Annotated in this window: 56 protein-coding genes, 15 tRNA genes and 2 rRNA genes (1 of these 73 cut by a window edge); 25 read left to right on the top strand and 48 right to left on the bottom strand. The window is 44.2% G+C overall.

Annotated features, from left to right (window positions below; translation table 11 throughout):
• The 4 genes from KNP88_RS06315 to KNP88_RS06300 form a co-directional block, all read right to left on the bottom strand.
• On the bottom strand, window positions 1–763 hold the beginning of the coding sequence (locus tag KNP88_RS06315) for a glycerol-3-phosphate dehydrogenase/oxidase (protein ID WP_214892920.1). 911 nt of this gene lie to the left of the window's left edge; 763 of the gene's 1,674 nt are visible here — the first part of the coding sequence; it begins with the start codon at window positions 761–763; the stop codon falls past the left edge of the window.
• A 137-nt stretch (window positions 764–900) separates the two neighbouring features.
• The gene (gene glpK, locus KNP88_RS06310; RefSeq protein ID WP_214892918.1) at window positions 901–2,391 is read right to left on the bottom strand and encodes a glycerol kinase GlpK; all 1,491 of its coding nucleotides are present in this window, start codon (window positions 2,389–2,391) and stop codon (window positions 901–903) included.
• Between the two features lie 28 nt (window positions 2,392–2,419).
• On the bottom strand, window positions 2,420–3,244 hold the full coding sequence (locus KNP88_RS06305; RefSeq protein ID WP_214802676.1) for an MIP/aquaporin family protein: 825 nt from the start codon (window positions 3,242–3,244) through the stop codon (window positions 2,420–2,422).
• A 191-nt stretch (window positions 3,245–3,435) separates the two neighbouring features.
• Window positions 3,436–3,999: a glycerol-3-phosphate responsive antiterminator gene (locus KNP88_RS06300; RefSeq protein ID WP_088836476.1), complete on the bottom strand. Its 564-nt coding sequence runs from the start codon at window positions 3,997–3,999 to the stop codon at window positions 3,436–3,438.
• Between the two features lie 155 nt (window positions 4,000–4,154).
• On the opposite strand from KNP88_RS06300, the gene KNP88_RS06295 reads away from it, so the two are divergent.
• Complete coding sequence (locus tag KNP88_RS06295) at window positions 4,155–4,796, top strand: YczE/YyaS/YitT family protein (RefSeq protein ID WP_251137150.1); 642 nt, start codon at window positions 4,155–4,157, stop codon at window positions 4,794–4,796.
• A gap of 44 nt (window positions 4,797–4,840) precedes the next feature.
• Here the strand turns inward: KNP88_RS06295 and KNP88_RS06290 are convergent, their stop codons facing one another.
• Both KNP88_RS06290 and KNP88_RS06285 read right to left on the bottom strand, forming a co-directional pair.
• Window positions 4,841–5,584: an ABC transporter permease gene (locus KNP88_RS06290; RefSeq protein ID WP_214892915.1), complete on the bottom strand. Its 744-nt coding sequence runs from the start codon at window positions 5,582–5,584 to the stop codon at window positions 4,841–4,843.
• A complete protein-coding gene (locus KNP88_RS06285; RefSeq protein WP_214810688.1) occupies window positions 5,562–6,479 on the bottom strand; it encodes an ABC transporter ATP-binding protein in 918 nt (305 codons plus the stop codon). Before KNP88_RS06285 ends, KNP88_RS06290 begins: the two co-directional genes overlap by 23 nt.
• A 155-nt stretch (window positions 6,480–6,634) precedes the next feature.
• Between KNP88_RS06285 and KNP88_RS06280 the strand changes: the two genes are divergently transcribed.
• The 3 genes from KNP88_RS06280 (at window position 6,635) to KNP88_RS06270 (ending at window position 10,317) form a co-directional block, all read left to right on the top strand.
• A complete protein-coding gene (locus KNP88_RS06280) occupies window positions 6,635–7,126 on the top strand; it encodes a GNAT family N-acetyltransferase (protein ID WP_214892913.1) in 492 nt (163 codons plus the stop codon).
• A 42-nt stretch (window positions 7,127–7,168) separates the two neighbouring features.
• The gene (locus KNP88_RS06275; protein WP_214892909.1) at window positions 7,169–8,767 is read left to right on the top strand and encodes a sensor domain-containing diguanylate cyclase; all 1,599 of its coding nucleotides are present in this window, start codon (window positions 7,169–7,171) and stop codon (window positions 8,765–8,767) included.
• An 86-nt stretch (window positions 8,768–8,853) separates the two neighbouring features.
• The gene (locus KNP88_RS06270) at window positions 8,854–10,317 is read left to right on the top strand and encodes a glycoside hydrolase family 32 protein (RefSeq protein WP_214892906.1); all 1,464 of its coding nucleotides are present in this window, start codon (window positions 8,854–8,856) and stop codon (window positions 10,315–10,317) included.
• Window positions 10,318–10,479: 162 nt separating this feature from the next.
• Here the strand turns inward: KNP88_RS06270 and KNP88_RS06265 are convergent, their stop codons facing one another.
• Complete coding sequence (locus KNP88_RS06265) at window positions 10,480–10,977, bottom strand: GNAT family N-acetyltransferase (RefSeq protein WP_088836469.1); 498 nt, start codon at window positions 10,975–10,977, stop codon at window positions 10,480–10,482.
• 266 nt (window positions 10,978–11,243) lie between these two features.
• Between KNP88_RS06265 and KNP88_RS06260 the strand changes: the two genes are divergently transcribed.
• Window positions 11,244–13,406 (top strand): ATP-dependent helicase, encoded by a 2,163-nt coding sequence (locus KNP88_RS06260; RefSeq protein ID WP_214892904.1) that lies wholly within the window; start codon window positions 11,244–11,246, stop codon window positions 13,404–13,406.
• A 75-nt stretch (window positions 13,407–13,481) separates the two neighbouring features.
• Here the strand turns inward: KNP88_RS06260 and mscL are convergent, their stop codons facing one another.
• The 7 genes from mscL to KNP88_RS06225 all read right to left on the bottom strand — a co-directional run bounded on the left by mscL (window position 13,482) and on the right by KNP88_RS06225 (window position 20,274).
• Window positions 13,482–13,868, bottom strand: coding sequence for a large-conductance mechanosensitive channel protein MscL (gene mscL, locus KNP88_RS06255; protein ID WP_029332829.1), 387 nt, complete (start codon window positions 13,866–13,868; stop codon window positions 13,482–13,484).
• A 12-nt stretch (window positions 13,869–13,880) separates the two neighbouring features.
• On the bottom strand, window positions 13,881–14,765 hold the full coding sequence (locus KNP88_RS06250; protein ID WP_159172715.1) for a Cof-type HAD-IIB family hydrolase: 885 nt from the start codon (window positions 14,763–14,765) through the stop codon (window positions 13,881–13,883).
• A gap of 116 nt (window positions 14,766–14,881) precedes the next feature.
• On the bottom strand, window positions 14,882–16,345 hold the full coding sequence (gene cls / locus KNP88_RS06245) for a cardiolipin synthase (protein ID WP_214892902.1): 1,464 nt from the start codon (window positions 16,343–16,345) through the stop codon (window positions 14,882–14,884).
• 111 nt (window positions 16,346–16,456) lie between these two features.
• Entirely contained in the window at window positions 16,457–17,863 is a 1,407-nt protein-coding gene (hemG, locus tag KNP88_RS06240; RefSeq protein WP_214892901.1) for a protoporphyrinogen oxidase, read from the bottom strand.
• Window positions 17,853–18,785 carry a ferrochelatase gene (gene hemH, locus KNP88_RS06235; protein ID WP_029332825.1) on the bottom strand — a complete coding sequence of 311 codons (933 nt, stop codon included), beginning with the start codon at window positions 18,783–18,785 and terminating at the stop codon, window positions 17,853–17,855. Before hemH ends, hemG begins: the two co-directional genes overlap by 11 nt.
• Window positions 18,782–19,828 (bottom strand): uroporphyrinogen decarboxylase, encoded by a 1,047-nt coding sequence (gene hemE, locus KNP88_RS06230; RefSeq protein WP_029332824.1) that lies wholly within the window; start codon window positions 19,826–19,828, stop codon window positions 18,782–18,784. Before hemE ends, hemH begins: the two co-directional genes overlap by 4 nt.
• Before the next feature lie 143 nt (window positions 19,829–19,971).
• Window positions 19,972–20,274, bottom strand: a complete 303-nt coding sequence (locus KNP88_RS06225; protein ID WP_088836463.1) for a MerR family transcriptional regulator — start codon at window positions 20,272–20,274, stop codon at window positions 19,972–19,974.
• Window positions 20,275–20,391: 117 nt separating this feature from the next.
• Between KNP88_RS06225 and KNP88_RS06220 the strand changes: the two genes are divergently transcribed.
• Window positions 20,392–21,687 carry an ammonium transporter gene (locus KNP88_RS06220; RefSeq protein WP_214765535.1) on the top strand — a complete coding sequence of 432 codons (1,296 nt, stop codon included), beginning with the start codon at window positions 20,392–20,394 and terminating at the stop codon, window positions 21,685–21,687.
• Between the two features lie 97 nt (window positions 21,688–21,784).
• Here KNP88_RS06220 and KNP88_RS06215 read toward each other — a convergent pair whose 3' ends face one another.
• Window positions 21,785–22,921, bottom strand: coding sequence for an ABC transporter permease (locus KNP88_RS06215; RefSeq protein ID WP_214892899.1), 1,137 nt, complete (start codon window positions 22,919–22,921; stop codon window positions 21,785–21,787).
• Window positions 22,918–23,652 carry an ABC transporter ATP-binding protein gene (locus KNP88_RS06210; protein WP_088836461.1) on the bottom strand — a complete coding sequence of 245 codons (735 nt, stop codon included), beginning with the start codon at window positions 23,650–23,652 and terminating at the stop codon, window positions 22,918–22,920. Before KNP88_RS06210 ends, KNP88_RS06215 begins: the two co-directional genes overlap by 4 nt.
• Window positions 23,653–23,990: 338 nt before the next feature.
• On the opposite strand from KNP88_RS06210, the gene KNP88_RS06205 reads away from it, so the two are divergent.
• Genes KNP88_RS06205 through KNP88_RS06185 form a run of 5 tightly spaced genes read left to right on the top strand, consistent with a single transcriptional unit; the run spans window position 23,991 to window position 25,426 of the window.
• A complete protein-coding gene (locus KNP88_RS06205; RefSeq protein ID WP_088836460.1) occupies window positions 23,991–24,239 on the top strand; it encodes a GlsB/YeaQ/YmgE family stress response membrane protein in 249 nt (82 codons plus the stop codon).
• 44 nt (window positions 24,240–24,283) lie between these two features.
• Entirely contained in the window at window positions 24,284–24,535 is a 252-nt protein-coding gene (locus tag KNP88_RS06200; RefSeq protein WP_214769857.1) for a GlsB/YeaQ/YmgE family stress response membrane protein, read from the top strand.
• Window positions 24,536–24,577: 42 nt separating this feature from the next.
• The gene (locus tag KNP88_RS06195; RefSeq protein WP_088836458.1) at window positions 24,578–24,829 is read left to right on the top strand and encodes a GlsB/YeaQ/YmgE family stress response membrane protein; all 252 of its coding nucleotides are present in this window, start codon (window positions 24,578–24,580) and stop codon (window positions 24,827–24,829) included.
• A 42-nt stretch (window positions 24,830–24,871) separates the two neighbouring features.
• Window positions 24,872–25,123 (top strand): GlsB/YeaQ/YmgE family stress response membrane protein, encoded by a 252-nt coding sequence (locus tag KNP88_RS06190; RefSeq protein ID WP_088836457.1) that lies wholly within the window; start codon window positions 24,872–24,874, stop codon window positions 25,121–25,123.
• A 51-nt stretch (window positions 25,124–25,174) separates the two neighbouring features.
• A complete protein-coding gene (locus tag KNP88_RS06185; RefSeq protein ID WP_029332817.1) occupies window positions 25,175–25,426 on the top strand; it encodes a GlsB/YeaQ/YmgE family stress response membrane protein in 252 nt (83 codons plus the stop codon).
• Window positions 25,427–25,491: 65 nt separating this feature from the next.
• Here KNP88_RS06185 and KNP88_RS06180 read toward each other — a convergent pair whose 3' ends face one another.
• On the bottom strand, window positions 25,492–26,556 hold the full coding sequence (locus KNP88_RS06180; protein WP_214892896.1) for a TcaA second domain-containing protein: 1,065 nt from the start codon (window positions 26,554–26,556) through the stop codon (window positions 25,492–25,494).
• Window positions 26,557–26,670: 114 nt separating this feature from the next.
• Here KNP88_RS06180 and KNP88_RS06175 point away from each other — a divergent pair, with 114 nt between their 5' ends.
• The 4 genes from KNP88_RS06175 to KNP88_RS06160 all read left to right on the top strand — a co-directional run bounded on the left by KNP88_RS06175 (window position 26,671) and on the right by KNP88_RS06160 (window position 29,397).
• Complete coding sequence (locus KNP88_RS06175) at window positions 26,671–27,096, top strand: HIT family protein (protein WP_029332815.1); 426 nt, start codon at window positions 26,671–26,673, stop codon at window positions 27,094–27,096.
• A gap of 127 nt (window positions 27,097–27,223) precedes the next feature.
• Window positions 27,224–27,565 carry a hypothetical protein gene (locus KNP88_RS06170; RefSeq protein ID WP_029332814.1) on the top strand — a complete coding sequence of 114 codons (342 nt, stop codon included), beginning with the start codon at window positions 27,224–27,226 and terminating at the stop codon, window positions 27,563–27,565.
• 84 nt (window positions 27,566–27,649) lie between these two features.
• A complete protein-coding gene (locus KNP88_RS06165; protein WP_029332813.1) occupies window positions 27,650–28,219 on the top strand; it encodes an HTH-type transcriptional regulator Hpr in 570 nt (189 codons plus the stop codon).
• A gap of 263 nt (window positions 28,220–28,482) precedes the next feature.
• Entirely contained in the window at window positions 28,483–29,397 is a 915-nt protein-coding gene (locus KNP88_RS06160; protein WP_214807438.1) for a peptidylprolyl isomerase, read from the top strand.
• A gap of 162 nt (window positions 29,398–29,559) precedes the next feature.
• On the opposite strand, the gene namA is transcribed toward KNP88_RS06160, so the two are convergent.
• Both namA and KNP88_RS06150 read right to left on the bottom strand, forming a co-directional pair.
• Window positions 29,560–30,582: an NADPH dehydrogenase NamA gene (gene namA / locus KNP88_RS06155; protein WP_214892893.1), complete on the bottom strand. Its 1,023-nt coding sequence runs from the start codon at window positions 30,580–30,582 to the stop codon at window positions 29,560–29,562.
• A 22-nt stretch (window positions 30,583–30,604) separates the two neighbouring features.
• Window positions 30,605–31,525, bottom strand: coding sequence for an HD domain-containing protein (locus KNP88_RS06150; protein ID WP_029332810.1), 921 nt, complete (start codon window positions 31,523–31,525; stop codon window positions 30,605–30,607).
• A gap of 103 nt (window positions 31,526–31,628) precedes the next feature.
• Between KNP88_RS06150 and KNP88_RS06145 the strand changes: the two genes are divergently transcribed.
• The 3 genes from KNP88_RS06145 to KNP88_RS06135 all read left to right on the top strand — a co-directional run bounded on the left by KNP88_RS06145 (window position 31,629) and on the right by KNP88_RS06135 (window position 33,957).
• On the top strand, window positions 31,629–32,534 hold the full coding sequence (locus KNP88_RS06145) for a magnesium transporter CorA family protein (RefSeq protein WP_214892890.1): 906 nt from the start codon (window positions 31,629–31,631) through the stop codon (window positions 32,532–32,534).
• Between the two features lie 65 nt (window positions 32,535–32,599).
• Complete coding sequence (gene dinB / locus KNP88_RS06140) at window positions 32,600–33,679, top strand: DNA polymerase IV (RefSeq protein ID WP_251137149.1); 1,080 nt, start codon at window positions 32,600–32,602, stop codon at window positions 33,677–33,679.
• Between the two features lie 56 nt (window positions 33,680–33,735).
• Window positions 33,736–33,957 (top strand): YhzD family protein, encoded by a 222-nt coding sequence (locus tag KNP88_RS06135; protein ID WP_029332805.1) that lies wholly within the window; start codon window positions 33,736–33,738, stop codon window positions 33,955–33,957.
• A gap of 135 nt (window positions 33,958–34,092) precedes the next feature.
• On the opposite strand, the gene KNP88_RS06130 is transcribed toward KNP88_RS06135, so the two are convergent.
• Window positions 34,093–34,470, bottom strand: a complete 378-nt coding sequence (locus tag KNP88_RS06130; RefSeq protein WP_029332804.1) for a YlbF/YmcA family competence regulator — start codon at window positions 34,468–34,470, stop codon at window positions 34,093–34,095.
• 20 nt (window positions 34,471–34,490) lie between these two features.
• Window positions 34,491–35,627, bottom strand: a complete 1,137-nt coding sequence (locus KNP88_RS06125) for a DUF445 domain-containing protein (protein WP_214892883.1) — start codon at window positions 35,625–35,627, stop codon at window positions 34,491–34,493.
• A 73-nt stretch (window positions 35,628–35,700) separates the two neighbouring features.
• Here KNP88_RS06125 and KNP88_RS06120 point away from each other — a divergent pair, with 73 nt between their 5' ends.
• The 5 genes from KNP88_RS06120 to KNP88_RS06100 all read left to right on the top strand — a co-directional run bounded on the left by KNP88_RS06120 (window position 35,701) and on the right by KNP88_RS06100 (window position 39,657).
• A complete protein-coding gene (locus KNP88_RS06120) occupies window positions 35,701–36,531 on the top strand; it encodes a helix-turn-helix domain-containing protein (protein WP_088836447.1) in 831 nt (276 codons plus the stop codon).
• A gap of 119 nt (window positions 36,532–36,650) precedes the next feature.
• Complete coding sequence (locus KNP88_RS06115; protein ID WP_029332801.1) at window positions 36,651–37,757, top strand: ABC transporter ATP-binding protein; 1,107 nt, start codon at window positions 36,651–36,653, stop codon at window positions 37,755–37,757.
• A gap of 160 nt (window positions 37,758–37,917) precedes the next feature.
• Window positions 37,918–38,679, top strand: a complete 762-nt coding sequence (locus KNP88_RS06110) for a transporter substrate-binding domain-containing protein (protein WP_088836446.1) — start codon at window positions 37,918–37,920, stop codon at window positions 38,677–38,679.
• A complete protein-coding gene (locus tag KNP88_RS06105) occupies window positions 38,676–39,326 on the top strand; it encodes an amino acid ABC transporter permease (protein ID WP_088836445.1) in 651 nt (216 codons plus the stop codon). The genes KNP88_RS06110 and KNP88_RS06105 overlap by 4 nt, the downstream gene beginning before the upstream one ends.
• 142 nt (window positions 39,327–39,468) lie before the next feature.
• A complete protein-coding gene (locus KNP88_RS06100) occupies window positions 39,469–39,657 on the top strand; it encodes a hypothetical protein (RefSeq protein WP_014969669.1) in 189 nt (62 codons plus the stop codon).
• A gap of 358 nt (window positions 39,658–40,015) precedes the next feature.
• On the opposite strand, the gene KNP88_RS06095 is transcribed toward KNP88_RS06100, so the two are convergent.
• Window positions 40,016–40,912 (bottom strand): aldo/keto reductase, encoded by an 897-nt coding sequence (locus KNP88_RS06095; RefSeq protein ID WP_214892880.1) that lies wholly within the window; start codon window positions 40,910–40,912, stop codon window positions 40,016–40,018.
• Window positions 40,913–41,060: 148 nt separating this feature from the next.
• On the bottom strand, window positions 41,061–42,797 hold the full coding sequence (locus tag KNP88_RS06090) for a phospho-sugar mutase (RefSeq protein ID WP_214892877.1): 1,737 nt from the start codon (window positions 42,795–42,797) through the stop codon (window positions 41,061–41,063).
• 91 nt (window positions 42,798–42,888) lie between these two features.
• Between KNP88_RS06090 and KNP88_RS06085 the strand changes: the two genes are divergently transcribed.
• Entirely contained in the window at window positions 42,889–43,701 is an 813-nt protein-coding gene (locus KNP88_RS06085) for a sulfurtransferase (protein WP_239456828.1), read from the top strand.
• 39 nt (window positions 43,702–43,740) lie between these two features.
• Here the strand turns inward: KNP88_RS06085 and KNP88_RS06080 are convergent, their stop codons facing one another.
• From KNP88_RS06080 to KNP88_RS06065, 4 genes are read right to left on the bottom strand one after another with little or no spacing between them, the layout of a single operon-like run.
• The gene (locus KNP88_RS06080; protein ID WP_214892875.1) at window positions 43,741–46,164 is read right to left on the bottom strand and encodes a glycogen/starch/alpha-glucan phosphorylase; all 2,424 of its coding nucleotides are present in this window, start codon (window positions 46,162–46,164) and stop codon (window positions 43,741–43,743) included.
• A gap of 28 nt (window positions 46,165–46,192) precedes the next feature.
• Window positions 46,193–47,644, bottom strand: a complete 1,452-nt coding sequence (glgA, locus tag KNP88_RS06075) for a glycogen synthase GlgA (RefSeq protein WP_214767946.1) — start codon at window positions 47,642–47,644, stop codon at window positions 46,193–46,195.
• A gap of 13 nt (window positions 47,645–47,657) precedes the next feature.
• Window positions 47,658–48,758 (bottom strand): glucose-1-phosphate adenylyltransferase subunit GlgD, encoded by a 1,101-nt coding sequence (gene glgD / locus KNP88_RS06070; RefSeq protein WP_214892873.1) that lies wholly within the window; start codon window positions 48,756–48,758, stop codon window positions 47,658–47,660.
• Window positions 48,759–48,771: 13 nt separating this feature from the next.
• A complete protein-coding gene (locus KNP88_RS06065) occupies window positions 48,772–49,932 on the bottom strand; it encodes a glucose-1-phosphate adenylyltransferase (RefSeq protein WP_029332792.1) in 1,161 nt (386 codons plus the stop codon).
• Window positions 49,933–50,139: 207 nt separating this feature from the next.
• On the opposite strand from KNP88_RS06065, the gene KNP88_RS06060 reads away from it, so the two are divergent.
• Window positions 50,140–51,921 (top strand): transglycosylase domain-containing protein, encoded by a 1,782-nt coding sequence (locus KNP88_RS06060; RefSeq protein ID WP_214892870.1) that lies wholly within the window; start codon window positions 50,140–50,142, stop codon window positions 51,919–51,921.
• A gap of 3 nt (window positions 51,922–51,924) precedes the next feature.
• Here KNP88_RS06060 and KNP88_RS06055 read toward each other — a convergent pair whose 3' ends face one another.
• From KNP88_RS06055 to KNP88_RS05955, 21 genes are all read right to left on the bottom strand, one after another.
• Window positions 51,925–52,491: a DUF5366 family protein gene (locus KNP88_RS06055; protein WP_029332790.1), complete on the bottom strand. Its 567-nt coding sequence runs from the start codon at window positions 52,489–52,491 to the stop codon at window positions 51,925–51,927.
• A 246-nt stretch (window positions 52,492–52,737) separates the two neighbouring features.
• Window positions 52,738–53,211: a tRNA (uridine(34)/cytosine(34)/5-carboxymethylaminomethyluridine(34)-2'-O)-methyltransferase TrmL gene (trmL, locus tag KNP88_RS06050; protein ID WP_029332789.1), complete on the bottom strand. Its 474-nt coding sequence runs from the start codon at window positions 53,209–53,211 to the stop codon at window positions 52,738–52,740.
• On the bottom strand, window positions 53,211–53,696 hold the full coding sequence (locus KNP88_RS15735; RefSeq protein ID WP_214892867.1) for a methylated-DNA--[protein]-cysteine S-methyltransferase: 486 nt from the start codon (window positions 53,694–53,696) through the stop codon (window positions 53,211–53,213). The genes trmL and KNP88_RS15735 overlap by 1 nt, the downstream gene beginning before the upstream one ends.
• Window positions 53,686–54,831 (bottom strand): tRNA epoxyqueuosine(34) reductase QueG, encoded by a 1,146-nt coding sequence (gene queG, locus KNP88_RS06040; protein WP_214892864.1) that lies wholly within the window; start codon window positions 54,829–54,831, stop codon window positions 53,686–53,688. The genes KNP88_RS15735 and queG overlap by 11 nt, the downstream gene beginning before the upstream one ends.
• A gap of 82 nt (window positions 54,832–54,913) precedes the next feature.
• Window positions 54,914–54,984 (bottom strand) — tRNA-Gly (locus KNP88_RS06035).
• A gap of 31 nt (window positions 54,985–55,015) precedes the next feature.
• Window positions 55,016–55,086: transfer RNA gene (locus KNP88_RS06030), tRNA-Gly, on the bottom strand.
• 4 nt (window positions 55,087–55,090) lie between these two features.
• Window positions 55,091–55,171, bottom strand: a tRNA-Leu gene (locus tag KNP88_RS06025).
• 35 nt (window positions 55,172–55,206) lie between these two features.
• Window positions 55,207–55,280, bottom strand: a tRNA-Cys gene (locus tag KNP88_RS06020).
• A gap of 6 nt (window positions 55,281–55,286) precedes the next feature.
• Window positions 55,287–55,361, bottom strand: a tRNA-Gly gene (locus KNP88_RS06015).
• An 8-nt stretch (window positions 55,362–55,369) separates the two neighbouring features.
• Window positions 55,370–55,441 (bottom strand) — tRNA-Gln (locus tag KNP88_RS06010).
• Window positions 55,442–55,451: 10 nt separating this feature from the next.
• Window positions 55,452–55,524: transfer RNA gene (locus KNP88_RS06005), tRNA-His, on the bottom strand.
• Between the two features lie 9 nt (window positions 55,525–55,533).
• A tRNA-Trp gene (locus KNP88_RS06000) sits at window positions 55,534–55,604 on the bottom strand.
• Between the two features lie 4 nt (window positions 55,605–55,608).
• Window positions 55,609–55,692, bottom strand: a tRNA-Tyr gene (locus KNP88_RS05995).
• Window positions 55,693–55,728: 36 nt separating this feature from the next.
• Window positions 55,729–55,801, bottom strand: a tRNA-Phe gene (locus KNP88_RS05990).
• Window positions 55,802–55,808: 7 nt separating this feature from the next.
• Window positions 55,809–55,884 (bottom strand) — tRNA-Asp (locus KNP88_RS05985).
• Window positions 55,885–55,891: 7 nt separating this feature from the next.
• A tRNA-Met gene (locus KNP88_RS05980) sits at window positions 55,892–55,965 on the bottom strand.
• 10 nt (window positions 55,966–55,975) lie between these two features.
• Window positions 55,976–56,050: transfer RNA gene (locus KNP88_RS05975), tRNA-Glu, on the bottom strand.
• A gap of 33 nt (window positions 56,051–56,083) precedes the next feature.
• Window positions 56,084–56,174 (bottom strand) — tRNA-Ser (locus tag KNP88_RS05970).
• A gap of 26 nt (window positions 56,175–56,200) precedes the next feature.
• Window positions 56,201–56,275, bottom strand: a tRNA-Asn gene (locus KNP88_RS05965).
• A gap of 6 nt (window positions 56,276–56,281) precedes the next feature.
• Window positions 56,282–56,397, bottom strand: a 5S ribosomal RNA gene (rrf, locus tag KNP88_RS05960).
• A 95-nt stretch (window positions 56,398–56,492) separates the two neighbouring features.
• Window positions 56,493–56,665, bottom strand: a 23S ribosomal RNA gene (locus KNP88_RS05955); the annotation flags it as partial.

Raw genomic sequence — 56,665 nt, 5'->3', positions numbered from 1 at the left:
TTGTCAGACGAAGTTGTTTCCCGACTTTTGAACCATCTTTCTCACGTAACTCATCGACCCATGGTCCTGTTGCATTCACAACTTTTTTAGCACGGATTTCATGAACATCTCCTGTTAAGAGATCTGTCACACGCATACCGACGACTTTACCTGCTTCGTAGATGATTTCTTCAGCTTTCGTATAGTTGACGACACGTGCTCCGTGACTGACGGCTTCTTTCATGACTTCAATCGTCAATCGTGCATCATCTGTCCGGTACTCGACGTAATAGCCGCCACCTTTTAATCCGTCTTGTTTGACTAACGGTTCTTTTGCGAGTGTTTCTTTTGCAGATAACATCGAACGCCATTCTGAACGTTTGACACCCGCTAGGAAATCGTAGACACGGAGTCCGATTGACGTACTGAACGGTCCGAATGTACCACCTTTATGCATCGGTAGTAACATCCACTCCGGTGTCGTAACATGTGGTCCGTTCTCATAGACGATTGCTCGTTCTTTCCCGACTTCAGCGACCATTTGAATTTCAAATTGTTTCAGGTAACGTAAACCACCATGGACGAGTTTCGTTGAACGACTTGACGTCCCGGCTGCAAAGTCTTGCATTTCAACGAGACCGATTTTCATGCCGCGTGACGCAGCATCAAGTGCGATTCCTGCGCCTGTAATTCCGCCACCGACGACGAGTATGTCAAGTTCTTCACGCGTCAATCGATTGTAGACGTCTGTACGGTTTTTGCTTGAAAAAGATTGGTTAGCCATGAATAGTTCCTCCTGTTAGGTTCGAAAAAGAAAAAAAGAGACCACAACGAACAAGCTGACTATGCCAACTGCTGTTGTGGTCTCTCCATATTCTCCGACCGGTTTATTAACTTATACCCAATATAACATATGTCACATCATTTAAACAACATCGTAGCTTGGACAGCTTTTTTCCATCCGCCATATAATGCATCGCTTTCTGTTTCATCCATCTCTGGTTCGAAACGACGATCCATTTTCCAATGTGCCGCGATTTGCTCTTTGTTCTTAAAGAATCCGACTGCGAGTCCTGCAAGATACGCAGCACCAAGTGCCGTCGTCTCATTGATTTCCGGACGTTCAACTGGTGCATTGATGATATCGCCTTGGAACTGCATTAAGAAATCATTTTTAACAGCACCACCATCAACACGAAGTGCCGACATTTCAATTCCTGAATCTTGCTCCATCGCCGTCAAGACGTCGCGTGTCTGATACGCAAGCGACTCGAGTGTCGCACGAATGAAGTGTTCTTTTTCTGTTCCACGCGTCAGGCCGAAGACTGCTCCACGGACGTCGCTATCCCAGTAAGGTGTCCCGAGTCCGACGAATGCCGGAACGACATAGACGCCGTCTGAAGAAGTGACACGTTTTGCGTAAGCTTCCGTTTCCTTCGCATCATTAATGAGACGTAAGCCGTCGCGCAACCATTGAATTGCTGATCCGGCAACGAAGATGCTTCCTTCGAGTGCATATTCGACTTTTCCGTCGACACCCCAAGCGATCGTCGTCAATAAGCCGTGATCCGAAACGACTGGTTTTTCTCCTGTGTTCAACAACATGAAGCATCCTGTACCATATGTGTTTTTCGCCATTCCTTTTTCAAAACAAGCTTGACCAAATAATGCCGCTTGCTGATCGCCTGCTGCTCCAGCGATCGGAACCGACTCACCGAAGAAATGATAACCTGCTGTATTCGCATAAATTTCAGACGACGGACGGACTTCAGGAAGCATGGCTTTAGGCACATCAAGAATCTCAAGTAATTCGTCATCCCACTTCAGTTCATGAATGTTGTACATCAATGTCCGACTGGCATTTGAATAGTCTGTCACGTGCGCTTTTCCACCTGACAACTTCCAAATCAACCACGTATCAATCGTTCCGAATAAGAGTTCTCCTCGTTCTGCACGTTCTCGTGACCCCTCGACGTGATCGAGGATCCACTTGACTTTTGTACCTGAGAAGTAAGCGTCAATTAAAAGACCAGTTTTTGAACGGAACAATTCACCATGACCCGCTTCACGTAACTCTTCACAGATTTCAGCTGTCTGTCTGGATTGCCAAACAACTGCGTTGTGAATTGGCTTACCCGTTTCTTTTTCCCAAACGACTGCTGTTTCACGTTGGTTCGTAATCCCGATTCCAGCGATTTGATTCGCTTTTACGTTCGCTTCTGTTAAACATGTTGCGACAACTGCAAGGACTGTACCCCAGATTTCATTCGCATTATGCTCGACCCAACCCGGTTTTGGAAAATACTGCGTGAATTCACGTTGGGCGGAATGAACGATTTCCCCTGCTTGGTTAAACAGAATCGCTCGTGTACTCGTTGTTCCTTGGTCTAATGATAAAATGTAGTTCTCCATCTCTTCCCCATCCTTTGTATCTAGTAAGTTAAGCTGACTTTGACGCTACTGACGTTTCTTTATTCGGACGAATACCGAATTTATAGCATAAACCTAAAATGACAATTGTCACAAGTCCGACGATAATGAAGGCCGGTGTATCCTTGCCTGAGAAAACAGACCGATAAAATAATCCACCTAAGCTTCCGCCTAATACGGGACCGAGTACTGGAATCCAAGCGTAACCCCAATTCGATGATCCTTTTCCTGCAATCGGTAAAATGAAGTGTGCGATCCGCGGTCCTAAATCACGTGCCGGATTCATTGCATAGCCTGTCGTTCCCCCGAATGACATACCGAGACTAACAATCAAAAAGCCGACGATGAGTGGATTCAAACCATCCGAGAACGTATTAGCACCAATCGATAAGATTCCGACGACGAGCAGGAACGTAGCAATCAATTCACTGACAACGTTTGCGAATGTATGTGGAATAGCGGGTGACGTTGCGAAAACACCCAATTTTGTTGCCGGGTCTTTTGTTTCTGCCCAGTGCGGTAAGTAATGAAGATAAACGATACTGGCACCGACGATTCCACCTAAGACCTGCGCGATCATGTATCCTGGTACATCTGCCCAAGCAAATGAACCGTCAAAGGCTAATCCGAGTGTGACGGCAGGGTTCAAGTGGGCTCCACTGAACTGACCGACGGCATAGACGGACAACGCTACCGCAAATCCCCAAGCAAACGTAATGACAATCCATCCAGCGTCTTTAGCATACGACTTTGATAGCGAAACCCCTGCCCCGACTCCGTTACCTAACGCAACAAGTAAGGCTGTTCCTAAAAATTCTGCTAGTACTGCTGACATGTTCTATTCCCCCTTTTATAAAAATAGCAACAAAAAAAAAGAGATTCACACTTCCTCCCTCTTGAGAATTACTCAAAGGGAATAAAAGCGTGAATCTCCGATTTCTCCGTCACTGTGTATTAACTTAATGTCACTATAACAATCGATGAAAACGCTGTCAAACACTTTTTGTGCGTTTTATCATAGCGCTTTCATCGTTCAGGTTCAAAATGTCGCCACAACTCTTTATTGGACGTCGTAATACTCGACGCACCCGCTGCAATCGCTTGTTCTACTTCCTCGACCGTATCAATCAACCCACCCGCAAAAACGAGTCGTCCCGTTTTTCGTTTAACTTCTTCAATGTATTTTGGCATCAATCCGGGTAACACTTCGATATAATCAGGCTGAGTCCGCTCCATCAATTGATAACTTTTTTCGAGTGAACTAGAATCGAGCAGGAACATCCGTTGCATCGTTTTAACTTTCTTTTGACGCGCCTTTAAGATGACGCTCGCTTTCGTCGAAATGACACCATATGGCTTTAATTCCTGACAGACGTACTCCGTCGCGTATTCATCATTTTTTAGTCCTTGAACTAAATCCATATGCAAAAACATTTTTTTATCATATCGATTGGCTAATTCATAAACCGACTTTAAACGCGAGACGTGCATCTCGAGTAACACCCCGTATTCATACGGACTTTTCAGCATTTTTTCAAAGTCCTCAAGTTTCCTGACGGACGGTAAAATTTTCTGACCAAAATAAGTCATCGTCTCTCCCCATTTCTTTGAATTGTTTTCAGTATGTCGTGTCCAGTAAGGGTTTCGCAATGGGATTTCCTGAATTTCCATGAAAAGAATCAACACTTTTAGGGTATACCTTAACGTAAAACTGTCTGAAAAGGAGGTGAGAAGCGTAGCATCACTTGCTACGTTCCACCATGAGTCAACAAAAACGAATTACGATTTACTTATTTTCCATCATCATCAACGCCTTAGGGAACAGCTTTATGGTCACCGCCGCAATCGGGAGTGCTCCTTGGACTTCCGCCAGCGAAGCTTTAGCGAGAATTTCACCTTTAACGGTCGGGTTAGCAATCGTTTGTCTGCATATCTTCGCGCTCGGCAGCGCTCTCGCTTTAGGAAGTCGTTTTAGTTGGTGGACAATTATTTTAAGTTTTTCGCTCGTCGTTTTATTTGGTGTTGCGATTGACTTTTTCTTAGCTATTCATCAGCTACTCTATGTGCCATCGAACCTTGTAACCCGTTCGGTTTATATGATAATCGGGATGCCGATGATTTCATTAGGTCTCGCCCTTTATCTACAAATAGGTTTCGTCTTAATGCCGCCTGATTACTTGATGAAATCGTTAATCAGTCGTTTCAAGAGTACGACAATCGGTGCGACGATCAGCTTAGCAATCCCTTTCCTCATCGCAAGTGTTCTTTCCATCGTCGAACACGAATTGATTGGGATTGGTGTCGGAACCTTTGTGTTCTTATTATTGAATGGTCCGTTAATTGAATTTTTCCAGCGGATTTTCCCGATTTCCAATCGAGTGAAGTAATTAAAAAATCCCGCCCTCACGAATCATTTGAGGACGGGATTTTTTTACGTATATGATTTCTTTTGGAAGATTAAAATTGATCCACCGAGCAATACTAAGATATGCGCAAGTACAAAGAGCACGGAGAATGTCAATGTCGTATCCATTTGATTAGCCATCTCTGCCATTAGTGAACCATCGAAGTACATCGACCAATCGAGGTGCATGAAGACGATCCATTTCGCGATTTCTGGTTTAAAGGCAAGCAAGACGTTCCCGGCAATCGAAGTAAAGAACTGAGCAAGTACAGTAAAACCGATGATCATTCCGACGGAGCGGAAAACGAGCGAAAAGAATAACGTCATGAAAATCGTAAAGATTGGACCTACCAGTTGTAACCAGGTATCCCGCATGACGAGTGGGTCTCCAGCTTCAGAGAACGGAAATGACAATGCGTATGAAAGCAGGACGATAAACAGGAACTGACCGAGCATGATGAGAACGGAAAACGCTAATTTCGAGAAATAAATCGTCATCCGGGAATATGGACTCATCAATAAATGTTTCATCGTATCATACCGGACTTCATTACCGATCGCTTCAGCTGTGAAGACGATTGTGATGATACCAAGCAGTGCAATTAAAACCATCGACGTGATTGAATAAAATTCACTTCGCGTAAAATCGATATCATTTGTCTTTGCGATTATGATGATTCCAATCGTAACGAGTACATACAAGGCCAATACGATTTTCGATTTTTTCATCGTCCACCATTTCATCCATTCATTTTGTATGAGTGAAAGCATGTGAATCCCCCTCTTTTTTCGTGACTTGCAAGAATTGTTCTTCTAACGTCATCCGTTTAATGGTTAACTCGTGTAAATCAGCAATCGGAACGACTAGGCGAGCAATTGCCGGGCATGCCGTTTCAGGAGCCGTAACGACGATTCGATCATTCCACAGATCCGCTTGATAGTTTGCTGCTTTAAGTGCTTCAAGTACGTCTTCCGTTTCTTCCGTCGCAACACGTAATAAAATTTTCGATCCCGTCTCATTGCGGACGGATTCGACAGATTTGATGACACCTTGATCGATGATGGCATACCGGTCGCTAATCTGCTCCATTTCACCCAACATATGACTCGATATTAAAATCGCAATCTGTTGATCCCGAGCCATCGCCCGTAAATATTCACGCAGTTCTGCGATTCCGGCTGGGTCAAGCCCGTTCGTCGGTTCATCGAGAATGAGAACACGCGGATTATGTAATAAAGCGCGGGCAATTCCTAAACGTTGTTTCATCCCAAGAGAATACTCGCCGACTTTTTTCGACAGCTTCCCTTCCAGCCCAACGAGACGGGAAAGTGCCTCGTAGTCGACTTCACCTAAACCTGGAATTAAGTTTTTCGCATGAACGAGGTTTTGCTTCCCTGTCATATACGGATAAAATGCCGGATTTTCGACAATCGCTCCAATTTGCGTCAATGCTTTCGAACGCTCCTCGACGACATCGTGTCCATTCACGGTCACTTTACCTTCGTCCTGCTCTAACAACCCTGTAATGATTCGAATTGTCGTCGTTTTCCCTGCACCGTTCGGACCTAAAAATCCAAAGACTTCTCCGGGTGCAACTTCAAAGCTGACATCTTTTAGGATTTGCTCTTTTCCGAGCCGCTTCGAGATATGTTCAATCTTCAACATTTTTTTCGCCTCCTCATTTCTTTCACTCTACCTTTACATTGTACGGGAAATAAAAGAAAAAGTTCCTTTTCTTACAATTATGTAATCAAAACCCACTTGCTCTTTGTATAATAAAAGCATTGAATGTTACGAAATTGATGAAAGAGAGGTTCGACATGGACGTTACGTTTATTGAAATCACCCCAGACCACTTTAAAGATGTTCAAACCATTTTTAATCACAACCTGGCATATGCTCAGCTAGAAAATCGTCAACTTCCTTTAACTCGTCAAGCATTCACAGAAGAGTTCCTTAACCCCGAAACCGTCAGTCTTCTATGTCGAAGTGATGGGGGACCTTTTGCAATTATCGACTATTTGCCTGAACATCCACGGGACGGATCAACTTGGATTGGTCTCTTTTTGATTGATGGCCGCTATCATCACCAGGGAGTCGGTACAATCCTTTATCATACTTTTCATGAACGCTATTTAAAGAACAAAGACGTCATTCGTTTAGCTGTTCTTCCAAAAAATCAAATCGGACAATCTTTTTGGCGAAAACTAGGTTATATTTTCGAACAGAAAAGTATTTCTAATACGAACCAGGAGGTCGAAGTTTTCGTCAAATTTCAAGACACGTCGAGGAACTATGATAAAATAAAGTAGAATACGTCATCGTATATTTACAGGTGAAATGGAGCTCACTAGATGCAAAAGTTATCAATTCGTTTTGATGTGTTACTTGCAATGCTAATTGCCCTACTCTTTTTTACAGTGACCTTATGTTTAACCTTTTTTATTAGTGACCGTGCAACAGATCGCCTAAAAGAAGAAGTCGGAATGACGTTGTCTGCGACTGCCTACCAGTTGTCCGATAAACTCGACCATTACATGTGGTCACGGGCAGCAGAAGTTAATCTACTTGCTACGCTTCCGACGCTTAAAAATTCAGCAGACGTTCCTGTCACGCGAACGACGTTAGAACAACTCCAGCAACAAATTCCTGATTTCTCTTGGATTGGTCTACTCGATGCGAACGGTACAGTGCGTGCTTCGACGGATCAAATCTTAGAAGGGCAATCGATTCAATCACGCCCCGTCTTCCAAGAAGCGACAGAACGCCCATTCATTGGTGATGTCCATGATGCCGTCTTGCTTGCAAAACTGCTTCCCAATCCGAGTAATGAACCTTTACAGTTCGTTGATATCAGCACCCCTATATTCACTGATGGTCGATTGACTGGCGTCCTTGCAGCGCACCTGAGCTTCGCCTGGGCAAAAGAAATCGAACAAAGCTTTAAGAGTTCAACCAAACAAATCGAGGGTTTAGAATTTTTCATCGTCAGCGAAAATCAACGGACTGTTTTACTCGGACCGAATGAGTGGCGCGGTAAAGCGCTCCCACAGAATCTCGTCGAACCCGTCGAGTCCGGTTATCATGTATCGGAATGGTCTGATGGAAATGTCTATTTGACCGGCTCGACTAAAAGCCAAGGCTACAAAAACTACGATGGTCTCGGCTGGACGATTCTTGTCCGTCAACCAAGTGAAATCGCCTTTAACGACGCCATCCTATTGAAGAAATTTATTTTTTTCGCTGGACTGATTGCTTCCATCGTTACTGCCGTCATCGGTTGGTTCATCGCGCAACTCATTACGAAACCACTCAAGAAAATTACACTGGCTGCTGAGCAGATGCAACACGATCATTCAATCTCAATCCCGTCCCATAAAGGAATTCGAGAAATCACCGTTCTATCGGTTGCCTTACGTCAACTGATTGCTCAGCTGTCTGATACAGAACAGCAACGAACGACGTATGAGACGTTAGCGCTCATCGATCCGCTGACCGGTTTACCGAACCGAAACGGACTGTCGAACTACTTACATGCGATTTCTTTAAATGAAACGCCCGAAATCTATCTCTATATTGATTTAGATGGCTTCAAAGCAATCAATGATCGATTTGGACATCAGACAGGTGACGTATTATTAAAAGAAGTAGCTGAACGTTTGAGCCAGATGAGACGCCCGAACAGTATGATCGCACGACTTGGCGGAGATGAATTTTTAATCGTTTTGAACGATGTCGTACCCTTCGATTTACTCGATCAGTACGGAACAGAAATCATAGCGTATCTTTCAGATTCCTATGTCATCGGTCAATCCACACTTCAGATTGGGGTAAGTATCGGAATTGCGACGCGACGAATAAACGAATCGGTTGAACAAGTCATCCACCGTGCTGATATTGCACTATATGATTCTAAAAAACTTGGTAAAGGTCGATTGACGTTCCATCGCTAACATTAGACATTGACAAGAGGGAACGCTCTCCGTAATGTAAGCAAATAGAAGAAAAAATATAAATAAATGCATAAGGAGCTGTCAGCATGAATCAGTGGACACGCGAGGCACGCTATCGCCCCCTCTCAGATATCGCACCGGAAGTTTATCAAACAATGAAGGAAGAAGTAAGAAATTCTCCTTGGCGGTTTTCTTACCATATCCAACCTCCAACCGGTCTCCTAAACGATCCGAACGGTTTTGTATATCACGACGGAACGTATCATTTATTTTATCAGTGGTTCCCACTTGGACCTGTTCATGGTCTAAAGTATTGGTATCACATGACATCAAAAGATTTAGTCCATTGGTTTGACGAAGGCGCGGCACTTATTCCGAACGATGATGCAGATTCCCATGGTGCATACTCAGGTAGCGGCTTCATTAAGGATGGTGCTGTCCATATTATGTATACAGGAAACAAACGCGATGCAGATTGGGTACGGCATCCAAGTCAAATCGTTGGTCATTTGCGTTCGGATGGTCGCATCGACAAGCACTTACCTCCTGCGATTCCGAACGTTCCTGCAGGTTACACAGAACATTTTCGCGACCCGAAAGTCTTCCAGGAAGCGTCTGGTACATGGTATTGCATCATCGGAGCTCAGCGCGACGATTTAACGGGATGCACCGTCCTCTATCAGTCGGAAGATGCTGAAACATGGACGTTCCTCGGAGAGTTGAAGACACAATACCCTGACTTTGGCTACATGTGGGAATGTCCTGATTACTTCGAACTCGATGATAAAGGTATTTTATTATTCAGCCCACAAGGCATTGAGCCGGACGGGGACGCTTATCAAAACATTTTCCAATCCGGATACATGATTGGGGAAAAACTAGCTTTGCCTGAGTTAACGTATCAACACCATGCCTTCTCAGAACTCGATTTCGGGTTTGATTTTTATGCCCCCCAAACGACGCAAGCAGCAGATGGACGCCGGATTTTAGTCGGATGGATGGGCTTACCAGACATTTCATATCCGAGCGACATGTATAACTGGGCTCATGCATTAACACTTCCACGTGAACTGACGTTGCAGGAAGGACGTTTGAAACAACTGCCTGTCCGTGAACTCGATCTTCTTAGAAAACGTACAATTTACGCGCAATCTACTGAAATTAATCATGCGATGGTGATTGCCCAAGCAGAGACATTTGAACTCGATCTATCAAACTTAGCACTTCAAACAACGCAGTTCGAGATACATGTTCGAGCCGCTGACCAGGAAGCAACCGTCCTAACTTATGATGCGATGACACAACGCTTTACGCTTGATCGTAGTCGTTCTGGCGCTGAAGTTCCTGCTGTCGATTACGGTACGACACGTACTGTTCAATTAGAACAACCGTTACATCAACTACGGCTATTCGTTGATCGCTCATCAATCGAAATCTTTTTGAATGACGGTGAAGCTGTCGCTTCCACTCGCATTTTCCCGAAATCAACGAGTCAGGATATTACGTTAATCGGTGATTTGACAGCGGATATTGCGATCTACGAATTGTAAATATAAAAAGCACAGCACTTTTAGACCGAGAGTCCGAAACACGTGATTTGCTCTAAACAAGATTAAAGAAGGGATTGCCATCTAAAATCGATGCGCAATCCCTTCTTTGATTTCGTCCTGTTCAAAATCATCCGATTGTATCTCAAGCCTTTTCGATGGTACTCAACGCTCTAATTGCGTTTCTTTTTGCAAGCTAAAAGCGAGTATGTGTTGTTCGCCGATTGGTCCCATGACTGATTGGAGCGTATCTACATAACCGGTTTTAAAATATAACGATTTAGCCGCGATATTTTTTTTATTGACAGCTAATGTAATGGCAGTTACTTGTGGAAAGTGTTGCTGAACGAATTTTGGTAGCTGCAACATCGCTTCTTTGGCATACCCTTGTTTTTGATGTTTAGCATCAATCGAAAATGCACGTAAGAGAACACTTTGTTCTTCTGTCCGATGCGTTTTCGGGGGGTTTAAGTGCAAGATGAAAAAGCCGACGACTTCCAAGTCTTTTTTGATGACGACAGGAAACTTATCTGGATTTTCTAACGCTTCCGTTACGACACGAGTCGGGAAAGTCGTAAATTGAACTTGTTCTTCCGGAAGTATAAAGGCATCGCATTGCTCATAGTGTTCATCCGTATACATAAATAATCTGATTTGAGACATGGTTTTTTCATCCTTCCGTCTATTTCAAAAAGAGCTACTTTAGCTCACTAGACTTACATCAATTCCCATTTTACACTGATTTTAAGTTTTATCCTATACATAACTCACCGAAAAACGTAGTCACTTCTCATTCTTTCTCACATCAAGATTTCTGTTTCGTTCTAATATTATTCCACTTCTTTTACTTCCTTAATCAATTATGATGTCGGAAATGCTAAACTAGGGAAAGAAAATCGAGTTTACAGATGTTAGAGGTGAAGATTGACATGTCCGATGATTTCTTTAAAAAAATGGAGCTTGAAACTGGTACGAAGTTGAACCCCGTCCAACGTGCTGCGATTGAGCATGATGAAGGTCCGCTTCTGTTACTTGCTTCCCCCGGGTCTGGTAAGACAACTACCTTAAACTTTAAAATTGCTTATTTAATCTTAGAAAAGAAAGTAAATCCACGAGCGATTCTAGGTTTGACGTTTAGTAAAGCAGCAGCCCATGAAATGGCGGAACGGTTTCACGGTTGGTTTCATCATCTTATTGGGACGACCGCGTCCTTTTCCACCATCCATAGTTTCGCTTTTCAGGTCGTACGCGATTATGCGTCATTGAATCAGCTACAATATACGATCATCGAAGGTGCTTTGGAAAAGACAGCGAATCAGCCGATGCATAAACGAATGGTATTACGTCGTATTTTCCAGGAAATAAACCGTAGCGTCATCACAGAAGATCAAATGGACGAGTTGTTACGGATGATTTCTTTTGTCAAAAACCGTCTCCTCGTCGAAAAAGATATTCGTACATTAAAAACAACGATTAAAAACTTCACAGAAATCTATCTTGCATATGAACAATTTAAACTGCGCGATTCCTCACATCCTTTGATGGATTTTGATGACATGTTGACGTATGCCAATACAATTCTTGCTGACGATGCTTCTTTGTTAGCTAACTATCAACGACGTTTCGAATATATATTGACGGATGAAAGTCAGGATACCTCTCTCGTCCAGCATCAACTCGTTGAAAAATTGGCTCTTCCGCATAACAATCTCTGTGTCGTCGCTGATGATGACCAAACTTTATATAGCTGGCGTGGTGCCGATGTTTCGAAGATTATCCACTTCAAGGACACGTACCCGGATGCAACGGTTTTGTATATGGAACAAAATTATCGTTCGTCAAAAGAAATCGTCGAAACGGCGAATCAATTCATTCAACGGAATAAAGTACGACATCCGAAAAAAATGTTCACAGAAAATCCATCCGTCCGTCCGATTACGATTGAACAGCTTGCTTCTTATGAAGATCAAACGCGATATGTCATCAATCAGTTGCGGCAGGAAACGAACTTTGAGGAAGTCGCGATTCTTTACCGGAACAATGCATCGTCAATCAATGTCATGAATGCACTCGATTTAGCAAATGTTCCATTTTACATTAAAGATGTCGATCATAAATTCTTCAGTCACTGGGTCCTAAAAGATATTTTACATTTTATCGAATTCGCCCAGGATCCTTCCGACATCGATGTATTGGCACAAATTCATACGAAGTTTGCCGGCTATATTTCTAAAGTCCAGTTGCAACGCCTCTATGAATTACGTAATGGTGAACATGCGTTTGACTTGTTACTTCAACATGTCGAGATGAAGTTTTACCAAAAGAAACAATTAAAAACGATGAAAACTGTTTTCGCTTCGATTCAAACTGCCCGTCCGGCTGCTGCTCTTGCTTTGATTCGTAATGAACTCGGATACGAAAAAAACTTACGTAAGATGAGTGACAGTCTTGGATTCAGTATCGATTATTTACTTGAGATGTTGAACACGATTGAAAATGTCGCCAGTGACTTACCGACCGCTCTCGCATTCAAGGAGCGTTTTGTTCACTTAGAGCAACTGATGCGTGATGCCAAGTCCAATAAACATCAAAACGCAGTCACGCTTTCCACGTTCCATAGTGCAAAAGGACTCGAATTTAATCGTGTCTTCATGATTGATTTAATCAATGGCGTTTTACCATCATCAGATAATATCAAATCCTATAAAGATGGTCAGCTCGAAGAAATGGAAGAGGCTGCTCGGTTGTTCTATGTCGGCATGACACGAGCACGTCATGAACTCCATTTGATTTCGTATCGCTACAAATCAAAAGTCGTCGAAGAATCGATTTTTGTTGGCAACGTGCGACAAATCCTGAATCCAGATGCCGCTAAACGACAAAAACAGCAAGCACAAGTTCGACCGAGTATGCGTCCTCCAGTAGAACTATTACCAATCGAGGAAAAGATGCGGATTGCCCATAAATCATTTGGCGAAGGGACTGTTCTTCATTTAACAGGAGACGTTCTCGATGTTCAATTTGATCAAGGTATCGAAAAACAATTTTCCCTTCAAGTTTGTTCAGAGAATCAACTCATTTCCATTTTATAAGAAAAACCCGCTGCATTTTCTACTGCTACGACGAGTAGAAAAGCTGACGGGTTTTTTCTTGATTTAATTTTCTACTTAAATACGATCATCGTTTCGACTTACGAGTGCATCTCGAATTTCTGTAAGCAGTCTTTCTTCCGTCGTCGGTTCCGGGACTTCTTCCGTAACTTCTTCTTTACTTCGAAAACGATTGATAGCTTTGACGAATAAAAACAACGCAAAGGCAATTAAGATGAATTCAATCGTTGCTTGAAGAAACTGTCCATACAATAATTCTGCACTCCCGACGGACACTGATAATCCTTTTACATTTACTCCACCAACCACGATGCCAATCAACGGCATGAAGATACTGTTGACAAGCGCCTTGATGATACTACTAAATGCTGCCCCTAAGATGACACCAATCGCTAAATCAACGACATTTCCGCGAAAGGCAAACTCTTTAAACGCTTTAAACATATTATCCTCCCGTTAAGACCACGTTCCGGCTGCAAGTTGACTGATTGCATGACCGACACCATGTTCATCGTTTGTTTTCGTGACGTGAGCGGCAATCGCTTTTGCATCTTCATGTCCATTCCCCATCGCAATCGCAACACCTGCGACTTTGAACATCGGAACGTCGTTTAAGTTGTCACCGATGACTGCGACCTCATCGATTGATACACCTAAGTGCTTCGCTAACGTTTTGACAGCAGTTCCTTTATCGGCACCGACTGCCATGACTTCGATGTTATCGTGACCAGACGACGTCACATAAATGCCGTCAACTTTTTCTTCGACTTCTTTCCAAATCTTATTCATTAAGTCTTGATCGAACGAGAATGAGATGAATTTAAAGACTTGTCCCGCCTGATTTCGGATGAAGGAACGGAACCCATCAATCATTTTTACATCTTCATTGACGTAATAGCGTTTATAGAAAAAGTCGAGAACTTCTTTCGCACGGTCACTTTCACGACTCATATCTTTTAATGAGTCATACGCTGCATCGATTGTTGCGCCTTGCGCTGTTACGAGACCTTGATCACAGAACATCTCGAAAAACACTTCATATTGGCTGATGATACTATAAATTTGTTGCGCTTGTTCAGCCGTCAACGTCGTTGCGCTCAGTTGTTCACCCTCGCGCGTCATGACACGTGCACCGTTCGATGCAATGATTGGACAAACGATTCCTGCTTGATCCGTTAATTCCTTCGCATTTAAGTAGTTCCGCCCTGTTGCAATCGCAAAATCGACGCCTTGTTCCTTTGCCGCCTTAATCGCATCAATCGTTTCCTGTTCGATTTTTTGATTACTCGATAAGACCGTACCATCCATGTCGGAAATCAATAACTTGATTGCTTTTGCCACTTCATCCACTCTCCTTTATCTTTTTCAATCCCACTATACCATTTCTCTTTTTCTTTGCCTTCTCAAACCTATTTCGAACGAATCGTGACCAAAGTCATAGCGTTGCTTTTTCTTCCTTACAAAATCGGAGACAACAATCTAGAAATGCTCTCTTTAAATTTAATCAGCCTCGACCGTTCTGCATATATTTCAGCAGTTAACAACTTTGATACTTCACAATCAGCGAGAAATAATTGTTCTAATTCGAGCGCAGTCGCTCGATCATATACAATCGAGTTCATTTCAAAGTTCAATCGAAAACTCCGGGCATCAATGTTCGTCGTTCCGACCGAAGCAATCTCACCATCCACTACAATTGTCTTTGCATGAAGAAACCCTGGTTCGTACGTATAGATTTTCGCTCCATAGGCAATCAGTTCTCCCGCTGCGGCTGTCGTCGCCCAGTAAACGAATGGGTGATCCGGTTTATTCGGAATCATGATTCGAACATCGACACCAGACAATAGCGCCATCTTACACGCATCCATGTAACTGGCATCTGGTATGAAATAAGGCGACTGAATCATTACTGATTTCTTAGCGAGCGAAATCATTTTAATCAATACATTTTTTAAATGTTCTGTCTCAGAATTTGGTCCGGATGTGACAATTTGCATGGGTAACGGCTGATTGATTTCGTGAGATCCATAATAAAAGAGCGTTTTATCCGTGTAGATGTCATTCGCTTGATTCCAATCCAAAATAAATCGATCCAATTGATCGTGAACGACCTCACCTTCTAGCCGAAAATGTGTATCACGCCAATAGCCGAATTTCTCATCAATTCCAAAATACTCCGTTCCGACATTAAAGCCTCCGATGTAACCAATCTGCCCATCGACGATACAAGACTTACGATGATTCCGGTTGTTCATTCGAAAATTAATGACTCCAAACGTCGGTGGAAAAAACGCAAACACTTCTCCACCATGATGAAGTAAGTCTTTAAAATCTTGTCGTTTCAAATCACGAGAGCCTACTGCATCATACAATAAACGGACTTTGATTCCTTGACGCGCCATCTTCGTCAATGCGTCAATCAATGCTAAGCCAAGGGAATCTTTTTGGATGATGTAATACTGGATATTGATTTCATGTTTGGCATTCATGATGTCTGTCATCATTCGATTAAATTTTTGTTCACCATCTGATAGAATCGTCACTTCATTTTTCAGGCTGAGTAATGACCCGTTTGATTTCAGATTCATTTGAATCAATTGATTGTATCGTTCGATCAACGGATATGTCCGTCGAAGGTCACCCAAATGGTTCAATTCTGTAATCTGTAGCTCGACACGTCGTGACTGTTCCAACCGCTCCTCTTCTTTAACATGATAAAAATCCTTTTTCTTGAGTAGGCGTCCAAAAAATAAATAAATTAAAAATCCAACGATCGGAATGAAATAGAGAACGAGCATCCAGGCCCATGTCGCACCAATATCACGCCGTTCCAAGAAGATGACCGTCAACACTGCAAGTAAATTCATGATTCCCAGTCCAAACAGTAAGACAACTGTAAACGTGCTAAGTACATCCATCATATCCATCCCTCCTCTCCTTTCTATTCCCCAGCATCCATTCTTTAGTCCCTCTGCCGTTCATCAAAAAACATGCCTGAAATTCAGTAGTAACTGAATTTCAGGCATGTTAGTTTAAACGTTCGATTGTTCGTGTCCGTGCTGTATAGCGATTTCTTCGACCATCGTTTTCGCACTGGCAACACAATCCGGTAAACCGACGCCATCATAAGCCAATCCCGCTAAATACACACCAGGATACTTACTCATGACTTCGTCACGGACAATTTGAATCCGTCCTGCATGACCAACCGTATAAGCTGGTAAACCATCAACTAACCGGCTGATGATGACTTGTTTCGGTGCAAGCGTTTGACCACAAATTTGTTCCAAATCTTTTAATACTGTTTCCTTGATGACATCATCCGTCTCATGAACGAGCGCATCATTACCTGGCCGACCGACAAAAGCGCGTAAAACCGTATGATTCGGTGCAGAATGACTCCACTTTTGATCGATCGCCGTACATGCCGTAATCGAATACGGGGCACGTCGATTGACGACAAAACCCGTACCTTCAATGGGTAATGTCGCTTGTTCATCGAAAATCAGCGTAACTGTCGCCGTTGAATGCGTCTTCAACTGCTCAAGTTCCCGTAAATCCGCATCCGGAAGTAAACTGACGACTTGTGGATGAGGAATCGTCAAGAGAACATAATCTGCATACTCAGGACCGTGATCTGTTTTTAAGCGATAACGTTCATTTTCACGCGCAACTTCGAGTAAAGGCGTTTCCAGACGAATTTCAGTCCGTTCAAGCACTTCTTCTAAACGTTCGACTAGCGATTCAAGCCCCGTTGAAAGTGACAGGAACTGTCCTGTCGTTGGTTTCGTTTGCCCTTGAACTTGAGCAGTCGGACGCATCAAACGCATCCCTTCGAATAACGATCCCGCTTTTTGTTCATTCGCAACGAACTGCGGATATGTCGCGAACGTACTCATTTGATCAATATTCCCTGCATAAATTCCAGACAATAACGGTTCAATCAACTTCTCGACCAGCGCATCCCCGAGGCGAGGACGCAAGTAACTACCGAGCGGAATATCTTCTTCAGGAATCGTCAATTGATCAGAAGGATGAAGCAACAATCGCGCAACCTCCGCTTTTTCCGAATCTGTCAGCAACGTCGTCTCTGAAAATAAATTTAAATCAGTCGGGATTCCCATCACAGACCCTTTCGGAATCGGATGGAGACCACCTGGATCTAAAATGAATGCTTGCGATGTGTTGTTCCGAACCAACTTGTCACCTAGACCAACGGCTTCAATTAAATCGGTCAAGATGTGCTTTCGTGCGACATAGGAATCTGGACCGCGCTCAATCATAAAGCCGTCTTCTCGATAGGTCGCGACTTTACCACCAAGTCGCTCACCTGCTTCTAGGACGGTGATATTTAAATCAGGAAATAAACGTTCTGCGAAATAGGCAGCGGCAAGACCAGTAATACCACCGCCGACGATAACGAGACGTTTACTTGACATAGCTACCAACTTGTTTTGCGACGGCTTCCGTGACTGCCTCCATGAAAGCCGGCTCCGCGTTTGGCATACCTGGTCGAGCATAGTGGATACCGAGTTCGTCACATACGACTTTACATTCGTAATCATTATCAAACAAAACTTCTAGATGGTCAGCGACGAATCCGACTGGTACGTATACGAATGCTTCATACCCTTCTGCTTCATAAACATCACGCGTTAAATCTTGAACGTCTGGCCCGAGCCAAGGTTCAGGTGTTTGTCCTGCCGATTGCCATCCCGTGATCATATGTTTGACACCAGCACGTTTTGCAATCAACTCTGCCGTTTCTTTCAATTGATCCGGATACGGGTCACCGTTCGCAATGATTTTCTCAGGAAGACTATGCGCTGACACGACAAGGACCGCTTTTTCTTCCGGTACAGGCAGTGCATCGAATGTTTGACGAATCGCTTGTCCCCACCAGTTGATGAATGCTTCTTCTTGGTACCATGATTCGACGGAAGCAAGCTGAATTCCGTGTTTGTCCGCGACTTCTTTTGCTCGTCCATTGTATGAACGAATGCTGAATGTCGAATAGTGTGGTGCTAAAACAACCGTCACTGCTTCCGTGATGCCGTCTTTTGCCATTTGCTCGACCGCATCTTCGACGAACGGTTCGATGTGCTTGAGACCTAGATAGAGTTTGAACTCAATTTCGCCCGCATATTTTGCTGACAATTGACGATGTAATTCTTCCGCCTGGTCAATCGTGACTTGTGCAAGTGGCGAGACACCGCCGATTGCTTCATAACGCTCCGTCAGTTCAGCGAGTGCTTCAGGTGACGGTTTACGCCCACGACGGATGTGCGTGTAATACCGTTCGATATCTTCCGGTTTATACGGTGTTCCGTATGCCATTACGAGTAATCCAAGTGTTTTCATTTTGCTACCTCCATTTTTTCTTTCGAATAATCATGGATAAATGCAGTCAAGCGTTTTAAGACTTCTGGGTCGACTTCCGGGAAGATTCCATGTCCTAAATTAAAGATGAATCCAGGACGTTTCATTCCCATGTCAAGAATCTCTGTTGCTTTCGCTTCTAAGATTTCCCATGGTGCAAGTAAATAAGAGGGATCAAGGTTTCCTTGCAACGTTTTTGTCAACCCACGTTCGCGTGCTTCGTCGATCGATAGACGCCAATCAAGTCCAACGACGTCGAGCGGTAAATCATGCCACTCTTCTGCTAAGTGACTTGCACCGACACCAAACATAATCATCGGAACGCCTGTTTCTTTTAATTCCGTGAAAATCCGTTCCATTGTCGGTTTGATGTAGAGGACATAATCTTTCTGACTTGTCGTTCCGACCCATGAATCAAAAATCTGAAACGCTTGAATGCCCGCATCAACTTGAGCTTTAATGTAGTCAATCACCATGTCTCCGAGTTTCTCCATTAATGCATGCCATACATCCGGATGTCCATACATCAATGCTTTCGTTTTATGGTAGCCTTTTGAAGGTCCACCTTCAATCATATAGCTCGCAAGTGTAAACGGTGCGCCTGAAAACCCAATCAATGGTACTTCTAATCGTTCCCGTAATAACTTGATGGTCTCGAAGATATATGGAATATCTTCTTTTTTAAACGGTTGTAGCGCCTGTACATCTTCCATCGTTCGAATCGGATTCGCGATGACCGGACCGATGCCACTTTTAATTTCAACATCAACACCCATAGATGGTAATGGCGTCATGATGTCTTTGTACAGAATCGCTGCGTCAACACCAAGTTGTTTAACCGGCAATTCAGTGACGTATGCGCATAGTTCTGGATCATGTGTGATTTCGAACAGCGTACGCGTCTTTTTAATTTCACGATATTCCGCTTGATAACGACCTGCTTGTCGCATGTACCAGACAGGTACGTGGCCCACTTGTTCGCCACGGACCGCCCGTAAAAACGTATCATTGAAGTTTTTCATCATAACTACCCCTTTATACTCTTACTAACGCCCCAAAATAACGTACGATAAGTTTGTGAACACAAAAACATTATATCTGAAATGAAGAAGTCTGTGCCAATAAATCGGTTACAAAATTACAGTTCCTTATCCAGTTCATTAAATGTTCACCGTTTCTTGTAAAGACCAAACGCAGCATTCAATTGTCCCCGAATTAAATCAGTTCGTTGCTGCTCCGTTACTTTCCGCTCTTTTTCACGGATTTCATGCGTCCGCCAACCATCTTCGATTTTTTCTGCAACTTCAACTAGCCGTTCAATATCTGTAAATGAATATTTTCGTGTTTTCCCGTTCGTACGCTCCGGGAAAATAAGTTTCCGCTCTTCATAGTAACGAATCTGACGTTCCGATAACCCTGTCAATTCACAGACAATCCCGATCGACATCACTTTCTTTTCACGGTAACTCATCTTCGTCACTCCTTTTGATAAAAATACCATGTCAGATTTTCTGACACAAGTCGTTCCTTAAAAACAATTTCCGTTTAAAGTAAACACATACTTTAAATTGATAAAGGAGGAACGACGATGAATCTTGAAGAAATGATCATTTCAGTTGATACGTTTTATGTCTTATTCGCTACGCTACTCGTCTTTACGATGCAAATCGGTTTCCTATTACTTGAGACGGGAATGTTACGCGCCAAAAATGCAGGGCACGTCGCCGTCAAACAGCTCATTAGTTTTTCCGTCGCCGCGTTAGCTTTTTGGGCGATTGGGTTTGGACTGACGTTCGGAGACGGACCTGGTCTAATCGGAACGGAAGGATTCTTCTTACAAGGAGGGTTCTCAAGTCTCGACTGGTCAAATGTTACAATCGATGTTAAGTTCCTCTTCCAACTCTCATTCGTCGCTGTTTCCTTAGCGATTGCCTGGGGCGGGTTTGCTGAACGAGCTAAACTATCTGTTTATCTGCTGTTCGGAACATTCTTCGTCGCCATCATTTATCCAATCATCGCTCGCTCTGTTTGGGCAGGTGGTTTCCTCGGTTCACTCGGTATGCAAGACTTCGCCGGTTCGACCGTCGTCCACTTACAAGGTGGAATCGCCGCTCTCGTCGCCGCGTTAATTTTGAAAAAGCGGATTGGCGCTGAAAAAACGCCGCTCCTTGGTCACAACGTCATCTATTCTGTCGTCGGCGCCTTCATTCTTTGGTTATGCTGGTTCGGCTTCAACGCTGGATCGACCTTGACGATTGCCGACGGGTTCTTCAGTTATGTCGCCTTGACGACGTTACTTGCGACAGCTGCCGGCGCACTCGGCGCACTCGCTATTTCTTTCTGGCATCGTCGCGTGGCAGACATTCCTTCGATCATCAACGGCGTACTCGCAGCACTCGTCGCGATTACTGCAGCCTGTGCATTCGTTGAACCGTGGGGTGCAGTTGTAATTGGTTTCCTCGCAGGTATCATCACGTACGGAACAAGCATTTTACTCGCGCGCCGTGTCGATGATCCATTATGCGCCTTCTCTGTTCACGGTGTCGCCGGGATTTGGGGAACACTTGCTACCGGGTTCTTCGCCTCACCGCGTCTCGTTGAAATCACAGGGATTGGACAAGCTGGTTTATTCTACGGGGGTGGCTTTAGTCAACTCGGTGTCCAAGCACTCGGTGTTGTCTTCGCTGTCATCGTCGTCAGTGTCTTAAGTTATGCTTTCCTCAAACTCCTCGATGTAACGATCGGCCTTCGGATAACGCGAGAAGATGAACTCCGCGGACTTGATGTCGCTGAACACGGACAAGCTTCATATGACCTCCCCGCTCCAATCAGTAAAGAACTAAAAGCAACGTATGATGCTGAAACTTCTGAAAAAGTGAATTAACCTCTCGTTTTCTTAAACAAGAAACTAACCCCCGATTTCTCGTACCTACTTAGGAACGAGAAATCGGGGGTTAGTCTGTCATACATTACATTACATTTCATTTTCTGAGATACATTTCACTAACGGCAATGGCGATGATTGCCCCAACCAAGACGATAGGTTGCCCGTTCATTAATATAGCGATTAATGCTAATGCGATAATCTGAAGGATTGACGCGACCCGGATGACTTTTTTACGAGATCTATTCGCATCTCCAAAAGGCAACAAGCGCGTTAACAAATGCGAATCGATTGCACGTGTAAATGGCGCCAATTGAAAACTCGTCAAACCACTGAAGGCAGGAATTGCAAACGTGACAAGCCACGGATTATCTTTTCCGAGCCAGATGAAGACTGCTCCAATCAATGTGAGCCGAACAATCAATCCAATTCCGTCTGTGCTACGAATGAGTTGCTTCATGTAAAGGTAGTCGAACGTTTGTTTTTTATCAAATTGAATTTTTTCGACGAGTTGGCTTAAGATACGGCGTTGTTTATACGTCTTCGATAAGCGTGGAACATCAACGAACCAGTTCGCAATCCGGTAGAAACGATCACGCGACTCCTGCTCGATTGCAATCCATTCCATCAGCGGTAACTGCTGATATTTTTTTAAGTGCAGCGTGACGAGCAGTAAGCTCGTAATCACTATACTGAAAAACGGCATATCAATCATCACTAAAATCCCTGCGCCCACTGCATACAGAACGACAAGCCGGTGCGGAATCGCTTCTAGTTTCGATAGGTTCGCGCTCGCACCAATCATCGCGAGAGCGAAAAATAATACGATCATCTCAAGCGGACTCGTTGATTCCGTTCTTACATAAAGGACAGCGATTGCTAAAAACGGAATGACAACTCGAACCATTCCTAAAAAAGCATTGTACAGTCGGACCCGCTTCATATAAGAACTAAGTTGCGGCAAGTTCGGCAATAAAAATACTTGGTCAGCCTCGACTAAGAACGTTCGTGCCGTCCGATAAAAGGCGATGATAATGAATAAACCGCCCATCAGCAGATTTCCAGGAAAGTCGCCATTGATTTGATTCAGAAACCGCCCATAGACGACGAGAGCATATAATACGACGAAGTAGACCGTAAATAACAACCCACCGTTCGCCATGTACTTCGTGTACTTGGTCATTTCCGACATCGCAGCTTGATAGCGTTCTCGCCATAAGGTAGCACTCGTCATCCTTCTGCCTCCTCAATGGCAGCTACATAAATGTCATCAAGCGAACTATCCGTTAAATCAAAACGTTTCCGCAATTCCTCGGTCGTCCCCTCTGCTGCGATATGTCCATCGTGAAGGAGAATAAATCGATTACAATGCCGCTCCGCAGTCTCTAAAATATGTGTGGACATTAAAATACCTTTTCCATCGGTTTTTAATTCACTAAAAATATTCAACAATTCCCGGATCGCTAGTGGATCGAGACCAACAAACGGTTCGTCAACAATCAATAACTCACTGCCTGTGATTAAAGCACAGAGAATCATCGCCTTTTGTTTCATTCCTTTAGAAAATACACTTGGAAACCATTCCAGCTGTTTCGTCATCCGCAATCGCTCTGTGTAATGTTCGATTCGTTCTTGTGCTGTTTTCTCATCGACATCATACCCTTGCGCCATTAAGCGAAGGTGCTCTCGAAGAGTCAACTGTTCGTATAACATCGGCTGTTCCGGGATGTATGCCACTTGTTTCCGGTACGTTTGTTCATCAGCTGACAGACTGACACCGTTAATCAAGATTTCACCTGACTTAATGGGTAACAATCCTAATATGTGCTTAATCGTCGTCGATTTCCCGGCACCATTCAATCCAATCAGTCCAACTAACTCCCCTTGCTTTACTGCTATATCAATATGATGCAACACTGTTTTCGATCCATATCCACCTGAAAGATCTTTAATTTCTAATAACAAATCTAGCCACTCCTCTCATTAACTATCCTAGACAATTCATCCTTGTTTTTCTACTGTTGATGATTTTTTTTAAAAGAAAAGGTTTCAATACATCTTATTACGGCAATTACTCTAAGTGTAATCGTTACATCAATATATGAAAAACGATTTACAAAAATTGAAAGTGTATGTTACATCAAACGTTTTATAGAGAAGTAACTGGTCTAATCGTCTAGCTATCTTATCTACTTGTATTGTTTTACTTCTCATCAAAAATTACGTTTATGAGTCATTCATTTTCAAAGTGTTTATAACAACCTGAAAACAGGTAAATCTAAGTATGAAAAGGAGTGTTTCAAATGGGATTCTTATGGGCTTTAATCGTTGGTGGACTAATCGGTTGGGTAGCAAGTTTAATCATCGGGAAAGACGTTCCTGGTGGCATCATCGGTAACATCATCGCTGGTTTCATCGGCGCAATCATCGGACAGTCAATCTTCGGTTCAATGGGACCTGATCTTGCCGGGTTCGCAATCATTCCAGCAATCTTAGGTGCAATCATCTTAATCTTCATCGTGTCATTGATTCTTCGTGCCATTCGCAAGTAATCATTATCATCGAATAACAATTTAAATTAGAGGAGTGTTTTTAAATGGGATTTTTATGGGCTTTAATCGTCGGCGGTTTAATTGGTTGGGTAGCGAGCTTAATCATCGGGAAAGACGTACCGGGCGGCATCATCGGTAACATCGTCGCAGGTTTCATCGGTTCAATGATCGGACAAGCCATCTTCGGGGACATGGGACCTGACCTTGGTGGATTCGCGATCATTCCTGCAATCATCGGTGCAATCATCTTAATCTTCATCGTATCGTTGATTCTTCGTTCAGTAAACAAAAAATAAGTAACAGTAACTACAACTACTAATTCAGAGGAGTGTATTTTAATGGGATTCTTATGGGCTTTAATCGTCGGCGGTTTAATTGGTTGGGTAGCGAGTTTAATTATCGGGAAAGACGTTCCTGGCGGCATCATCGGTAACATCGTCGCTGGTTTCATCGGTTCAATGATCGGACAAGCCATCTTCGGAGACATGGGACCTGACATCGGCGGTTTCGCAGTTATTCCTGCAATCATCGGTGCAATCATCTTAATCTTCATCGTATCGTTGATTCTTCGTTCAGTAAACAAAAAATAAGTAACAGTAACTACAACTACTAATTCAGAGGAGTGTATTTTAATGGGATTCTTATGGGCTTTAATCGTCGGCGGTTTAATTGGTTGGGTAGCGAGTTTAATTATCGGGAAAGACGTTCCTGGCGGCATCATCGGTAACATCGTCGCTGGTTTCATCGGTTCAATGATCGGACAAGCAATTTTCGGAGACATGGGACCTTCTATCGGCGGTTTCGCAGTCATTCCTGCCATCATTGGTGCAATCATCTTAATCTTCATCGTATCACTCGTTCTTCGTTCAGTTCGTAAACGGTAATAAAAACTAATTACTTGAGACCTTATTCAAACTAAAAAAGGAGTGTTTTAAATGGGATTCTTATGGGCTTTAATCGTCGGTGGTATCATTGGTTGGTTGGCAAGTCTTATTCTTGGTAAAGACGTTCCCGGTGGTATCATCGGTAACATCATCGCAGGTTTCGTCGGGGCCATGATCGGTCAAGCTCTCTTAGGTGACTGGGGACCAGTTATCGGAGGATTTGCGATTATTCCAGCATTACTCGGAGCAATCATCTTGATTCTAATCGTTTCGTTCATTCTTCGTGCAGTGAACAAAAAATAATAAATGAAAGCACCGGTAACAGACTCGAAGTTCTCAAAGTCGTTACCAGTGCTTTTTTTGTACCATCAGCGCAATTCTAACCACATTTTATCCGAACGCTCGATTACTCTTTTTTCTGACCGTAAGTTAAGCCACCCTAGTATATCTTCAAAGAAGCTTGTCGGGTACTCCCAGACGGTCCCGATCGATTCATTACTTTTCGATTCCGGTTTACCGGCGACTGCTTCAAGCTCAGACGGTGTCTTATTTAAATCAATCATGATGCTTTTTACATCATTGTTTGCATACGTCACTTCAAAACCGTCGTACACTGCACGATTTGCTACATTTGATGCGGGAGGACCAAATTCTTTTTCAACAGAAGAACGGTTCTCATCCAAATAAGCTGTCATCGCGTCGATCGACTTGCCTGTTCTTGCCTCGACTTCAGTTTCTAACAATTTTTCGATGTCTAATCCATACTGCTCCGTGACGTCTGGTTTGATTTGCTTCGCTAACTTAAACGTTACTTCCGTTGTTTTTTCGTCTCCCAGTTGAACGGTTTGACGGTCTCGTCCTGTCTTACCATTGGCTTCGACACTTGCAAGTACATCGTACTCACCCGGAAAACGTTTGATTTTCAACGGCTCATCCTCCTGGACGCCTACTTCTTCATCATCTATGAAGACGGTCGTCTCTGGTACATCACTCGTTACTTGAAGTAGCTGTTTATTTAGATGAAGCACATATTCGTCATACCAAAAGCGCCCTGCTGTTTTTTTTAGCTCGAACAAATCCTGTTCATTTTTCTCTGCTGTAGGTTCAGGGTAGTTTTGCTGATCGGCTCTAATCTCCGCCGCTGCTCGGCTGAGACGTCCATCCTCTGCCTGAAACCATTTCATCAAACGAGTTGCTTCCGCAATCGATACGACCTGATCATCTTCATAGACGAGTTTTTGGAACGCAGCCCGGTCCTGATCGTTCACGGCTTTCACAAAAACAGCTTCTGTACGCTCTCGCTCAGCAGCCGGCTTGATTTGGCTTACGTACCCCCAGACTCCCCCTGCAACTAAGAGGAGAACGATTCCGATGATGAGCAAACGCTGATTTCGTTTTTTCCTTCGTTCATGTAACGTCATACGAGACGGCATCGTGAGTTCCCTACTTTCTTTAATCTTGTGTATCTAAGTGTAAAAACGTTTGATTACGTTGTCAATCACACTTAAGATGGAGATAATTCTATTTTTATAAAAGGAGTAATCCCTATGCAAAAAGATAACTGTATTTTCTGCAAAATTGCTAAGCACGAAGTACCTAGCCATAAAGTCTTTGAAAATGATGAGGTTCTTGCATTCCTCGATCTTTCTCAAGTTACAAAAGGTCATACATTAGTCATTCCAAAACAACATGCAGATCACGTATACGATTTATCCGTCGAAGATGCTCAATCAGTCTTTGCCGTTGTTCCGGAAATTAGTCGTGCCTTACAAAAGGAAACACAAGCTGCTGGCATCAACATTCTATCGAACACGGGCAAGGTCGCTGGACAGTCCGTATCACACTTTCATATTCATTTAATCCCACGGCATGATAAACATGATGGTTTTGGCGCAAAATGGGAAGTTCATAATGAAGACTACACGGCTGAAGAGCTTGCCATTTTAGCAAATTCAATCTCGACTCACCTGTAAAAAGACCTTCGAATGCATTATTCCATACACCCTTTTTTAGAAATATTGTCAAAATAGGTTTCCAATATCGGATTTTCGGTAAAATAATATGAAACAAATATTTTAATATTAAAGAAGGAGGTAAACTATGTCGAAGCGTCCCCAACGTAACTGGGTCGCTTTTGGTGCTACGCTGTCGCTTGTGACTTTTTACGGTTTGAAGGCGCTTCGCCAAGGTACTAAAAGTGACTCTTCGAATGGTAAACAACGTCGAAATTCTTATTCTACAATCGTAACGAACGTGCAGGATTTAACACAGGAGGGCAAGAACTTAATAGAGACAGCTAAAATTTCCGGTACAACCTTCAAAGATGAAGTTACGAAAGATGTCTCTGTGTATCAAGCCGAGATTCAAGAATCCATTTCGCGTATCCAAGAATTAGCTGATGAGGCGAAACAAGATGCGGATCACCTCTCTCCTCAAAAGTAAGGTCCATTGCTTCGATTTGTTTTTTGTATAGTTTGCATTTTGCGTTTTTTAGCCATCGTCACCTTTCGAAAGGATGAGTCAGATATGGAACATGAAAAATTATATCCTGGACAAGAAGCACTGTTATACAGTCATAAAATTGTCCAGCTGAGCAAAGCACTATGGAAAACGGTAGAAAAAGATTGGCAAAATTGGATTAAGCCCTTTGATTTAAACATCAATGAGCATCATATCCTCTGGATTTCACATGCTTTAGGTGGTGCTTCGATTTCTGAGATCGCGAAGTACGGTGTCATGCACGTTTCAACGGCGTTTAACTTCTCTAAAAAATTAGAAGACCGTGGTCTGTTGACATTCTCGAAGAAAGAGACGGATAAACGAAATACGTACGTTCAACTCACACCAGCCGGCGAAACGTTATTACTTGAAACCATTCAAGCGTTCCGTCCGGAAGAGAACGGTGTCTTCCGTGCCTCACTCCCGCTTCAAGAATTATACGGGAAGTTTCCTGAGCTGACGGACATCTCTGCGATCGTTCGTCGTTTATACGGAGACAGCTTCATGGATATCTTCGCTGAAACGTCGAAAATGATTACAGAAGAAGCTGATCGTCGCCCGCAAGACCCTGTCATCGATTCAATCAAAAAGGCATAACTCGATGCTTTTAAAAATCAGGCGTTCTAGCCTCTGCCTAGAGCGCTTTTTGTCTGTTTTGTGGAGTGACGGTCACATTACTAGTCTGTGTCAAAGACAGAATTCCCATCACAATTTCCCATAAAAATAGTCGACGCTGTTGATGATGAATGTGATAGCATAGAAAAGAGCAAACATCTTTTGAAAAGGTGTGCAGCTGTCAACCTAGCCAGGATATGATATGATAGAACGGTTGAAATAAATGGTAAATTAGGGGTGTATGTATGAAGAAGAAATTTTTAAGTGCAGCAGCAGTCGCAAGTGTTTTCACACTAGCAGCGTGTGGGTCAAATGATGAAGCCGTCATCAACTATAAAGGTGGCGAAGTGAACAAGGCTGATGTCCAAGAAGAGGCCTATGAAAAAGCGGGTGCACAAATCGCTTTCCAACAAACAATGAACGAGCTTCTTGAAAAAGAATATGGCAAAAAAGTAACGGATAAAGAAGTAGAGGCAGAAGTCAAAAAAACAAAAGACCAATTCCCGGATGAAGAGCAATTCAACTCTACATTGGAAACAGCCGGTATTAAAAGTGAAAAAGAATTCGAAAAAGTTCTTCGCACACAAATGCTCTTAACAGAAGCAAAATCTGCAAAATCTAAAGTAACAGATAAAGAAATTGAAGAACGTTTCGATCAAGAAAAAGTTGAAGTAAAAGCAAGCCATATTCTTGTCGAAAAAGAATCAGAAGCAAAAGCAATCAAAAAAGAGTTAGATGACGGTGGAGACTTCGCAAAAATCGCTAAGGAGAAATCGACAGATACAGGTAGCGCTACGAAAGGTGGAGACCTCGGTTACTTCACAAAAGGTAAAATGGTCGAGGAATTCGAAACGTATGCCTTCAAAGATGGCGTTGAAGGTAAAATCTCTGATCCAATCAAAACACAATTCGGTTACCACATCATCAAGGTAACGGATCGTAAAGAGAAAAAAGATTTCACACTTGAAAAAGAAAAAGACCGGATCAAAAAAGAACTTGCTGAAGAAAAAGCAGCACAAGTCAATCCGAACGATATCTACCGTGCATTGATGAAAGAGTACGATGTCAAAGTCGAAAATAAAGACTTTAAAGACGCATTTGATCTCGATAAACAAGAACAAGAACAAATGCAGCAACAAATGATGCAACAACAGCAGTAATCAAAAAACGCCGATGATTCCGTTTTCTATACGGAGTCATCGGCGTTTTCTATACATATTTTCTGAACACGGCGGCCAAGTGCGTAGATGAAGCAACTCCCCCGCCTGAAAAAAAGCGCATGTGCGAAAGCGTGATTCTTTTTTAAGTCCATTCTTTTTTGATCAACGAATGGGCGCACGTTCGTATTGCTTCGGAAGGATGACCTCATCATGGAGTTCTGCCGCTGCATGATGAACCCAGTACGGTTGCCGTAAGAGTTCACGTGCGAGTAATACGACATCAGCACGTTGACTCCGTAAAATCTCTTCTGCCATCGTTGCTGTCGTAATTAATCCAACTGCCCCTGTCTTGATTCCTGTCGCTTGCTTGAGCTCTGCAGCATAGGGAACTTGATAACCAGGGTATACTTCCGGAACTGCATTTGCGACAACTGCCCCTGAACTACAATCCAGTAAGTCGATTCCCCGCTCAAGCAATGCTTCAGCAAGTGGAATATAGTCGGTCGCTGTCATCCCACCCGGTGCGTGATCAGCTGCTGAAATCCGGACCCAGAGTGAGATATCCGATTTTGCTTGGATGCCTTCGATGATTTCAAGTAAGAAACGCATCCGGTTTTCAAGCGATCCGCCATACTGATCGTTTCGCTCATTTGATAACGGTGATAAAAATGTATTGATTAGATAGCCATGTGCCCCATGTAATTCAATGAAATCGTACCCTGCTTGTTCAACGCGTAATGCTGCATCGATAAATTGTTGCTGAATTTTTTTAATGTCTTCTATAGATAACTCGGCTGGACTTCCATATGAATCATCAAAGGCAATTGGACTCGGTGCGACAGGCGGACGTGCTGTCGTACTTTTCCGTCCCGCATGTGCTAGTTGTACGCCAGCTTTCGCCCCTGCTGCTTGTACTTGCTCCGCAATCCGTCGTAAGCCTTCAATTTGCGAATCTGACCAAATTCCTAAATCGCCTGCTGAAATCCGTCCGTCAGGTGTCACAGCTGTCGCTTCTAACATGACACCTCCGACACCCCCTACTGCGCGGGACGCGTAATGTGTCACGTGCCAATCCGTCACCTTACCGTCTTCTTTCGCGCTATACATACACATCGGTGCCATGATGACACGATTACGAAACGTCACATTCCCAATTTCGATTGCTTCGAATAATTTTGCCTTCATTTTATTCTCCCCCTACCGCTGATTATAATTTTGGTCGATAAAACGAACGGTTGTCGAGTGCAAACGAACGTTCAGAGAATTGTCCTGGTTCCACGTATTCAAGAAGACGATCCATCATCGTCATTCGTGCATCCAAGTTATCAATTAAAAATAACACTTCTGCTTCGCGCATTTGAGGTGCTACTGCCGATCCCCACTCAGGACGACCGTGATGACTGAGCACTAGATGTTGTAAGACCGTCAACACTTCAGCATCAATCTCGAGTTCTGCTCCGACTTTTTCAAGTTCTGCGACCATTAATGAAATATGACCGACAAGTTTTCCAGGAAGCGTATACTCTGGCGTGACAGGATCTGATAACTCTTTTATTTTTGCATAATCATGTAACACGACACCTGCTACGAGTAGATCGCGATTCAATGTCGGATAGAGCTTCGCGATTTGATCGGCAAGCTTCAGCATCGACAGTACGTGGTACGATAACCCTGAATAGAACGCATGGTGGTTCTTAACAGCCGCCGGATGCGTAAAGTAGGCATTAAAGTTTTTAGTGACAAGGTGTTTGACGATTTTTTTCATATCCGCTTGTTGAATCGATTCGATGTACTGGAGTACTTCTGTTTCGATTTGTTCCCGCGGGAGCGGTGCTGCCTGAATGTACTCTTCAACATTGGTCTCATCGAGTACCGTAATTTGTTTTAGTTTCAACTGTGTCCGGCCGCGATAATCCATCACTTCACCTGCCGCATGGACGATGAACTTAGGTGCATACTTTTCGACATCACTCGTATCCCACATCTTCGTCTCAATTTCACCTGTCTTATCTGCTAAAATCAATGTGAGATATGGTTTTCCGTTCGCCGCGATGCCTTTCATCGACTGCTTAATCATCACACGTTGATCAAGCATTTCTCCAACTGCCAGTTGTCCAATACCTTTCATTTCACAACACGTCCTTTATTTTAGAAGTTAATCGTATCTTTAATATTTTTCATTATGCTTACTGCAATTCACTTATTTATTCTACTATATGGGAGCCTTGAACATGAAATTCGATTCGCACTTTAACTGGTACCGCTACATGACTGTATCAGAATACGACCAACAACTAAATAACGAAGAGACCGTCAGTCCCTCAAAAATTGAGTGGGTTCGTCAGCTTCGTACAAAAGATGTCAACTTTACCCGAGCAGAACTCGGTGTCTTATACGGTTCAATCGTGACTTGGCAAAATCCTGACGACAAAAGCGACCGTCGCTTCATCTGCTATTACATCACGCCTACTGAACTCATCACGATCGGACTCTCTGAACATATTATGTCACTGACTGCACCGTTTGACTCAAAAACAGCTTTTGATGCCTTTTATGCGATTCTTTCGTTACAAATGAATACGTACTTTTCAGGCATCGATGACTTTGAAACGGAACTCTTTTCTCGACAAGATGAACTCCGGGGCAACATCAATGAGAATTCACTCGATAGCATCTTTGCCTTACGCGATACAATTGAGAACTGGTCCGACTTAATCGTCCCTTTTCAAGAATTGATTCTCGCAGGCCAAGAAGCCTTCGTTGCAGTCACTGATTTTGAACAACATCTTCCGTTTCGCCTTGCCAAACGACGTGTCGAGCGTTTATTGATGTTGATTGAACACTATCAAAAAGATATTGAGGTTCTGCTCGATTTATCGACGACCGTCTCGAACTTTAGAGGAAATGAAATCATGAAGGCCCTGACGATCTTCACGGCTGTCGCGACCCCGATGATGGCCCTCGGCGCGATTTGGGGCATGAACTTCAAGAACATGCCCGAACTCGACTGGAAATATGGTTACGCAGGTGCACTTACCCTCATCTTGATTACGACTGGCGGAATCTTTTATTGGATGAAATGGCGTGGATGGCTTGGTGCGCTCGTTCGCATGCCTAAAAAACGAACAAAAAAATAGATGTAGGAACATAAGTTCGTTATACTTATTTTATCATACTTACTTTCAGGAAGGAGCTGACTTTGATGGGACGAAAAATCATTCATATCGATATGGACGCTTTTTACGCTTCTGTCGAACAACGCGATCGTCCTCACTTAAAGGGTGTTCCTGTCATCGTCGGTGGCCCTCCTCATGCACGTGGAGTCGTCGCGACTTGTTCCTATGAAGCACGGAAGTACGGTGTCCACAGCGCGATGCCATCTCGTCGTGCCTTTCAGCTCTGTCCGCGTGCCGTCTTCATCCGTCCCCGATTCGACGTGTATCGTGCAGTTAGTGCGCAAATCATGGAACTGTTTCTTGAAGTCACACCGCTTGTCGAACCATTATCACTCGATGAAGCGTACCTCGATGTGACGGAGAATAATTTAAATATGACGAGTGCGACCCACATCGCAGAGTATATCCTTGCTGAAATCAAACGCCGGACGGACTTGACGGCATCCGCTGGTGTCTCGAATTCGAAGCTCGTCGCAAAGATTGCTTCCGGTTATCAAAAACCGAACGGCTTAACCGTTCTCCCACCTGAGGAGGTACTTCCCTTTTTGTCTTCTTTACAAATCGGTGACTTGCATGGTGTTGGGAAAGTCACCGAGCAGACGCTTCGAAAACATGGATTTGAGACCGTCGCTGATATCCAACAGTCACCGGTCGAAGAACTCCGCGGATTACTCGGTCGGGACCGTGGAACAGAATTGTATACGATGGCCCACGGTGAAGACGAACGTTTAGTCCGTCCCCACCGTGAGCGCAAATCGATTGGATCTGAAACGACCTTCGAAGAAGATACGGAAGATATTGATACGATTTTCGAAACCTTAAAGCGAGAGGCCCAATCTGTCGTCCGTAGTCTGCAACAAAAAGAACTCGTTTGTCGGACGGTCACCGTTAAGTGGAAAACAGAGACATTCCAATCACGTTCAAAACGTTTCACCTTTCTCGAAGAGACGAACGACGAAGATCGGTTACTCACGGTAACGACAAAATTATTTAATGAAATCGAATTCACGGGTCCGATTCGTTTAATCGGAATGAGTGTCAGTCATCTTGAAGCACCACCAAAGTCGAGACAATTAACATGGCAAGATATTGACTCCTACTTGTAAAATGAATGACTATTCAGTACACTTGAATTAGTTATTTTACTAAAGGAGGAAGAGACATGCTCTATACACTTACTGTATTCGCGGACCGTGGAGAAACTTTACTTGATGATACGTTTGAATCCCCTAACGATTCAGATGCAAGGGAGGAAGGGATCCGTCGTCTCAAAGAAGGACAGTTCGAACATAAAGGCGCCCGCGTCACGCGTGCCGGTAAATTGATTCATTTCGAACGTGCTTATTTACCTAAAATTGTGCCTGTTGCGGGCAGTTCAACATAAGTTCTTCTTACAATCAGAATCATCTATGTACAAATTAAGAGAAACGCGACGAAAAAGAAAGAATCTTCTATTGTCTAATGCCACTTTGTCTACACACCGAGAGCCCCGGACATTGTCCGAGGCTCTGTTTACATCTTATTGCACGTCGTCTTGATTTTGCTCCATCATTGGCGCATAAAGTTCTTCGAGCGGCTTCATGATGATTTGAGTAACTTCCGTCAACATCGTATGCATCCGTTGTTCTTCTTGCATCAATTGACTGATGAGTGGATTGTTTTGAACTTCCAACATTTTTGCTTGAGCTGAAGCCATATCGTCAGGTGTGATTTCTTCACCTTCCATTTGCTTTTGTTGAAGCTCAAGTTGAACGTTACGGAATGAAGCAAACAGTTCATTCGATGCTGGATCAGCGTTCACTTGTGTGTATAAATCTTGTAATGTTGTGTACTCCGGAGTTTCTCGCAGTGCACGTTCGAGCGTATAGGCGTGGTCATACAAATTTGTTTCAGACATATTAAAACCCTCCAATTTAGTTAAGCAATCACGATGATTGCTTGTATCATCCCAATTAAACCACCTAACAGTCCTCCAAGCCAAGTGATAGCCCGGAATTCCTTCCGAGAAATCGATAAGACGATTTCTTCGAGATACTGTGTATCAAGTAGGTCGACCTCATCACGCACAATCGATTCGACGTCGAGTGTCGTCATGATTCGTTCTGCGTGTTTCACCGCTTGGTCAATCAACCGGTCGACAATCACCGGAACGAACTCGGTCCGCACTTTCTCATCAAACCGGCCGAGATAATGGTGTAAAGGCTTTTCCAACGTTTCTGTTAGTGGGATCCGGTTGATGATTTCCGATTTGACGCGTTCGATGACTTGTTTCTCTAACTCTTCATCAAGGAGTGTATGAATCGGACGTTCCATCACGTGTTCGATTTCTTTCTCGACCATTTCAGTAATGAACTGACGCGTCGACTCTCCTTGTAATACCCGTTTGATTTCAGGTTGAATCATCTCCACCAAATTGATATTCGCAAGTAACATCCCGAACATTCCGCCTCCAAGTTTTCCTTGGATGAATCCGGCGGCCGTCTCCTCTAATTTCATCTTCCCTTCTGGACTATCAAAATAAACATCCGTTTGTTTTAACAATGCATCTACGACGTCAGGGATTGCTTCCTTGACTTTTAAGACTCCGCCTTCGCCGATGACTTCTTGAATCGTTGAGTTTTTCAGATGAATCACGCCGTCCATCAATTCATGTTCAAGCGTCTGTTCGATTTTTTTTCGCAATTGTTCTTCCGGTTGATTGACGAAGCGGCCGATCACTTCTCGAATCGTGACGGTTGAGTGTACCCATTTCATCAGTTCGGTCGTGACAAGATTTGTAACGGCCTCGTGCATCGCAGGTTGTCGAAGGCGTTTCCCGATTCCTTCAGGGGTCACTAAATGCTTGACAACGGTCCGTCCGAGATTGGCTGCTAGTTCATCGCGCCGTTTCGGAATTAGACCTGGTGTAAAAGGAATCCGGTACTTTCCGATATATTTTGCTTCTAGCGGTCGAAATAACATACGAATCGCAAGATGGTTCGTGACTGCACCGATTGTTGCACCTAATACAATCATTCCGATGATTTTTAAGATGGTCATGAATTCGATTTGCATAGCTCATCGTTCCTTCCGAATTTAGTATTGTGGTAAAGTCTGAGTATCACTTTTTATGTAGGAGAGATGTAACGTGCTACAGCAATTGATTTCCTTATTCAAAGATCAGTTATCGACAGACCCCACGGTATATTGCATGGATAATTATAGCGTATATCAGTTAGCGGATGGGCTTCGTTTCGGAATCGAAAGTTCCGCGTTGTCCGGGCGTGAAATCGACTTATTGAATTTAATCGCAGAACGCGTCGTCGTTTCAGCATCAACCGATACGACTTACTGGCATCAGCGTCTGGAATTATCGAGCGCCGTCGAGCACGAACCCTTCCGGATGACCCATTTCTTATTCAATCAACTCGATGATCGGACGACTGAAGATCTCGAACAGCTATTGACTTCTTTTTTCGACTCCTCGAGCATCTTTGTCCCCTTGACGACGACTCGACTGCTTGTCATTGAACGAGATGAGTTAGTGAGCGAACATGATTTAAATGACTTATTCACAGCTTTACAATCTGATTTTCTAACAGATGGAAAAGTATTAATCGGTCAACGCCGAATAAATGGAGATATCGCAGTCCAGTTCCGTCTAGAACAAGCAGCCCTTAACCTGCTTCCGTTCCGTGTCGAACGTTTCTTACCTGCCCTCACACGACTCGCTCTTTTATCGGAAACGGTCCGTGACGAGCTGACAGATCGCTTCATTGCACCACTCGAACCTGAATCGCGTGAGACGATTGATGCTTTCTGTCGTGCCAATCTGAATGTATCGTTGACAGCAAAACACTTATTTCTTCATCGTAACAGCCTTCAGTACCGACTTGACCGGTTGACAGAACAGACAGAAATCGATATTCGTTCGTTTGAAGGTGCCGCCTTTTTATATACCTTGTTACTTCTAGCATAGTGCCTAAATGAAAACGGTTGCATTTCGTCATGTTGTCCATGTTCAGCTGATCCATTTTCTTCTATACTAAGGATTGTAAGCGTTACATTACCCGATCACACTACTAGGAGGATATACACATGGCAGATATTCGTCTTGAACATATTGATAAAATTTATTCCGGCTCAGCAAAGGCCGTTGACGACTTTAACCTTCACATCCAAGATAAGGAATTCATCGTTTTCGTCGGACCATCAGGTTGTGGTAAATCAACGACACTTCGGATGATCGCTGGACTCGAAGAAATCTCGGGTGGAGATTTCATCATCGATGGTAAACGGATGAATGACGTCGCGCCGAAAGACCGCGATATCGCGATGGTCTTTCAAAACTACGCACTCTACCCGCACATGAACGTGTTTGATAACATGGCATTCGGACTCAAGCTACGTAAGTTCCCGAAAGACGAAATCAAACAGCGCGTCGACAATGCGGCACGTATCCTTGGTCTGGAAGAGTACCTCGAGCGGAAACCAAAAGCATTATCAGGTGGACAGCGTCAACGTGTTGCAATCGGTCGTGCCATCGTTCGTGATGCAAAAGTCTTCTTGATGGATGAACCCCTCTCGAACTTGGATGCAAAACTCCGTGTTCAAATGCGTAAAGAAATCATCCAACTTCATAAACGTCTCGAAACAACGACGATTTATGTTACCCATGACCAAACAGAAGCAATGACGCTTGCGACGCGGATCGTCATCATGAAAGCAGGTCTCATTCAGCAGGTCGGTTCTCCTAAAGAAGTATACGATCACCCGGACAACATGTTCGTCGCCGGATTCATCGGATCGCCTTCGATGAACTTCCTAACAGGCAAACTGGCTGACGATGGACTTTTCCACGTCACAGGGACAGAAGAGAAATTCGAAGTCCCTGAAGGCAAAATGAAAGTTCTCCGTGAACGCGGCTATACGAGCAAAGACCTCGTCCTCGGAATCCGTCCGGAAGACATTCATGCTGAATTGATTTATCAAGACACAAAAACAGCACACCGTTTCCCGGCACACATCGAAGTTTCCGAATTGATGGGTGCAGAATCGTATCTCTATTCCAAGGTAGGTAATCAAGCCTTCACAGCTCGTGTCGACTCACGCTCACACGTCGAGATGGGATCAGATCTCGACCTCTTCTTCGACATGACAAAAGCGCATTTCTTCGACGCTGCAACTGAAGCGACAATTCGTTAATTTCAACTGAATGTTTACTTTTCTAAGACTGTCCATTCGTGGGCAGTCTTTTTTATTGACAGACGTTCTTGTAACTTTGTATGATACTGCTTGTAGTCTTAAATTAATCCTATTCGAAAACTAGGAATTGAAATCATTTATTTTTAAAGGAGAGAGCGCTATGAAACACGGACTAAAGCTAGCAGTAGCAGCACTATCAACGGCGGGGGTGTTAGCAGCGTGCGGCGCTTCTAATGAAGAAGCAAGCAAAGACAGTAAGATGATTACGGTTGGTACTGAAGCGACATACCCACCATTTACGTATAAAGAAAAAGGCGAACTGACTGGTTATGACATCGATGTCATGAATGAAGTCGCTAAACGCGCCGGCTATAAAGTCGACTATAAAGCAATGGACTTTAAAGGATTGATTCCAGCACTTGATTCAGAACGCATCGATGTCATCGCGAACCAAATGGGTATCACGGATGAGCGGAAAGAAAAGTATGCATTTTCTGATGCATATACGGTATCCGGATCAACAATCATCGTCAATGAAAAAACGGACGACATCAAAACACTTGATGATTTAAAAGGTAAAGTCGTTGGTTCGACCCAAGGTTCGCTTTATGCAAAGACAGCAGAAGATGCTGGCGCAAAAGTGAAGTATTATAAAGGTGCAAACCAAGTTTTAAAAGATCTTGAAGCAGGACGTGTTGATGCTGCGATGAACGATCGCTTGTTCGTTTTGACTGAACTCAAAAAAGCCGGTTATAAAGTGAAAGCAGTCGGAGAAACATTTGATAAAAATGAGTCTGGTTTCATGATGGCAAAAGATAGCAAGTATGCAGAGGACTTCAATGAAGCACTTGCAGAAATGAAAAAAGACGGTACACTTGCAGACATCGGTAAGAAATACTTTGACGAGGATATCAGTCAGTGACGGAATTGTTCACGATCGTTCGCGATAATGCGAACGTCTACGGAGAGGCGATTGGCATTACACTTCTTGCAAGTGGACTTGCCATCGTCTTTGCGCTTTTCCTCGGGTTGATTCTTGCCGTCATGCGTGACAGCCGCTTCACCGTCTTTAGCGGTTTCGCTCGATTGTATGTCTCGTTCTTCCGCGGAACACCTTTACTGTTACAGATTTTGATTTTATATAATGGTCTTGTCGCATTACAACTGACGGGCTTTCAGGCACTCGCTTTTGGATTATCACTGCACTTTTCCGCTTATATTTCGGAATCGTTCCGTGCCGCCATCGCTTCTGTCGATCGCGGGCAATGGGAAGCAGCTGATTCGCTCGGAATCCCGCGTCGGAAAACGTTCAAGGACGTCATCCTTCCTCAAGCATTATCACGCGCCATTCCGCCACTGTCGAATTCTGTCATCGATATCATTAAATCGACGTCACTCGGTACGCTTGTCGCTGTCGAAGAGTTAACGTATGTCTCCGATCAAATTTCTGCTACGACCTATCTCGTCATGCCACTTCTGCTGTTCTCAGCAGCGATTTACTGGATCATGTCGACGCTCGTACAGATGGTTCAACACCGCTTAGAAGTTCGCTTTAGCATCCCGAATTAAATGAAACCAACTTGGAATGGTCAGCACATTCCAAGTATTTTTTTGTTCTTTTTAAGGTTTAACACTAGGCAACACGGGAATAATCAAGTATACTAATAAAAAATCAGAATTATCTGATAACTTTAAAAGGAGCGTGGCCAAGATGAAACAAGTAATTGAAGCTTTCCGTAGACAAGATGCAGAACAGCGGATTCCAGTGCTACGCCTCGAGATTGATTATGAGCTCAGCACACTCTTTGATGCTATCCAAGTCAGTGACCAAGCTGCCGTAGTTGCCAGTAAAGAACGTCTAGATAAATACCGCCAGGAGATGCTTCGCCTAGAAGCGTGACCCTATAGATACCCATCTCAAATCCCCCTTGAGATGGGCTTTTTGTGCAAAAAAAATAGCCCGAAGGCTATTTTCAGGCTATGGCCAAACTCTAATGAAGGATTTATACCGATATGATCGTGTGTAACGCTTCCCTGTCTCGCCTCGTCTCAAAAGCGTCACTTTTCCGTTGACTCCTACGGGGAAAAGTGCGTTTTTAACGCACTGTCAGAGGTAGGCAAGACCCTGCTCGTTATCCGCTAGGATCAAGGAGAAACGGCTTGCCTCTCGCCCGAGGAATGCAACGGAACAGGGATAAGCTTTTATCTCACCCTATGTTACTTCGGCTAGACGCTGAAAATAGCCCGAAGGCTATTTTTTAATCGACGTCACGTCCGCGAGACGCTTTCAAAATTTCGAACCACTGTTCACGTGACAACGTCAAACGCGTCGCATTGACCGCGGATTCAATCCGTTTGATTTTTCCTGAACCGACAATCGGCATGATGCGTGCCGGATGTTTCAAGAGCCACGCATAAGCGACTTCATCAATATCTGTCGCTCCGATTTGTTGTCCGATTTCTTCAAGCTTATCTCGTAAGACGCGATATTCTTCTTCTTTGAATAACCGTCCACCGGCGAGCGGACTCCATGCCATAAGCGGCATCTCGTTTTCGTGGCAAAAATCCACCGATCCATCTTCGAAATGTTTCAGTTCAGCAACTGAGAGTTCCAATTGATTCGTCACGAGCATGAACGGTAGACGTGATTGAATTAAACTTTGTTGAGCTGGCGTATGATTCGATAAACCGAACGTCCGAACTTTACCGGACTCTTTTAATTCAACAAATGCTTCGGCAATTTCGTTCGGGTCCATCAATGGATCCGGTCGGTGAATCAATAACGTATCAATGTATTCGACACCAAGTTCCTTTAATGAACGTGTCGCATTTTTAATGATATGTTCTTTTGTTGTATCGTAAAATGAAAGGTTTTGATCGGAATAGTAATTCCCTTTCATCTTGATCCCCGTTTTCGTCACAATCTCCATTCGTTCACGTAATTCTGGTTTTAAGGCCAACGCTTCTCCGAACAAACCTTCATTCGTATAATCCCCGTAAATGTCCGCATGATCAAACGTCGTGATCCCGAGCGCTAAACATTGCTCAATCAAAGCAAGACGTTCTTCTGCCGTCATGTTCCACTCATTTAATCGCCATAATCCATGAATCACACGCGAAAATGACAATTCTTCTGTTAGTTGAATTCGTTCCATTCCAATTCATCCTTTCGATCTCGTACTTTTTCTGTCCCATTTAACTCTACAGGAAGTTGGTAACGGTTGCACGGATTTCGCTTTTCACAAAAAAGGCACGAGATACCTGTCCGGTACTCGTGCCTTGATAATCATTTAGTCAACGGTCTTACTGAATTTGTTCCACTTCTTGCATCACTTCATCTTCAATCAGTTGACGTTTACGTGTCGTATCCGCCGCATCCGGTGAAGTTACACTGAAGTAAAACTTAATTTTCGGTTCCGTTCCTGATGGGCGGAGGCAGAACCATGAACCATCCTCAAGCGTGAACTTCAGCACGTTCGATTTCGGAAGATTGATTGGCGATGGTTTGTGTTGAATCAAGTCGTGCGCCATGCTCGCATCGTAATCTTCGAACAAGACCACTTTCTCTCCCGCCACTTGTTTGGGTGGGTTTTCACGGAACGTGTTCATGATTCGTCCAATCTGTTCCACTCCGTCCTTTCCTTTTAACGTCAGTGAACGTAACGACTCTTCGAAGTAACCGAACTGTTCGTAAATGGCTTGTAATGCCTCATACAACGTCCGTCCTTCTTTCTTATGGTACGCTGCCATCTCTGCTGCGAGTAAGCACGCCTGGACAGCATCCTTGTCGCGACAGAAATCGCCGATCAAATAACCGTAACTTTCTTCATAACCGAACAGGTATTCATATTCACCTGACGCATTATATTGTTTAATTTTTTCACCGATGAATTTAAAGCCCGTTAATGTGTTTTCGACATGCAGATCGTAATGACGGGCAATTAACGCACCGAGTTCTGATGTTACGATTGTTTTCGCGACAAAGCCGTTCGCCGGTAATGTACCTTGGGCTGATTTTTGCGACAGGATGTAGTCGAGTAACAATGCACCCGTTTGGTTTCCTGTCAGTACCGTCCATTCCCCACTTGCATCGCGCGTCGCTACACCGACGCGGTCTGCATCAGGATCTGTTGCGAGCAGTACATCCGCGTCGACCCGATTCCCGTATTCGATGGCAAGTTCAAACGCAGCGTGTTCTTCCGGGTTCGGTGACGAAACCGTTGGGAACGCCCCGTCCGGTTTTGCTTGTTCTTCAACGACCGTCACGTTTTCAAAACCGTAGTTCTTTAGTCCGACAGTAACAGGAACAAGACCTGTTCCGTGAAGTGGCGTGAACACAATTTTTAATGAATCTTGCAACTCGTCTTGAATCGTCGGTAAAACACGAATCGTTTTTAATTTTTCTTGATACGCATCATCGATTTGTTCTCCGACACGAACGATAAGTCCATTTGCCCGAAGGACTTCTTCTGCTTCTAACACGATCGATAGTTCATCTTCCACTTGATCGACATACGATACGAGTTCATCCGCTTCTTTTGGCGGCAATTGTCCACCGTCATTACCGTATACTTTGTAACCATTGTACTCAGGCGGGTTGTGGCTTGCCGTAATGACGATCCCCCCTGCAGCGCGAAGCTCACGTACAGCAAACGATAATTCTGGTGTCGGACGTAGTCCATCGAATAAATATGCTTTAATGCCATTGCTTGCAAGCGTTTTTGCTGCTTCTAAAGCAAACTCAGGCGAAAAGTGACGCGAGTCATGTGCAATGACGATTCCTTGGGCAACAGCTTCTTCCCCTGCCGCTTTAATAAATTCTGCAAACCCTTGAGATGCTTTACGAACTGTGTAAACGTTCATCCGGTTCGTACCGACACCGATTTCTCCACGCATACCGCCAGTACCAAACTCAAGTTCTTTATAAAAAGCGTCCTCTGCCGCTTTATCATCTGCTGCTAACGTGACGAGCTCTTCTTTCAATTCAGGCTCTAATTTTTCAAACTGATTCCACTTTTGATAGGTCTCTTTCCATGACATATTCATTCCACTCCTTTAATTTATCGAAGTCACACTTGCGATGAAGCGTCACCTTTCATATGATTAATCTAGAAAGGTCGAGGTGATTCAAATGTTTCCAACCATTCAAATGGCGGACTTACAACAACTCGTCCACTCGGATCAAATCCGTTGGTTCGATTGCCGCTACGATTTACGTGATCCGAATTATGGTCGTCTAGCTTTTGAGGACCAACATGTGCCTGGTGCACTGTATCTAGATTTAGCAAATGATTTATCAGGACCCGTATCCTCTACCGGCGGGCGTCATCCTTTACCGTCGAAAGAAAAATGGATTCAAACGCTAGAAGCGCACGGCATTAAAAATGATGACTTCGTCGTCTTATATGATGATGGTTTTCCTTATGCAGCACGCGCATGGTGGCTTTTCAAATGGGCCGGTCATGAACGCGTCGTCGTACTCGAAGGCGGCCTCTCCTCTTACCTTGCGTTTGACTATCCGATGACACAAGATTTGGAGTCCTTCGCGCCTTCTACATACGACGCTGAGTTCCAAGATGACATGCTCGTCGATTTTGAGACAGTCAAAGGACGTTCGACGGATACGCTACTCGTCGACTCTCGTTCCCCTGACAGATTCAAGGGTCAGAACGAAACGATTGATGCTGTAGCTGGTCACATTCCCGGTGCTGTCAATTGTTTCTTCGAAGAAGCGATTTCACCTGACGGAAGACTGAAAGATGCAGAAGATTTAAAGGAACTTTATGCTCCGTTACTTGAAGAAGCATCTCCGATCCTCTATTGTGGTAGCGGTGTGACAGCTTGCGTCAACATACTCGCATTACACTCGCTCGGTAAAAATGATGTTCGGCTATACGCTGGTTCTTATAGCGACTGGATTAGTCAAACGAACGATATTTCATAATTTTTTAAAAGCCTGATTAGATCAGGCTTTTTCTTATGATCAAACTTGAACCGGCTTGATGTTCCAAATCGCGTTCGCATATTCTTTAATCGTCCGGTCACTCGAGAAGACACCTGATTTTCCAATGTTCATAATAACCATTTGGTACCACTTTTCAGGGTTTTGATACGTCCGGTCGATTCGTTCTTGTGCCTGCTGATACGACTGGAAGTCTTTTAAAATCAAGTACTCATCGTTATACGTGATGAGCGAGTCATAAATCGCTTGAAACTCCCCAACCGGGAATAATGAACCATCAACTAAGCTATCGACGATTCTCCGTAACTCCGGTTGTGAACTGTATTGGTCGTATGCATTATAGCCACCGTACTTTTTATAGTTCATGACCTCTTGCGGTGTGAGTCCGAAAATAAAGATATTTGCATCCTCGACCTCGTCCCGAATCTCAATGTTCGCTCCGTCAAGTGTCCCGATTGTCAAGGCCCCGTTCATCATGAACTTCATGTTTCCTGTACCAGACGCTTCATAACTCGCCGTCGAGATCTGCTCACTGACATCACTCGCCGGGAAGATTTTTTCAGCAAGCGAAACACGATAGTTTTCTAAGAACACGACTTTCATGTAAGGGCTGACTTCCGGATCAGAATTAATCAATTTTGCGAGTGCATTGATGTAACGAATGACTTCTTTCGCATAATGATACCCCGGCGCTGCTTTTGCTCCGAAAATAAAGGTCCGTGGTGTCATCTTGAAGGATTTATCTTCTTTTAGACGGTAATACAACGAATGGATATGCAAAGCATTAAGTAACTGGCGTTTATAGGCATGGAGACGCTTGACTTGCACATCAAAAATCGAATATGGATCGACAGTAATGCCTGTCTCCGCTTCAATCAATCGAGCAAGTTCCTGTTTATTTTCAAGCTTAATTTGTTTGATATCCTGTTGGAGTTGACGATCTTCCGACCATTTCGTCAACTTTTGCAAGTCTGACGGATGATTGATCCAGCTATCTCCAATCGCTTCCGTCACACGGTTCGCGAGTTGCGGGTTCGATAACAAGAACCAGCGACGATGCGTAATCCCGTTCGTTTTATTGTTGAAACGAAGTGGGAACATCTCGTAAAACAGACGCATCTCCCGTTGTTTCAGGATTTCAGTATGAATCTGTGCGACGCCGTTCGTCGAATGTGTCCCGACAACTGCTAAGTTCGCCATGTTGATCCGTCCATCGGCGATGATGGCGATTTCTTGCATGTGTGAAGCAAGGTGTGGATAGTTATCAAGGACGTCCTGACAGAAGCGACGATTAATTTCCTCGACGATTTGATAAATCCGCGGTAATAAATTTCTAAATAAGTCGACCGGCCAGCGCTCGAGCGCTTCGGCGAGCAATGTATGGTTCGTAAACGACATGACACTCTTCGTGATGCGCCACGCTTCTTCCCACTCATAGCCTTCCTCATCAATTAGAATCCGCATCAGTTCTGGAATCGCGACGACTGGGTGTGTGTCGTTGATATGAATCGCGATTTGATTTCCGAGCTGTTTAAACGATGCATTTCGTTTTTTGTGAGACAAGAGAATACTCCGTAAGCCGGCGGCAACAAAGAAATATTGTTGCTTCAAACGTAGGACTTTCCCTTCGTACGTTGTATCGTCCGGATAAAGAAACTCTGAAATCGTTTGAATCGATTGTTTATGTGCAAGTAAATCTTTATAGTTCCCGCTGTGCTGGTGCAACAGTTCATCATCATCATATGGAGATTCTGCGCTCCAAAGACGCAAGTTATTGACGACACCATTTTGATAGCCGACGATTGGCATATCATACGGGACGGCCCGGACAATTTCAGCTGGTTCATGATGGACACGGTACCCGCCGTCTACTTCCTCGAGCCAAACGTGTCCACCGAACGGAATATCGACTGCCTTATCGGGACGACGTATCTCCCACATGTTTCCATTTTTGAGCCAGTTATCCGGGAGTTCGACTTGATAGCCGTCGATGATTTTTTGTTTAAATAAACCATACTGGTATCGAATTCCGTTCCCGTGTCCAGGTAGACCGAGAGCTGCCAACGAGTCTAAGAAACATGCTGCTAATCGTCCGAGCCCTCCGTTACCAAGTCCTGGTTCCGGCTCTTCTTCCGTCAAGTCTGCTAGGTCGTAGCCAAGTTCCTCTAATCCCTCGCGAACTTCCTCGAGGACGTTTAAGCTCAGCAAGTTGTTGTACAGAAAACGTCCGAGCAAAAATTCGAGCGAGAAATAGTAGACTTGCTTACTCTTTTTATGGATATAGGTTTCCTTCGTGTGCATCCAATCTGATGTGACATATTCCCGGACCATGTAGGCGAGTGTTTGATACACATCATTCTCTGTTGCTTCACTCAGTGCTTTTCCGTGCATCGACACAAACCGCTCATTAAACCTCTTCTTGAACTTCTCTTTATCTTTAAACATGCCAAAACCTCATTTCTCTTAATCCCAATCAGTCAACAGATGGTGCGATGAGATGATAGAGTGCTAAATATTCATCGGCTGAGCGAATCCAGCTGAAATCTTCTTCCATTGCTGTCTCAATCAGATGCTTAAAGACTGGTTTATCTTGATAGACATCAATCGTTCGCTTGATCGCGTCAAGGAAGTCATGTGCATTATAATTCGAGAACGAGAAGCCATTTCCCTCTAATGTAAATTGATTGAATGGTGTCACCGTGTCTCGCAAACCACCTGTTTCACGGACGACAGGTAAAGAACCATACTTCATCGAAATCAATTGACTGAGTCCACACGGTTCAAAGCGTGACGGCATCAAGAACGCGTCGCTCCCTGCATAAATACGTTGAGCGAGTCCGACGTCAAAGCCGATGTATGAAGCCACTTTATCCGGACGAATTGTTGTCGCATGGTGGAACAAGCCCTCGTATTCCGCCTCACCTGACCCGAGAATGATAAACTGCGCGTCGAGTTCGAATAAATCAGGTAAAATGTGCGCAAGTAAATCAATTCCTTTTTGGTCGACAAGACGCGACACGAATCCGAAAAGTGGAACATCCGGATTGACCGGTAGACCCAATTCTTTTTGTAATGCTTCTTTATTTACTGCTTTTCCTTCTTCAGCCGTCTCAACATCATAATTCTCGACAAGATGCTCGTCTGTTTCCGGATTGAATTGACGGTAGTCAATTCCGTTTAAAATCCCACGAACATCGACTGCCCGGTGTTGCAAGATGGATTCTAGACTCTCGCCATAGTAGGGGTCCATGATTTCATCCCGATACGATGGGCTGACCGTCGTAATTTGATTGGCATGAACAAGTCCCGCTTTCATATAATTGACGAGACCATTATGCGCAAGTCCATCCATCGTAAAGTGTTCATGGCTGAGGCCAAGTAAATCGCCAAGAACTTCTTCTGGGAAAATACCTTGGTACTGCAAATTATGAATCGTAAAGACCGTCTTGATGTCTTGATAACGCTCAAGGTGTTGGTAATGAATTCGTAAGAAAGCTGGAATGACACCGGTCTGCCAATCATGACAATGAATGACATCTGGTACTTCCGCACGATCAAGGTGTTGAATCATCTCGAGCACCGCCCGGGAAAAGTATGCGAAACGCTCCGCATCGTCGTAATGACCATAAATAATCCCATCTCGATTAAAGTAATATTCATTATCGATGAAATAAAATGTGACACCATCCTGTTTCAGACGTAGGACGGCACCAAACTGTTGCCGCCAGCCGACGGGTACGATGAAATCGAATAAAAATTCCATTTCCGACTTGAACTGTTCTTTAATTTGACCATAGTTCGGTAAGACAACGGATACTTCCGCACCCTCTTCAGCAAGCGCTAAAGGGAGCGAGCCGACGACGTCAGCTAGCCCCCCCGTCTTGATGAAGGGTGTCGCTTCTGTGGCAGCAAACCATACCTTCATGATGACATCCCCTTTAAACGATTGTTTGTTTTTTGATGACGATCGGTTCTTCCGCCGTTCCACGAATCACTTGTCCACGTTTGACAGTGACTTCTTTATCGAGAATCGCGTATTCGACGACTGAACCTTCTTCGATAACCGATTTTTGCATGATGATCGAATTTTTAACACGAGCATGTTTCCCGACTTTTACACCCCGGAATAAGATGCTGTCTTTCGCTGTTCCTTCTAATTTACATCCATTCGCGACGAGCGAGTTCTTGATCGTAGAGCCTGGGAGATAACGTGTCGGTGGTTCATGCTTAATCTTCGTGTAGACATGTTGGAAATCATTGATTGCTCCCCACTGCTCGAGCAATAGCATGCTCTCACGGTAATACGAGCGGAGCGAGTGGATGACTTGTGATGTGCCCTGATACTCGTACCCATGAACATGCAGACGGTTCAACTGCGAGCGAATGATGCTTTGAAGCAAATCATACTCGCCACGCCCGACTGCTTCGTCAACGAGACGGACGAACAGGTTTTTCGATAGGACGACTGTTTCCATATAGAATGTTTCGTCAGACGGTTCAAAACCGCGCGAACCAATCGCTGTCACTCGATTTTGATCACCAAAACGAATCGGACGGCAATATTTACATGGCAAGTCACGCTTCGTATAGACGACTGTGATGTCAGCATTCGATTCTTTATGTTCACGCAAGACATCGCGATAATCTACTGCCGATAACACATTCGAACCCGAAATCACGAGGTAGTTTTCTTTACTACGCAAGAAGAAGTCGCGGTGTAAATGGAAGTTTGATAAATCGCCCCGGAATTCATGAGCATCTTGTGATAATGCCGGTGGGAAGATATAGAGTCCCCCGTTCGAACGGTCAAGATCCCACTCTTTTCCCGACCCAAGGTGGTCCATCATCGCCCGGTACTTTTCAAGCGTAAAGACACCAATGTTGGCGATTTCATTTTGTACCATGTTCGTCAACGTGAAATCAATCAACCGATACCGTCCGGCGAATGGAACCGCGGCTAAATTTCGATGCTCCGTCAGTTCTTTAAAGAATCCTTCTTCTCCACTTAAATTAATGACACCCAATAGATCTGCTTTCATCGGTAGTTCCCCCTTATTGAATCGCTTCTTTTACGACTTCATTTTTCTTGATGACACTATTTGCCTCGATGACGAACACTTCGCCGCCCGGTGTACCGATTGTTGCGCCATCTTCAACGACGACGCCGTCCGCTAAAATCGCACGATGAATCGTGACATCTTTTCCGATTTTGACGTTCGGGAAAATGACCGAATCTTTCACGAGTGCACCTTCCGCGACATCAACGCCGTAGAAGAGAACGGAATGGTTGATTTCACCTTCAATGTGACAGCCTTCATTGATGATTGACGTTTCAATCGTCGCATTGTTTCCGATGTACTGTGGTTGCTGGTTCGGGTTAACGGAATGTACTTTCCACGATGGTTCATACAAGTCGAACTCTGGGTCCGCTTCAAGTAAATCCATATTCGCTTCCCATAACGACTGGATTGTCCCAACATCTTTCCAATATCCTTTAAATTTGTACGCGCGAATATTTAAGTTTTCAAACAACATATTCGGAATAATGTTTTTCCCGAAGTCAAAGCTTGACTCGGCATCCCCGGCGTCTTGAATAAGGTGACGTTTTAAAATATCCCAGTTGAAGACGTATATGCCCATTGAGGCTAAGTTCGATTTTGGATTTTCAGGTTTTTCTTCAAACTCATTGATTCGTAAATCATCATCTGTGTTCAAGATTCCAAAACGTGGTGCTTCTTCCCACGGCACTTCACGGACTGAAATCGTTACATCTGCCCCACCTTGACGATGCTCTTCAATCATCTTCTCATAATCCATCTTATAGATATGGTCTCCAGATAGGACGAGGACATAGTTTGGATCGTATTGATTGATGTAACTCATGTTCCGATAAATCGCGTTGGCCGTTCCTTCATACCAGTTCTTTCCGTTTTGGGCTTGATATGGAGGCAAGATCGTTAATCCCCCGTTTCGACGGTCTAAGTCCCAGGCACTCCCGATTCCGAGATAACGGTTCAATTCTAGTGGTTCATATTGCGTTAAGACACCGACCGTATCGATTCCCGAGTTCGTACAGTTCGATAATGGGAAATCAATGATTCGATATTTCCCTCCGAACGCGACTGCTGGTTTTGCAGTGTGTTTCGTAAGTGCCCCTAGACGTTTTCCTTCTCCACCAGCAAGTAGCATTGCCACAACATTCTTTTTAGCCATTTCGTCCCCTCCAGTTTATGCTCTTTCTTTACAGTCAGACCATGGTGTAGTTTTATACAGATACTCTTATATACCCACCTTTTCTCTTTTTAATATAACATTCCTGCAAAATAGGTTTATTAAAATACGAAATTCCGAAAAAACTTCTATTCCTTTGCTTAAAAGAGACCGATAATAAGAATGAAATGTCTTTTGAGAGGAGTTTTCATGAGAATTACGACTGGCTACCTTTTATTAATTGGACTTACTATCGGTTTACTTTTGACGTTGTTTTCCGTTCACGACCAACTCGAGACGTCCCGCAAACTTTTCCATTGGGCAGATGTACAGACGACCCGTCAACCATTGACGTCGTACAAACCGATCACTGTCACATACGGCAAAGAGAAGGTAAAGTTGTACGATGGACTTCGCCGCGATGATTTAACAGCAAATGCGTTACCTAAAAAGGTCGAACAAACCTTCATCGCTATCGAAGATCAACGTTTCTATCAGCATGGTGGTTATGATATTACAGGAATTCTTCGCGCATTCACTGAAAATCAATCGACTGACCAAAAAGGGCAAGGTGGCAGTACGATTACACAACAATTGGCTCGAATGACGTATCTTTCAAACGAAAAAACATATACTAGAAAAATAAAAGAAATTTTAATCGCCATTTCATTGGAGCAAAAGTACTCCAAAAAAGAACTCTTAACGGCATATGTCAATCAAGCCTATTTCGCAAATAATATTTATGGAATCGAACTGGCATCATCGGCGTACCTCGGAAAAAAGGCGAACGATTTGACGTGGGCAGAAGTGAGTTATCTAGCAGCGATTCCGAACAACCCCACACTATACGATCCGTTACGTTCACCTCAAAATACAGAAAAACGTCAACAGCGGATTTTAAAAATTTTAGCAAATACAGACACGATACCAAAATCGATTAAAACAAAAGAAGTTGCATTGTCCTTCAATAAGCCGGTCATCCCATTCCCTGACTATATTGATGCAAGTGTCAAGGAAGCAATCCGTCAAACGGCCGCCATCAAAAAATTAGATTATAAGGCCGCACAACAATATCTGCATCAACATGGCGCGACGATTGCGACTTATTTGGATTCAACGGAGCAAACACGGGCCAAACAATCCATCGTGGCACTACCTAAGGAAATCGAAGGTGCTTATGTCGGAATTGATGGACGAACGCATGGTGTGACAGCACTTGTCGGCCATAAAACTGACTTACCTGGTCAATTCAATCGGGCAACACAATCCTTTCGTCAACCGGGATCCACATTAAAGCCCTTACTCGTCTACGGACCATACCTCGAGAAAACAAAAGCCACGTTAAGTAGTCCTCTTGACGGTCGTCCTGTTTGCTTTGACGGCTATTGTCCTGAAAATAGCGGGAACCGGATTCTTGGTGAAGTCACGCTTGCCGATGCCATTGCCTATTCCTATAACACGCCAGCCCTTCGTGCGTTTTCTGTCTCCTTCGCTGAAGGATTAAAAGCGATTCGTCCGTTTAAATTCAGCCAATGGTCGAAGCAAGACAATGCCTACACGAGTGCGTTAGGTGGATTAAAATATGGTGTTAGTCCTTACGAGTTAACGAATGCCTACACAACGCTTGCTAATGACGGCTTGTATAGTCCAGCATCCATGGTTCGAACCATCACCTTATCAAAAGGCGAAGGGACGCTGTATCGGCATACTGTTCAAAATGATCGCATTTGGTCGAGTCGGACAAACCAGGTGTTACGTAAAGGATTGACGAATGTCATGACATACGGAACAGGGCGTCTTGGTTATGATGCACGCCCCACTTATATCGGTGGAAAAACAGGGACGACGAATGATAATAAAGATATGTGGTTCGTCGGAATCAAAGATCAACACATAGGAGGGATTTGGTTAGGCGCAGACATCCCACGACCTTTCCCTGCCGAGGCCAACTCAACGCTTCAAGTAAGGACGTGGGCTAACATTCTACGCTGACGATCATTTCGGGAATAAAATCGCTTCGCCTAACGAATTGAACAAAGTCAATCCGACCCAGGCTAAGCCAGCCAGTAAGATGCCCCATGCAAGAAACAAAAAGACAATCAAGCCAATCGCTCCGGCCGCAGTCGTCATCTTGCTAATTTGAAAGGTATAAAAGAAAAAATAAATTAGGAATGAACTTGCTAATACGAGGCAGACGAGTGGGAACGATGTCATGAAAGCAAAGCTGATGCATCCACCGACGAGCAATAAAATGCTACCAGGTCGAAGCATACTGAGTGTCGTCCCAATCTGTTCCTTGATGAAGAAGGCAAACCCTAACTGATTGATTGTGTCTGAAATCAGTTTGAGCGTACTAAAAATCATAAAATAGACAATCAAAAAACCAAGCCAAACTAATAATTTAGTGTCACGTGCGCTCAAAATTTGTAACAATTCATTGTATACACCGACATCCTTTAGCCATGAGAGTGCTAACTCCGATGTCGCAATCGCAAGCGACGTACTGAACAACAGGATGCTAATCAACGGCGCATAACTTAACAGATAGACATTCGTCCGCATTTCTAATCTCCATTCATAGAAAATTCATATGTAGCACACAATTTCTCTTACAGGTATACTATAATAGATTATATCGGTTATTGAGACTGAAGGGGGAAGCAAAAATGGCATTTATTTTAATGATTGGTGTAAGTCTCGCTTTCTTGACAGCGATTTTCACTGCAGGCTACAACAAAAAACCTGAAGGTAACGAATAATAAAAAGGCGCTGATGCATCGAATAGGATGCGTCAGCGCTTTTTTGTGTTTAAAGTAGTCCAGCGTACCCTTGCTGCCGTAATGCTTCATACACGATAATTGCAGCCGTATTTGAGACATTTAGCGAACGAACTAAATTTGACTGCGGTAATCGAATACAACGATCTGCATTTTGGTCGATGACTTCAAGCGGTAAGCCTTTTGTTTCTCGACCGAATACAAAGAAGTAGTCTTCCTCGACATTAGACAAATCAATTTGACTTGGATACTGTTCCCCATACTTCGTGATGTAATAAAACTTCCCTTCCGGGTGCTTCTCCCATAATTCTTCGAGTGAATCATGATATCTTACATCAACAAACTCCCAATAATCGAGTCCGGCTCGTTTCAACTGCTTATCATCCGTTGAAAAACCTAATGGACGGATTAAATGAAGAACGGAATGTGTCGCGGCACACGTCCTTGAGATATTTCCTGTATTTTGAGGAATCTCTGGTTGATACATTACAACATGAATTGCCATTATCTTCTCTCTCCTATCTCATGCGCAAGTAGCGCTTGTTTATGATCGATTCCACTCGCAAACCCCGTCAACTTTCCGGATGCCCCGATGATTCGATGACAAGGATAAATCAGCGCGATCGGGTTTCGATTCAGTGCCCCACCGACGGCTCGCGCTGCTTTTTCGGAACCCATCATTTTAGCTAATGTTCCATAACTCGCTGTTTCTCCGAATGGAATCCTTCGAAGATTCGTAAGAACACGCCGCTGAAAATCCGTCACGTCGAGGCGGCAACTAATGCGTTCTAGCGCATTTGGTAGACGATTTTCATAATCATCGAGAGCTTGTTTTAGATGCGGTGGAAGTGGCGCTTCGTACCGCTGTCCTTCTCGAACATATCGTTTAGCGCGCTCAGCATCAAGACCAAAATCTAAATAAACAACGACGTCGTCCTCCCAGGCAATCAGTAACTCTCCGAACGTGAACTTCACTTGTTTATACGGCATCGGGTTCCCTCCACTCCGACAAAAGACGCTCACCTTCCGTTTGGACATCCTGGGCGGAATCATTCATTAGTCGTTCTTCTACGTAACTTTTTTCATCGCCCCCCGCAATACGGCCAATCGCCCAGAGCGCGAGAGCCCGCATATCATCACGTGAATCTGTTTCTGCCATCAAGCGCAGAGCATCAAGCGCTGTCTTATCTTGATAATGGACGAGTGCACAAATCGCATTTCGTTGAATCGGCTTCTTTCCACGCCATGCTCCTGAAAGCGAACCGAATTTCGCTTTGAATTCACGATTGCTGAGCGACAAGATTGGAATTAAGAGTGGTTTGACTTGTTCCGGGTCCGGCTGCAATTCAGCATGTTGCGTCGCATGTTTTTTTCGATTGTAAGGACAAACTTGCTGACATGTATCACAGCCGTATAAGCGATTACCTAATGCGTAACGGAAATCTTCCGGAATCAGCGTCTTCGTTTGGGTAATGAAGGAGATACAACGTTTCGCATCAATTACCCCCGGCTCGACTAATGCATCCGTCGGACAGGCATCGATGCACTTATTACACGTTCCGCAGAGTTCTTCAACCGCTTGATCAGGAGGTAAGTAAAGATCTGTAATCAATTCACCGAGATAAAGATAAGACCCATGTTCTTCGCTAATGATCGAACAATTCTTTCCGCTAAAACCAATTCCTGCCCGTTCTGCGACGGCTCGATCGACGAGTTCACCAGTATCCACCATCGAACGTGTCTTTGCTCCAGGCGATAACTCTTCGATTTTTTTCTCTAGTAGCTGGAGTCGTTGATTCAACGCCTGATGATAATCAAGCCCCCAAGAAGAGCGACCAAAAATCCCACGCCGTTCCCCGGCTTTCCCACGTGGTGCATCCGTTAACTTACTCGGGTAAGCAACTGCAATCGCGATGATTGATACAGCGTCATCTAGCAACAGTTTCGGAGTTGTCCGTTTTTCGAGATCAGGTTCTTCAAAACCAGATGCATAATTTTTATCCTGCTGATCGATCAATCGTTGTTTCATCGTTAAAAATGGATCGGCCGTCGTCACCCGAAACACATCGATCCCAATCTCTAAAGCATATGCTTGAAGTGTTTCTTTAAGTTGTTCTCCGCGCATGACAGATCCCTCCTTTCATCATTCTATCCTAAACAAAAAGAGCAATGTGTCAGATGAAAACGACACGTTGCTCTTTTAAATAAGCGGGTGAAGGGAATCGAACCCTCATCATCAGCTTGGAAGGCTGAGGTTTTACCACTAAACTACACCCGCATGGGTTAAAACTAAGATTGTGAAAAGGTAAAGCGGGTGAAGGGAATCGAACCCTCATCATCAGCTTGGAAGGCTGAGGTTTTACCACTAAACTACACCCGCAAGATACCGGTGGTCGGAATCGAACCGACACTCCAAAGGAACACGATTTTGAGTCGTGCGCGTCTACCAGTTCCGCCACACCGGCACAATCTCTTGCAAAACTATTGAATTGAAAAGAATTGGAGGCGCCAGTCAGAATCGAACTGACGATAGAGGAGTTGCAGTCCTCTGCCTTACCACTTGGCTATGGCGCCACTCGTTGGAGCGGAAGACGGGATTCGAACCCGCGACCCCGACCTTGGCAAGGTCGTATTCTACCACTGAACTACTTCCGCTTAAAAAGCTGGGCTGGAAGGGATCGAACCTTCGCGTGCTGGAATCAAAATCCAGTGCCTTACCACTTGGCTACAGCCCAATAATAAGAGGGCGACTGATGGGAATTGAACCCACGAATGCCGGAATCACAATCCGGTGCGTTAACCACTTCGCCACAATCGCCATAATAAACAGGGGCAGCAGGAATCGAACCCGCGCTGACGGTTTTGGAGACCGTAGTTCTACCGCTAAACTATGCCCCTATGGTGGTGGGGGGGGGCGGATTCGAACCGCCGAACCCGAGGGAGCGGATTTACAGTCCGCCGCGTTTAGCCACTTCGCTACCCCCCCACAAATGGGAAATCAACTTCATTCTTCTATAAAAGGTGGCTTTGGACGGAATCGAACCGCCGACACGAGGATTTTCAGTCCTCTGCTCTACCGACTGAGCTACAAAGCCTTAACAATGGCGGTCCTGACGGGATTCGAACCCGCGATCTCCTGCGTGACAGGCAGGCATGTTAACCGCTACACCACAGGACCGTATGTATTGCGGGGGCCGGATTTGAACCGACGACCTTTGGGTTATGAGCCCAACGAGCTACCAGACTGCTCCACCCCGCGATGATAAAAATGGTGACCCGTACGGGAATCGAACCCGTGTTACCGCCGTGAAAGGGCGGTGTCTTAACCGCTTGACCAACGGGCCATCGTAGTAAAATTGAAACGTTACATATAATTATGGCGGAGAGCAAGGGATTCGAACCCTTGAGACGCTTATGACGCCTACACGATTTCCAATCGTGCTCCTTCGGCCACTCGGACAGCTCTCCAGTGAACGTGGTGAAGAAGTTATTAATGGCTCCGCAAGTAGGATTTGAACCTACGACCTACCGGTTAACAGCCGGTTGCTCTACCACTGAGCTATTGCGGAACGATCGCCTGGCAGCGTCCTATCCTCACAGGGGGAAGCCCCCAACTACTTTCGGCGTTCAAGTGCTTAACTTCCGTGTTCGGCATGGGAACGGGTGTGACCACTTGGCTATCGCCACCAGACATCTATTACCTTAACATTATGTTTCCATAACGTCAAGCACTTTTTTTGAAAGGCTCGCGCCCTCAAAACTGAAGTCATCAACAAAATCATCTGCTAGAACAAGGCCTCGACCGATTAGTATCACTCAGCTCCGCATGTCACCATGCTTCCACCCGTGACCTATCTACCTCATCGTCTCTGAGGGGTCTTTCTTGATTACTCAAAGGGAAATCTCATCTTGGAGGGGGCTTCATGCTTAGATGCTTTCAGCATTTATCCCGTCCGCAC

Origin of the sequence: Exiguobacterium sp. H66 (assembly GCF_018618705.1) — a bacterium.
Lineage (GTDB): Bacteria > Bacillota > Bacilli > Exiguobacteriales > Exiguobacteriaceae > Exiguobacterium_A > Exiguobacterium_A oxidotolerans.
This window is presented reverse-complemented; position numbering and strand designations above follow the sequence as displayed.

Bases quoted from the DNA above. Each gene is read 5' to 3' on its own strand.
- KNP88_RS06285 (WP_214810688.1), bottom strand. From the start codon at position 6,479: ATGTTGAAGATTGAACATATCTCGAAGCGGCTCGGAAAAGAGCAAATC.
- KNP88_RS06280 (WP_214892913.1), top strand. From the start codon at position 6,635: ATGGACGTTACGTTTATTGAAATCACCCCAGACCACTTTAAAGATGTT.
- KNP88_RS06265 (WP_088836469.1), bottom strand. From the start codon at position 10,977: ATGTCTCAAATCAGATTATTTATGTATACGGATGAACACTATGAGCAA.
- KNP88_RS06090 (WP_214892877.1), bottom strand. From the start codon at position 42,797: ATGTCATGGAAAGAGACCTATCAAAAGTGGAATCAGTTTGAAAAATTA.
- KNP88_RS06290 (WP_214892915.1), bottom strand. From the start codon at position 5,584: ATGCTTTCACTCATACAAAATGAATGGATGAAATGGTGGACGATGAAA.
- KNP88_RS06110 (WP_088836446.1), top strand. From the start codon at position 37,918: ATGAAACACGGACTAAAGCTAGCAGTAGCAGCACTATCAACGGCGGGG.
- KNP88_RS06275 (WP_214892909.1), top strand. From the start codon at position 7,169: ATGCAAAAGTTATCAATTCGTTTTGATGTGTTACTTGCAATGCTAATT.
- glgA (WP_214767946.1), bottom strand. From the start codon at position 47,644: ATGAAGGTATGGTTTGCTGCCACAGAAGCGACACCCTTCATCAAGACG.
- KNP88_RS06175 (WP_029332815.1), top strand. From the start codon at position 26,671: ATGCAAAAAGATAACTGTATTTTCTGCAAAATTGCTAAGCACGAAGTA.
- mscL (WP_029332829.1), bottom strand. From the start codon at position 13,868: ATGTTTAAAGCGTTTAAAGAGTTTGCCTTTCGCGGAAATGTCGTTGAT.
- KNP88_RS06215 (WP_214892899.1), bottom strand. From the start codon at position 22,921: ATGACGAGTGCTACCTTATGGCGAGAACGCTATCAAGCTGCGATGTCG.
- KNP88_RS06100 (WP_014969669.1), top strand. From the start codon at position 39,469: ATGAAACAAGTAATTGAAGCTTTCCGTAGACAAGATGCAGAACAGCGG.
- hemH (WP_029332825.1), bottom strand. From the start codon at position 18,785: ATGAAAACACTTGGATTACTCGTAATGGCATACGGAACACCGTATAAA.
- KNP88_RS06085 (WP_239456828.1), top strand. From the start codon at position 42,889: ATGTTTCCAACCATTCAAATGGCGGACTTACAACAACTCGTCCACTCG.
- hemG (WP_214892901.1), bottom strand. From the start codon at position 17,863: ATGTCAAGTAAACGTCTCGTTATCGTCGGCGGTGGTATTACTGGTCTT.
- KNP88_RS06060 (WP_214892870.1), top strand. From the start codon at position 50,140: ATGAGAATTACGACTGGCTACCTTTTATTAATTGGACTTACTATCGGT.
- KNP88_RS06165 (WP_029332813.1), top strand. From the start codon at position 27,650: ATGGAACATGAAAAATTATATCCTGGACAAGAAGCACTGTTATACAGT.
- KNP88_RS06220 (WP_214765535.1), top strand. From the start codon at position 20,392: ATGAATCTTGAAGAAATGATCATTTCAGTTGATACGTTTTATGTCTTA.
- KNP88_RS06190 (WP_088836457.1), top strand. From the start codon at position 24,872: ATGGGATTCTTATGGGCTTTAATCGTCGGCGGTTTAATTGGTTGGGTA.
- glpK (WP_214892918.1), bottom strand. From the start codon at position 2,391: ATGGAGAACTACATTTTATCATTAGACCAAGGAACAACGAGTACACGA.
- KNP88_RS06055 (WP_029332790.1), bottom strand. From the start codon at position 52,491: ATGCGGACGAATGTCTATCTGTTAAGTTATGCGCCGTTGATTAGCATC.
- hemE (WP_029332824.1), bottom strand. From the start codon at position 19,828: ATGATGAAAAACTTCAATGATACGTTTTTACGGGCGGTCCGTGGCGAA.
- KNP88_RS06185 (WP_029332817.1), top strand. From the start codon at position 25,175: ATGGGATTCTTATGGGCTTTAATCGTCGGTGGTATCATTGGTTGGTTG.
- KNP88_RS06125 (WP_214892883.1), bottom strand. From the start codon at position 35,627: ATGCAAATCGAATTCATGACCATCTTAAAAATCATCGGAATGATTGTA.
- KNP88_RS06080 (WP_214892875.1), bottom strand. From the start codon at position 46,164: ATGTTTAAAGATAAAGAGAAGTTCAAGAAGAGGTTTAATGAGCGGTTT.
- glgD (WP_214892873.1), bottom strand. From the start codon at position 48,758: ATGAAAGCAGATCTATTGGGTGTCATTAATTTAAGTGGAGAAGAAGGA.
- KNP88_RS06160 (WP_214807438.1), top strand. From the start codon at position 28,483: ATGAAGAAGAAATTTTTAAGTGCAGCAGCAGTCGCAAGTGTTTTCACA.
- trmL (WP_029332789.1), bottom strand. From the start codon at position 53,211: ATGGCAATTCATGTTGTAATGTATCAACCAGAGATTCCTCAAAATACA.
- KNP88_RS06130 (WP_029332804.1), bottom strand. From the start codon at position 34,470: ATGTCTGAAACAAATTTGTATGACCACGCCTATACGCTCGAACGTGCA.
- KNP88_RS06260 (WP_214892904.1), top strand. From the start codon at position 11,244: ATGTCCGATGATTTCTTTAAAAAAATGGAGCTTGAAACTGGTACGAAG.
- KNP88_RS06180 (WP_214892896.1), bottom strand. From the start codon at position 26,556: ATGCCGTCTCGTATGACGTTACATGAACGAAGGAAAAAACGAAATCAG.
- KNP88_RS06170 (WP_029332814.1), top strand. From the start codon at position 27,224: ATGTCGAAGCGTCCCCAACGTAACTGGGTCGCTTTTGGTGCTACGCTG.
- KNP88_RS06305 (WP_214802676.1), bottom strand. From the start codon at position 3,244: ATGTCAGCAGTACTAGCAGAATTTTTAGGAACAGCCTTACTTGTTGCG.
- KNP88_RS06065 (WP_029332792.1), bottom strand. From the start codon at position 49,932: ATGGCTAAAAAGAATGTTGTGGCAATGCTACTTGCTGGTGGAGAAGGA.
- queG (WP_214892864.1), bottom strand. From the start codon at position 54,831: ATGCGCGGAGAACAACTTAAAGAAACACTTCAAGCATATGCTTTAGAG.
- dinB (WP_251137149.1), top strand. From the start codon at position 32,600: ATGGGACGAAAAATCATTCATATCGATATGGACGCTTTTTACGCTTCT.
- KNP88_RS06145 (WP_214892890.1), top strand. From the start codon at position 31,629: ATGAAATTCGATTCGCACTTTAACTGGTACCGCTACATGACTGTATCA.
- KNP88_RS06300 (WP_088836476.1), bottom strand. From the start codon at position 3,999: ATGACTTATTTTGGTCAGAAAATTTTACCGTCCGTCAGGAAACTTGAG.
- KNP88_RS15735 (WP_214892867.1), bottom strand. From the start codon at position 53,696: ATGCCGTATAAACAAGTGAAGTTCACGTTCGGAGAGTTACTGATTGCC.
- KNP88_RS06205 (WP_088836460.1), top strand. From the start codon at position 23,991: ATGGGATTCTTATGGGCTTTAATCGTTGGTGGACTAATCGGTTGGGTA.
- namA (WP_214892893.1), bottom strand. From the start codon at position 30,582: ATGAAGGCAAAATTATTCGAAGCAATCGAAATTGGGAATGTGACGTTT.
- KNP88_RS06095 (WP_214892880.1), bottom strand. From the start codon at position 40,912: ATGGAACGAATTCAACTAACAGAAGAATTGTCATTTTCGCGTGTGATT.
- KNP88_RS06270 (WP_214892906.1), top strand. From the start codon at position 8,854: ATGAATCAGTGGACACGCGAGGCACGCTATCGCCCCCTCTCAGATATC.
- KNP88_RS06115 (WP_029332801.1), top strand. From the start codon at position 36,651: ATGGCAGATATTCGTCTTGAACATATTGATAAAATTTATTCCGGCTCA.
- KNP88_RS06195 (WP_088836458.1), top strand. From the start codon at position 24,578: ATGGGATTCTTATGGGCTTTAATCGTCGGCGGTTTAATTGGTTGGGTA.
- KNP88_RS06200 (WP_214769857.1), top strand. From the start codon at position 24,284: ATGGGATTTTTATGGGCTTTAATCGTCGGCGGTTTAATTGGTTGGGTA.
- KNP88_RS06225 (WP_088836463.1), bottom strand. From the start codon at position 20,274: ATGAGTTACCGTGAAAAGAAAGTGATGTCGATCGGGATTGTCTGTGAA.
- cls (WP_214892902.1), bottom strand. From the start codon at position 16,345: ATGATGGATGTACTTAGCACGTTTACAGTTGTCTTACTGTTTGGACTG.
- KNP88_RS06135 (WP_029332805.1), top strand. From the start codon at position 33,736: ATGCTCTATACACTTACTGTATTCGCGGACCGTGGAGAAACTTTACTT.
- KNP88_RS06150 (WP_029332810.1), bottom strand. From the start codon at position 31,525: ATGAAAGGTATTGGACAACTGGCAGTTGGAGAAATGCTTGATCAACGT.